Origin of the sequence: Pseudorhodobacter aquimaris, from assembly GCF_001202025.1 — a bacterium.
GTDB lineage: Bacteria > Pseudomonadota > Alphaproteobacteria > Rhodobacterales > Rhodobacteraceae > Pseudorhodobacter > Pseudorhodobacter aquimaris.
The window spans coordinates 1-46,097 of record NZ_LGHS01000048.1 but is presented as its reverse complement, the minus strand read 5'-3'; the positions used below and the strand labels follow the sequence as shown (position 1 = coordinate 46,097).

The 46,097-nt window shown below is 60.2% G+C and carries 42 protein-coding genes and 5 pseudogenes; 29 read left to right on the top strand and 18 right to left on the bottom strand.

The features are described 5' to 3' along the window. The 6 genes and pseudogenes from AKU94_RS20365 to AKU94_RS08195 all read right to left on the bottom strand — a co-directional run. Positions 1 to 316: pseudogene (locus AKU94_RS20365) on the bottom strand (IS110 family transposase); the annotation flags it as partial. 151 nt (positions 317 to 467) lie between these two features. Beyond that, a pseudogene (locus AKU94_RS19145) lies at positions 468 to 720 on the bottom strand (hypothetical protein); the annotation flags it as partial. A 67-nt stretch (positions 721 to 787) separates the two neighbouring features. Continuing rightward, positions 788 to 1,777, bottom strand: coding sequence for a tyrosine-type recombinase/integrase (locus AKU94_RS08205; protein ID WP_050526812.1), 990 nt, complete (start codon positions 1,775 to 1,777; stop codon positions 788 to 790). Next, a complete protein-coding gene (locus AKU94_RS08200; RefSeq protein ID WP_198144872.1) occupies positions 1,774 to 2,436 on the bottom strand; it encodes a tyrosine-type recombinase/integrase in 663 nt (220 codons plus the stop codon). Before AKU94_RS08200 ends, AKU94_RS08205 begins: the two co-directional genes overlap by 4 nt. 5 nt (positions 2,437 to 2,441) lie before the next feature. Continuing rightward, a complete protein-coding gene (locus AKU94_RS20000) occupies positions 2,442 to 2,627 on the bottom strand; it encodes a hypothetical protein (RefSeq protein WP_198144871.1) in 186 nt (61 codons plus the stop codon). Further along, positions 2,624 to 3,016, bottom strand: coding sequence for a tyrosine-type recombinase/integrase (locus AKU94_RS08195; protein WP_408633685.1), 393 nt, complete (start codon positions 3,014 to 3,016; stop codon positions 2,624 to 2,626). Before AKU94_RS08195 ends, AKU94_RS20000 begins: the two co-directional genes overlap by 4 nt. A 96-nt stretch (positions 3,017 to 3,112) precedes the next feature. On the opposite strand from AKU94_RS08195, the pseudogene AKU94_RS20360 reads away from it, so the two are divergent. From AKU94_RS20360 to msrB, 3 genes and pseudogenes are all read left to right on the top strand, one after another. Next, positions 3,113 to 3,607 (top strand): annotated as a pseudogene (locus tag AKU94_RS20360) (IS3 family transposase); the annotation flags it as partial. Positions 3,608 to 3,659: 52 nt separating this feature from the next. Further along, positions 3,660 to 4,064 carry a hypothetical protein gene (locus AKU94_RS08185; protein ID WP_050526811.1) on the top strand — a complete coding sequence of 135 codons (405 nt, stop codon included), beginning with the start codon at positions 3,660 to 3,662 and terminating at the stop codon, positions 4,062 to 4,064. Between the two features lie 167 nt (positions 4,065 to 4,231). Next, positions 4,232 to 4,717 carry a peptide-methionine (R)-S-oxide reductase MsrB gene (gene msrB, locus AKU94_RS08180; protein WP_050526810.1) on the top strand — a complete coding sequence of 162 codons (486 nt, stop codon included), beginning with the start codon at positions 4,232 to 4,234 and terminating at the stop codon, positions 4,715 to 4,717. A gap of 29 nt (positions 4,718 to 4,746) precedes the next feature. Here msrB and AKU94_RS08175 read toward each other — a convergent pair whose 3' ends face one another. Continuing rightward, the gene (locus tag AKU94_RS08175) at positions 4,747 to 6,177 is read right to left on the bottom strand and encodes a Glu/Leu/Phe/Val family dehydrogenase (RefSeq protein WP_050526809.1); all 1,431 of its coding nucleotides are present in this window, start codon (positions 6,175 to 6,177) and stop codon (positions 4,747 to 4,749) included. Positions 6,178 to 6,585: 408 nt separating this feature from the next. On the opposite strand from AKU94_RS08175, the gene AKU94_RS08170 reads away from it, so the two are divergent. From AKU94_RS08170 to AKU94_RS08160, 3 genes are read left to right on the top strand one after another with little or no spacing between them, the layout of a single operon-like run. Then, complete coding sequence (locus AKU94_RS08170) at positions 6,586 to 8,160, top strand: VWA domain-containing protein (protein ID WP_050526808.1); 1,575 nt, start codon at positions 6,586 to 6,588, stop codon at positions 8,158 to 8,160. After that, positions 8,157 to 8,723 (top strand): TadE/TadG family type IV pilus assembly protein, encoded by a 567-nt coding sequence (locus tag AKU94_RS08165; protein WP_232295727.1) that lies wholly within the window; start codon positions 8,157 to 8,159, stop codon positions 8,721 to 8,723. Before AKU94_RS08170 ends, AKU94_RS08165 begins: the two co-directional genes overlap by 4 nt. A gap of 11 nt (positions 8,724 to 8,734) precedes the next feature. Then, on the top strand, positions 8,735 to 9,292 hold the full coding sequence (locus AKU94_RS08160; RefSeq protein WP_050526807.1) for a TadE/TadG family type IV pilus assembly protein: 558 nt from the start codon (positions 8,735 to 8,737) through the stop codon (positions 9,290 to 9,292). A 21-nt stretch (positions 9,293 to 9,313) separates the two neighbouring features. Here the strand turns inward: AKU94_RS08160 and AKU94_RS08155 are convergent, their stop codons facing one another. After that, positions 9,314 to 9,793: a hypothetical protein gene (locus AKU94_RS08155; protein WP_157056470.1), complete on the bottom strand. Its 480-nt coding sequence runs from the start codon at positions 9,791 to 9,793 to the stop codon at positions 9,314 to 9,316. 119 nt (positions 9,794 to 9,912) lie between these two features. Here AKU94_RS08155 and AKU94_RS08150 point away from each other — a divergent pair, with 119 nt between their 5' ends. Then, positions 9,913 to 10,605, top strand: coding sequence for a metal-dependent hydrolase (locus AKU94_RS08150; RefSeq protein WP_050526805.1), 693 nt, complete (start codon positions 9,913 to 9,915; stop codon positions 10,603 to 10,605). Between the two features lie 3 nt (positions 10,606 to 10,608). On the opposite strand, the gene AKU94_RS08145 is transcribed toward AKU94_RS08150, so the two are convergent. Continuing rightward, positions 10,609 to 11,064 carry a nucleoside deaminase gene (locus AKU94_RS08145; protein ID WP_050526804.1) on the bottom strand — a complete coding sequence of 152 codons (456 nt, stop codon included), beginning with the start codon at positions 11,062 to 11,064 and terminating at the stop codon, positions 10,609 to 10,611. Between the two features lie 142 nt (positions 11,065 to 11,206). Here AKU94_RS08145 and AKU94_RS08140 point away from each other — a divergent pair. The 10 genes and pseudogenes from AKU94_RS08140 to dtd form a co-directional block, all read left to right on the top strand. Beyond that, positions 11,207 to 11,950 (top strand): annotated as a pseudogene (locus tag AKU94_RS08140) (pseudouridine synthase); the annotation flags it as partial. A gap of 283 nt (positions 11,951 to 12,233) precedes the next feature. Beyond that, a complete protein-coding gene (locus AKU94_RS08135) occupies positions 12,234 to 12,440 on the top strand; it encodes a hypothetical protein (protein WP_050526802.1) in 207 nt (68 codons plus the stop codon). Further along, a complete protein-coding gene (locus AKU94_RS08130) occupies positions 12,440 to 13,315 on the top strand; it encodes a 5-bromo-4-chloroindolyl phosphate hydrolysis family protein (RefSeq protein ID WP_050526801.1) in 876 nt (291 codons plus the stop codon). Before AKU94_RS08135 ends, AKU94_RS08130 begins: the two co-directional genes overlap by 1 nt. A gap of 34 nt (positions 13,316 to 13,349) precedes the next feature. After that, positions 13,350 to 14,546, top strand: coding sequence for a toxic anion resistance protein (locus tag AKU94_RS08125; protein WP_050526800.1), 1,197 nt, complete (start codon positions 13,350 to 13,352; stop codon positions 14,544 to 14,546). Between the two features lie 15 nt (positions 14,547 to 14,561). Beyond that, positions 14,562 to 15,538: pseudogene (locus AKU94_RS19660) on the top strand (DUF2927 domain-containing protein). A 10-nt stretch (positions 15,539 to 15,548) separates the two neighbouring features. Next, entirely contained in the window at positions 15,549 to 16,658 is a 1,110-nt protein-coding gene (locus AKU94_RS08110; RefSeq protein WP_050526797.1) for an SPFH domain-containing protein, read from the top strand. Position 16,659: 1 nt separating this feature from the next. Next, positions 16,660 to 17,760: a primosomal protein N' (replication factor Y) - superfamily II helicase gene (locus AKU94_RS08105; protein WP_050526796.1), complete on the top strand. Its 1,101-nt coding sequence runs from the start codon at positions 16,660 to 16,662 to the stop codon at positions 17,758 to 17,760. Positions 17,761 to 17,912: 152 nt separating this feature from the next. Next, entirely contained in the window at positions 17,913 to 18,869 is a 957-nt protein-coding gene (locus AKU94_RS08100) for a phosphoribosylaminoimidazolesuccinocarboxamide synthase (protein WP_050526795.1), read from the top strand. A 21-nt stretch (positions 18,870 to 18,890) separates the two neighbouring features. Further along, a complete protein-coding gene (locus tag AKU94_RS08095) occupies positions 18,891 to 19,808 on the top strand; it encodes a carbohydrate kinase family protein (protein WP_050526794.1) in 918 nt (305 codons plus the stop codon). After that, entirely contained in the window at positions 19,805 to 20,248 is a 444-nt protein-coding gene (gene dtd, locus AKU94_RS08090; RefSeq protein ID WP_050526793.1) for a D-aminoacyl-tRNA deacylase, read from the top strand. The genes AKU94_RS08095 and dtd overlap by 4 nt, the downstream gene beginning before the upstream one ends. On the opposite strand, the gene AKU94_RS08085 is transcribed toward dtd, so the two are convergent. Together AKU94_RS08085 and AKU94_RS08080 are read right to left on the bottom strand one after the other, a co-directional pair. Continuing rightward, complete coding sequence (locus AKU94_RS08085; protein WP_050526792.1) at positions 20,245 to 22,140, bottom strand: acyl-CoA synthetase; 1,896 nt, start codon at positions 22,138 to 22,140, stop codon at positions 20,245 to 20,247. The two genes, dtd and AKU94_RS08085, sit on opposite strands and share 4 nt — an antisense overlap. A 139-nt stretch (positions 22,141 to 22,279) precedes the next feature. Next, on the bottom strand, positions 22,280 to 24,085 hold the full coding sequence (locus AKU94_RS08080) for an ABC transporter transmembrane domain-containing protein (RefSeq protein WP_456300036.1): 1,806 nt from the start codon (positions 24,083 to 24,085) through the stop codon (positions 22,280 to 22,282). Between the two features lie 119 nt (positions 24,086 to 24,204). On the opposite strand from AKU94_RS08080, the gene AKU94_RS08075 reads away from it, so the two are divergent. Continuing rightward, positions 24,205 to 25,050 (top strand): alpha/beta fold hydrolase, encoded by an 846-nt coding sequence (locus AKU94_RS08075; RefSeq protein WP_050526790.1) that lies wholly within the window; start codon positions 24,205 to 24,207, stop codon positions 25,048 to 25,050. On the opposite strand, the gene AKU94_RS08070 is transcribed toward AKU94_RS08075, so the two are convergent. Continuing rightward, complete coding sequence (locus AKU94_RS08070; RefSeq protein ID WP_050526789.1) at positions 25,022 to 25,693, bottom strand: hypothetical protein; 672 nt, start codon at positions 25,691 to 25,693, stop codon at positions 25,022 to 25,024. The two genes, AKU94_RS08075 and AKU94_RS08070, sit on opposite strands and share 29 nt — an antisense overlap. Positions 25,694 to 25,854: 161 nt before the next feature. On the opposite strand from AKU94_RS08070, the gene AKU94_RS08065 reads away from it, so the two are divergent. The 3 genes from AKU94_RS08065 to AKU94_RS08055 all read left to right on the top strand — a co-directional run bounded on the left by AKU94_RS08065 (position 25,855) and on the right by AKU94_RS08055 (position 28,147). After that, a complete protein-coding gene (locus AKU94_RS08065; RefSeq protein ID WP_050526788.1) occupies positions 25,855 to 26,850 on the top strand; it encodes a threonine ammonia-lyase in 996 nt (331 codons plus the stop codon). Beyond that, the gene (locus AKU94_RS08060; protein WP_232295726.1) at positions 26,840 to 27,643 is read left to right on the top strand and encodes an alpha/beta fold hydrolase; all 804 of its coding nucleotides are present in this window, start codon (positions 26,840 to 26,842) and stop codon (positions 27,641 to 27,643) included. The genes AKU94_RS08065 and AKU94_RS08060 overlap by 11 nt, the downstream gene beginning before the upstream one ends. A 72-nt stretch (positions 27,644 to 27,715) precedes the next feature. Beyond that, positions 27,716 to 28,147, top strand: coding sequence for a DUF1489 family protein (locus tag AKU94_RS08055; RefSeq protein WP_050526787.1), 432 nt, complete (start codon positions 27,716 to 27,718; stop codon positions 28,145 to 28,147). On the opposite strand, the gene hisG is transcribed toward AKU94_RS08055, so the two are convergent. Genes hisG through hisS form a run of 3 tightly spaced genes read right to left on the bottom strand, consistent with a single transcriptional unit; the run spans position 28,144 to position 31,423 of the window. Continuing rightward, positions 28,144 to 28,848, bottom strand: coding sequence for an ATP phosphoribosyltransferase (gene hisG, locus AKU94_RS08050; protein WP_050526786.1), 705 nt, complete (start codon positions 28,846 to 28,848; stop codon positions 28,144 to 28,146). The genes AKU94_RS08055 and hisG overlap by 4 nt on opposite strands. Next, the gene (locus AKU94_RS08045; RefSeq protein WP_050526785.1) at positions 28,845 to 29,939 is read right to left on the bottom strand and encodes an ATP phosphoribosyltransferase regulatory subunit; all 1,095 of its coding nucleotides are present in this window, start codon (positions 29,937 to 29,939) and stop codon (positions 28,845 to 28,847) included. Before AKU94_RS08045 ends, hisG begins: the two co-directional genes overlap by 4 nt. Continuing rightward, on the bottom strand, positions 29,936 to 31,423 hold the full coding sequence (hisS, locus tag AKU94_RS08040; RefSeq protein WP_050526815.1) for a histidine--tRNA ligase: 1,488 nt from the start codon (positions 31,421 to 31,423) through the stop codon (positions 29,936 to 29,938). Before hisS ends, AKU94_RS08045 begins: the two co-directional genes overlap by 4 nt. Positions 31,424 to 31,495: 72 nt before the next feature. Here hisS and AKU94_RS08035 point away from each other — a divergent pair, with 72 nt between their 5' ends. Continuing rightward, on the top strand, positions 31,496 to 31,705 hold the full coding sequence (locus AKU94_RS08035; RefSeq protein WP_083444999.1) for a SlyX family protein: 210 nt from the start codon (positions 31,496 to 31,498) through the stop codon (positions 31,703 to 31,705). A gap of 1 nt (position 31,706) precedes the next feature. Here the strand turns inward: AKU94_RS08035 and AKU94_RS20885 are convergent, their stop codons facing one another. Both AKU94_RS20885 and dnaE read right to left on the bottom strand, forming a co-directional pair. Then, the gene (locus AKU94_RS20885) at positions 31,707 to 31,838 is read right to left on the bottom strand and encodes a hypothetical protein (RefSeq protein ID WP_408633684.1); all 132 of its coding nucleotides are present in this window, start codon (positions 31,836 to 31,838) and stop codon (positions 31,707 to 31,709) included. Continuing rightward, positions 31,835 to 35,158, bottom strand: coding sequence for a DNA polymerase III subunit alpha (dnaE, locus tag AKU94_RS08030; RefSeq protein ID WP_408633683.1), 3,324 nt, complete (start codon positions 35,156 to 35,158; stop codon positions 31,835 to 31,837). The genes AKU94_RS20885 and dnaE overlap by 4 nt, the downstream gene beginning before the upstream one ends. A 219-nt stretch (positions 35,159 to 35,377) precedes the next feature. Between dnaE and xdhA the strand changes: the two genes are divergently transcribed. From xdhA to AKU94_RS07995, 7 genes are read left to right on the top strand one after another with little or no spacing between them, the layout of a single operon-like run. Continuing rightward, entirely contained in the window at positions 35,378 to 36,754 is a 1,377-nt protein-coding gene (gene xdhA, locus AKU94_RS08025) for a xanthine dehydrogenase small subunit (RefSeq protein WP_050526783.1), read from the top strand. Next, the gene (xdhB, locus tag AKU94_RS08020) at positions 36,751 to 39,042 is read left to right on the top strand and encodes a xanthine dehydrogenase molybdopterin binding subunit (protein ID WP_050526782.1); all 2,292 of its coding nucleotides are present in this window, start codon (positions 36,751 to 36,753) and stop codon (positions 39,040 to 39,042) included. Before xdhA ends, xdhB begins: the two co-directional genes overlap by 4 nt. Continuing rightward, the gene (xdhC, locus tag AKU94_RS08015) at positions 39,035 to 39,997 is read left to right on the top strand and encodes a xanthine dehydrogenase accessory protein XdhC (protein ID WP_050526781.1); all 963 of its coding nucleotides are present in this window, start codon (positions 39,035 to 39,037) and stop codon (positions 39,995 to 39,997) included. Before xdhB ends, xdhC begins: the two co-directional genes overlap by 8 nt. Beyond that, complete coding sequence (locus AKU94_RS08010; RefSeq protein ID WP_050526780.1) at positions 39,994 to 41,529, top strand: ABC transporter ATP-binding protein; 1,536 nt, start codon at positions 39,994 to 39,996, stop codon at positions 41,527 to 41,529. The genes xdhC and AKU94_RS08010 overlap by 4 nt, the downstream gene beginning before the upstream one ends. A 44-nt stretch (positions 41,530 to 41,573) precedes the next feature. Beyond that, entirely contained in the window at positions 41,574 to 42,656 is a 1,083-nt protein-coding gene (locus AKU94_RS08005; RefSeq protein WP_050526779.1) for an ABC transporter permease, read from the top strand. After that, positions 42,656 to 43,588: an ABC transporter permease gene (locus AKU94_RS08000; RefSeq protein ID WP_050526778.1), complete on the top strand. Its 933-nt coding sequence runs from the start codon at positions 42,656 to 42,658 to the stop codon at positions 43,586 to 43,588. Before AKU94_RS08005 ends, AKU94_RS08000 begins: the two co-directional genes overlap by 1 nt. Before the next feature lie 58 nt (positions 43,589 to 43,646). Continuing rightward, the gene (locus AKU94_RS07995) at positions 43,647 to 44,738 is read left to right on the top strand and encodes a BMP family ABC transporter substrate-binding protein (RefSeq protein WP_050526777.1); all 1,092 of its coding nucleotides are present in this window, start codon (positions 43,647 to 43,649) and stop codon (positions 44,736 to 44,738) included. 293 nt (positions 44,739 to 45,031) lie between these two features. Here the strand turns inward: AKU94_RS07995 and AKU94_RS07990 are convergent, their stop codons facing one another. Then, positions 45,032 to 46,057 carry an IS110 family RNA-guided transposase gene (locus tag AKU94_RS07990; protein ID WP_050526814.1) on the bottom strand — a complete coding sequence of 342 codons (1,026 nt, stop codon included), beginning with the start codon at positions 46,055 to 46,057 and terminating at the stop codon, positions 45,032 to 45,034. Between the last annotated feature and the right edge of the window lie 40 nt (positions 46,058 to 46,097).

Below are 46,097 nucleotides of genomic sequence, written 5' to 3'. Positions count from 1 at the left end.
AGACCATGCCCTGCGCCTGTTGTTCTGCGCTTTTAACCGAGACGTAGCGCATGGTCGGGCGCGATGCCGCCTCCGCGATCGCTTCTGCGTCATTTGCATCGTTCTTTTGACGCTTCACAAACGGCTTAACGTAAACAGGTGGGATTAGACGCGCCTCGTGACCGAGCTTGCCAATCTCACGCCCCCAATAATGGGACGTAGCGCAAGCCTCCATAGCAACACCGCACCTTGGACGCTTACTCCGGAACGCAATAAGCTGAGGCCGCGACAATTTCTTGCGGAACACAACGGAACCATCGGTGGCAGCCCCGTGCAGTTGGAAGCCCCGTGCAGTTGGAAGCCCCGTTTTGCTAAATCAATTCCTACTATGCTAACATTCTCTATGGATGCTCTTCCTTTGTATGACAGTTTAAACTGCTATCATTCTGGCACATTGCGATGCCGCCGGGTGGGGCATCCACCCCATCATTGATGTAGTGGAAGATCGCCATCTCGGCCTTGCGCCGCGTCTTCCAAGGATGCCGCCAGATCAGTTCGGCTTTGATGGTTTCGAAGAACGTCTCAACCATTGCCTGGCAGGTGATTTGCAACGCAAATCTGCCGGGAGGGGGCTGCATTATCGTAGCAATTGCCCTTGCCTGACATCGATACTTTGAACCTGTGTTGGCGCGGTATCTTCTGGTGGTTGTGTGAACAATATTGTGACCCGCGATCCGTGTGTGACTTATGCCGATGTAGGCCCGTAACCCATTGTTTCCGGGGGGGCGCTGTGAAGGGGTCGGCATAATCAGAGGGCTTCGAGGAAGGCGAGGAGTTTGTCGGTCGGTCGGAATCGGCCGGGTTTTGTCGTGATTGGGGCTGTCCTTTCGAGGGCATGTTCCTTGATCTGCAGGTCCGCGTGCAGGTAAATCTGGGTCGTTTCGATCTGATCGTGGCCGAGCCAGAGCGCGATCACCGAGGTGTCGATGTCGGCGCGCAGAAGGCGCATGGTTGCGGAATGGCGCAAGACATGCATGGTAACGCGCTTTGTTGACATTGTCGGGCACGCGACTTGTGCGTCTGCCACGTATTTGGCCAGCCGACGTTCGAGCGCATCTCGGCTGAGGGCGCGCCCGGTTCTTGTCGAGAACAGCGGATCCGAAGGCGGGCCGGCGCGCTCGGCGAGCCAAGCCCGCAGAAGCGCGACGGTGTTGGATGTGAGTGGCGTAATCCGCTGCTGTCGCCCCTTGCCGTTACAGCTGACATGCGCGCAGGCCCCCAGATGGACGTCGGCGTAGACGAGGCCAGTCAGTTCAGAGGCCCGAAGGCCTGTCTGGACGTCGAGACCGAACAGCGCCGTGTAGCGCCGCCCAGTCCAGATTACCCGGTCTGGCGCGGCCAGCAGGGCGTCAATTTCCGCCTCGGTCAGGAAGGTCACGAGCCGCCGCTCGAAGCGCTTCGGTGGAATGGCGAGGACCCGTTCGATGGTGGCGGCATGGTCGGGGTGGCGCAGGGCCGCATAGCGGAACAGGGACCGGATCGCGGCCAGTCGGGCGTTGCGGGTGCGTACGCTGTTTTTCCTTTCATGCTCCAGATGGTCGAGGAAGGTGCCGATCAGGGGCGCATCGAGATCGTCAATGTCGAGCTTGCCCGGCGGCATGCCGCTCGGCTTCGACGCTAAGACCAGGAGCAGCCGCAGCGTATCGCGATAGGCCCGAACCGTGTTCGGGCTGACCCGACGCTGGCGGATGAGGCGATCGGTGAAGAACGCCTGCAGGGTCGTGGCCAGCGCACTCATGCGTGACCTCCGGGGTGGCGCTCGAGCCTATCGCCGGCCAGTGCCAGCAATTCCGGCGCGGCCGAGAGGTACCAGTAGGTACTGCCGGGATCGGCATGACCAAGGTAGGTGGACAGGATCGCAACGCGGGAATCGGGGTCGCCCGTTCGGTAGTCGTCGACGATGGTGCTGACGGCGAAGCTGTGCCGACGATCATGAATCTTGGGACGGCATGTCGCCGAACGCGGAACTATGCCACAATGATGCAGCAGCTTCTTGAAGATCGGCTGCACGACCGTGTAGCGCAGGCGTTTGCCGGTCGAACTGATCAACAGGGTCGACGTGTTCCGCTCACGGGGACGGTCATCGCGGCGCAGGTAGTCTTCCAGCGCCGCGACGGTACTCGGATGCAGCGGCAAGTCGCGCGCCTCGTCGAACTTGCCGTGCCGGATTGTCACCATGCCGCTGCCCGCGTCGTAGTCGTCTCGGTCGAGGCCAATCGCCTCTCCGATCCGCATGCCGGTCGCCGCCAAGAGGCTGATCAAGGTCCGGTAGGTCGTCTGCACATGCGATCCGCGCAGGATCACCGTGGCCCGCATCAGGTCCGATGTCTCCTGCGGCGTGTAGAGATACGGCGTTGCGCGGCGCCCTCGCGCCGGCAGAAGATCGTCGTGCGGCACCTCGCTCACCCCGTCAGTGCGCGCAGGTGCCGAGCGAAGAGGCGGACCTCGGCCAGACGTCTGGAGGTCCAGATCGCGGCAGCACCTGCGGCTGTAAACTGGCCGAGAAGCCGCTCGGTCTTGTCCAGCTTGTAGCCGAGAGCGCGCCGCATGGTCAGATAATCGGCAACGGATTGACGTAGATTGCTCATAGGTCGCCCTCCGGCCAGGGGCGCGCGATCAGGCGCAGGCTGTCCCGGTCGACCTTGGCGTAGATCGCCGTCGTCTCGGCGCGGCTATGACGCAATAGCTGGCCAATCTCGGGCAAGGAAGCGCCTGCGCGCAAAAGCTTCGTTGCTGCGGTATGGCGCAGCCGATGTGCATGGACGCGCCCGAGGCCAGCGCGTCGGGCAGCGTCCGCCACGATGCCGCTCACGCGGCTTGCGTCGAGCGCGTGATGGGGCGCGAAGTGTCGGACGAATACGGTCCTGCCTCGAGCGCCCGTCGGCCGGGCGTGGCGCAGGTATTCGGCCAATCGGCGACCGACATCAGGCGGAAGGGGTAGCCGTTCGTGACAGTTGCCCTTGCCGCGCACGCTGATTGTTCCCGCGCGTCAGTCGATATCGTCCAACCCGAGCCCGGCGACCTCGCCGGGCCGCAGGCCGAGCCGAACCAGCAAGGTCAAGATGGCCAGATCTCGGATATTACCTATCTGCCCATGCGCCGAGGGTTCCTCGTATCTGGCCGCCATTATGGATTGGCACACCCGTAAGGTGCTGGCTTGGCGCATCTCGAATACGCTGGAGGCGGACTTCTGTGTTGCGGCACTGAACGAGGCCATCCACAAGTTCGGCCCGCCCGAGATCATGAATACCGATCAAGGATCTCAGTTCACGTCCTTTGCCTGGACTGACCGGCTACGCCGATCCGGCGTGCGCATCTCAATGGATGGGAAGGGCCGCTACCTAGACAACATCTTCATTGAGAGGCTCTGGCGAACCCTGAAATACGAGTGCGTCTACTGCATGCCTGGGAGACCGGATCAGAAGCGAAGGCAGGCATCCGGAAATGGATGACCTTTTACAACAACCAACGCCCACACTCAGCCCTTGGCGGCAGGCCACCAGCCGTGGTCTATTGGCTGAGAAATGACAGAACACAACACGATCAGCAGGAGCAGAGAGTAGCTTAATTTACGCCATATCCTGTCCAGCCGATGGGGAGTAGCTCAGATCTTTGCCCGGATGGGCCAGAACACGCTTGCCCGCGAGGCGCTCATGTTGCTGCCTTTTCTGGCAGGTTTTGCGCTGCTTATAATCTTTGGACTACCCCTTTTGCCCAAGGTTTCAATCCTGCGCGCGCCGTTCGATCCGCCCGAGTTCATGTTCGCATCCGCATGGTATTATCTGCCGAAATCCGCCGATATCCTGTTTCAGCAAACTTTGGCGGCGCGGCTGATTCTCACCGCGGCGAATGCGGGGTACCGGTTGCGTCAGATTATGATCGGGATGGCACTGGCTTTTGACGGATTTACGCCGACCTATGTTATCCGCTTTACCTGTGCCGCGACCCTTTTCGGGGCTCTGCTGCCCTATCTCTATCTGCAAGCGCATCACGGGTTTCGATGGGCCTATGCGCTGCATTCGTGATTCCACGTCCTTGATGCAGCCCTGACCCATGTCATTCTGGCATCGGCGCCTTGGGCGTGACACCGGACACGGCATGCTCATAGAACGGTCACAGGCTTGTGCCTTGATGTGATGCACCCTTTGCACCAGATCTGCTCTATGATCGGTAAAAGTATAAGGAGACAAGCATGCTTTCACGCCGCAGCCTATTGACCACCTCGCTTGCCGCCGCAGGGTTTGGTGCCTTGCCTGCCCGGGCCGAGGATTTTGAGATCACACTGACATCTGCCGAGTGGAAAGCCAAATTGACACCCGCCCAATATGCGGTACTGCGCGAGGAAGCGACAGAACGCGCATTCTCCAACAGCTTGAAAGGTGAAACCTCACCGCTTTTGAAAGAGGCGCGTGAGGGCACCTACCTGTGTGCGGGTTGTGATCTGCCCGTCTATGCCTCCGCCACCAAATATGACAGCGGCACCGGCTGGCCCAGCTTTTACGCCGCTATCGACGGGGCTGTTGGGACCAAAGACGACTTCAGCCTCTTTGGTCGCCGAACCGAGGTACATTGCCGCCGCTGTGGCGGGCATCTGGGTCATATCTTTGACGACGGGCCAGAGCCCACGGGGAAACGCCACTGTATCAACGGCCTGGCGATGACTTTCGCCCCGACCTGAACCTTTCATCGAGAAAGGGGCTTTGACTCTCAAAGCCCCTTGGACTGATAAGTCGCGGCGACCCGGCTGATGGAAACGATATAGGCCGCAACCCGCAGATCCTCGACATCCGCGCGCCCGTGCCAGACCTCTCGCATCGCCTGATAGGCCGTGCGCATCGTATCATCGAGGCCGGAACGCACCAATTCCAGCTCTCCCGCGCCTTTCAGGTATTTGCTCTTGAACCCCGGCGACATGGTCCAGCCAAGGCCCTTGTCGCTCGACAATCTTTCCAGCTCGTTCACCAGCAGGATATGGCGCGCCTCTTCGGCACGGCGTTGCATGCGGCCGAAACGGATATGGCTCAGGTTCTTGACCCATTCGAAATAAGAGACCGTCACGCCGCCCGCATTGGCATACATATCGGGGATGATCACCACGCCCTTCTTGCGCAGAACCTCATCGGCGCCGAAGGTAACAGGGCCATTCGCGGCCTCGATGATCAGCTTGGCCTTGATCCGGTCGGCATTACTTAGGTTGATAACCCCTTCCAGCGCTGCCGGGATCAGCACGTCACAGTCTTTTTCCAGAACCACAGCCCCTTCCGCCACAAAAGTCCCATGCGGATACCCTTTGACAGAGCCGTGTTTGACGATCCACTGGTGCAGATCCTCAATATCGACACCGTCATCATCGACAATGGCCCCGTCCCATTCGATCACAGCGACAATCTTGGCGCCGTCTTCCTCGGACAGGAATTTCGCGGCGTGATAGCCGACGTTGCCCAGCCCCTGCACAATGATCCTTTTGCCGTCCAGATTACCCGAAAGTCCCGCCAGCGCCTTATCCTCATCGTACCGGAAAAACTCTTGTAGCGCGTATTGCACGCCGCGGCCCGTTGCCTCAACCCGGCCCTGAATACCGCCCGCATGTGGCGGCTTGCCGGTAACGCAGGCCTTGGCGTTGATGTCGGCAGTGTGCATCCGCGCGTATTGATCGGCAATCCATGCCATCTCACGCTCTCCAGTGCCCATATCGGGGGCGGGAACGTTTTGCGCCGGATTGATCAGATCACGCTTGATCAGCTCATAGGCGAACCGGCGGGTGATGGATTCCAGCTCATGCGGTTCCCACGCGCGGGGGTCGATACAAAGCCCGCCCTTTGAGCCGCCAAAAGGCGTCTCCACCAGCGCACATTTATAGGTCATCAGGGCGGCAAGCGCCTCAACCTCGTTCTGGTTCACCGCAAGCGCATAGCGGATGCCGCCCTTGACCGGCTCCATATGTTCGGAATGGACAGAGCGGTAGCCGGTAAAGGTCTCTATCTTGCCGCGCAACCGCACACCAAAGCGCACGGTATAGGTGGAATTGCAAACCTTGATCTTTTGTTCCAGACCGGGGCTCAGATCCATCAGGGCAGTCGCGCGGTTGAACATCAAATCAACTGAGTCGCGAAAGCTCGGCTCACCAAAATTCTGCATAGCGTCCTCCTTTGACCGCCCGATGTGCAAAAAACGGGCGCACTTCAAACGAAGCCTAGCGCAGACCGCCTAAAATTCCAGCAAAATTTTGGCGGACGGCGCGCCACCGGCTGCTACACGCCCCCCTTATCTGGGATGATTCGACCGCCGCGTATTTTGCCGAATACGTTAACCACGCGGCAAAGCCCAAGACCATTTTGACCGCGCCCGAAACATGCCTTTGTCGCCCCCCCTGCGGACAATAGCACGCCATTCCCCTAAGCGTTTCCAACCATATCGATTTGTCCATATTTTCGACCGAAAACGCCACATTTTTGCCCCATGTCACGCGCCATTTAGAGGTGGGAAAAGCTGTATCTGTGCCCGAAATTAACATCTTTCGGGCATTGGCATATCAAGGAAACTATAATGAAAAGCGTATTTGAGCTCAGGCTGCCGATTACCAAACCCAAAGGGTGGACTTGCAACCGCCTGCGCGGCTTTATGCGACAAGAGGACGGCGCTTTGCTTATCTTCGGCATTGTGTTGTTTGTCCTGATGGCGATGCTGGGCGGCCTTTCCGTCGATCTGATGCGCTACGAACAACGCCGGACAGAGTTGCAGCACACGCTGGACCGGTCGGTTCTGGCGGCTGCCGCGATCAGCCAGCGGCTTGAACCAAATGCCGTCGTGACGGATTATTTCGACAAAGCAGGCCTGTCCGAATATTTGGAGAATGTCTCATCAGATACCGGGTTGAACTACCGGAGTGTGACGGCCTCGGCCAAGTCCACGCTCAAGCCGTTTTTCATGCATTTGATCGGCGTCGACAGTTTGACACCAGCCGCCGCCTCGGGGGCCGAACAGCGTATCTCCAACATCGAGGTGTCACTGGTTCTGGATATCTCCGGCTCCATGCGCGGATCGCGGATCGATAACCTGCGGCCAGCGGCGCGTGAATTTGTGACCGCAGTTCTTGCCAGTTCCAGTCCGGGCCGGGTGTCCATCTCTGTCGTCCCCTATAACGCGCAGGTCAATATTGGCCGTCCGATGATGAATTCCTTCAACGTCGATGCACAACATAATCATTCCTCCTGTATCGAGTTGCCCGATTCCGTCTTTGGCTCCATTGATCTGTCAACCACGACCAAGTTTCAGCACAACGCCCATTTCGACCCTTATTATACAAGGTCGGGGGCCTCTAGTCTGCTGTACAACTGCCCTCCGCAAAGCGGGAATGAAGTTGTCACCCTCAGCCAAAGCACCACCGATTTGCACAATTCCATCAACAGCCTCTACGCCGATGGCAACACCTCGATTGATGTCGGTGTCAAATGGGGTGCGCTTTTGCTGAACCAGAATGCGAATTCCGTCATTTCGGACATGGTAACCGCCGGTGAGGTCGCCGCAACGTTCAGCAACCGTCCACTGGACGCAGATGCCACCCAGACCCTGAAGGTTCTGGTCGTTATGACGGACGGCGAAAATACCACCGAGTACAAGATAAACGACCCCTATAACTCGGGCTTGTCGAACATCTGGCGCAATGATGACACTGGCAGGGTATCGGTCTATTTCAATCGTTACGGCGACAACGACTGGTGGTGGCCGCGCACTAAAAAATGGAACAGCTACCGCGATGGCGGCAACGATGATGCCCGCCAATTGGAGTGGCCAGAGGTGTGGGAAGAGTATTCGGTTCGCTATGTCGCCCAGTATTTCTATGCGACCCCGCTGGATCAAAACGCCACTTCCTGGCGCAACACATTTATGAATTGGGTAAGCTCCAGCAAGAACAACCGATTGCAACAGATATGCAGCGCCGCCAAGACAGCCGGTATTGTGGTTTATGGGATCGGTTTTGAGGCACCGACAAATGGTCGCAACCAACTGCGCGCCTGCGCCAGCACCGAAAGCCATTATTTCGACGCCAGCGGCCTGGAAATCTCCAGCGCCTTCCGGGCGATTGCCAATAACATCAGCCAGCTGAGGTTGACCCAATGATACATCAACACGAACACGCCAAACCATCCGCCCTGCAACGGTTTCGCGCCCGCATTCTGCGGACCATACGGGCCGAGGATGGCGTAGCCTCTTTGGAATTCGTTTTGGCCATTCCCGTCATCCTCGCGGTGTTCATGGCCTCAATGGAATCGGGCGTCCTGATGACCCGTTTTATCATGCTGGAACAATCGGTGGATGTTGTCATGCGCAAGCTGCGTCTGGGGCAATATCCAAACCCCGATTCGGATCTGCTGAAGGAAGAGATTTGCAAACACACCGTCATCATGAACAGCTGCAGAGAGGCCATCTCAATCGAGATGATGCCGATCAGCACCACATCATGGGCTATGCCCACCAACAGCATGGGCTGTGTCGACCGCGAAAACAACGTCCAGCCCGCGCTGACCTTTGACCCCGGGGCGGCACATGAGGTCATGCTGGTGCGTGTTTGTGTGGCTCAGGATGCGCTCTTTCCGACCACAGGCATCGGGCTCAAGCTGCCCAAGGACAGTCAGGGCGGATACGGGCTTGTGGCCGTGTCCGCCTTTGTGAACGAACCCTAAGGAATACCGGAATGTCATTTATATCCAACGCAGTTCGTCGCTTTAAACAAGATGAAAAAGGTTCTGTCATTGTCGAGGCCGTGATGGTCGTGCCAATGCTGGCGTGGGCCTATGCCGGGCTTTTCAGCTATTGGGATGCTTACCGCAGTATCAATACGGTGCAAAAGGCGGCCTATACGATCTCTGACCTGATCTCTCGCAGCCAAGGGTCGGTGGACGACGCCTATATCGCGGGTATACGCGACACCATGAACTATATGCTCGGGTCCGAAGAGGCAGGGCAAATTCGCGTCACATCCTATCGCTGGAGCGATGTCGACGGCGCCTATTCGGTGATTTTTTCACGCTCTCCCAATGAGGCGATGCCGCAGTTGACAGATGCGGATCTGGCCGCCCTGACCGCACGACTGCCGGTTCTGGCGGATGGGGATGCTGCCGTCCTCGTAGAGGCACATGTCCCCTATACCGCGCCGATTGCCTTTGGTGTGGCCCCCGAGGTGATTGACCAGTTTATCGTCACCCGCCCCCGCTTTTTGCCCAAGCTGTGCCATGAAGCCGAGGATTGCTGAGAGGCTACGGGCCAAAGCGCATCACACTTCCCGTCTGGCAATCAGATCGGTTATGGCCTCGGCCATATAACGCGCGGGTTGCGCAGGGGTAACCCCGCCAACCCCCAGCCGCGTACCCAGACGCCACCAAAGACCCGGTGCCCAGGCGCCCCCGCGGCCCTTGACCAGGATCAGCGAAAACCCATGCGTCGGCTTGAACGCAAAAGCCCCACGGGAAACCTCGCGGATATTCGCCACCTCGGCCAGCAAGCGCCCGTCACTGTCGCGCAACGCCGTTTGCGTCAGGACAAGCCCGATCCGCGTGGCAACCCACATCCGGTACCCCCCGTAAAACAGCAGCACCCCCGCCCCCAGCACTGCGATCCGCAAGACCATCTGGTCACGCGAAATATCCATGGCAACGCCTATCAATAACGCCCCGAATGCGACTTGAGTCACAACTCCGGCCACCCGACGCGGCAGTGAGGGGGTCAACCGCGCCAATATATTGTCGTCATCCATCGCCATATCCATTTTATCTGTTTAACTGGCTATAACAGGTTGCGCCCCAAGCACCAGCACGCCATTGACCACGCCCCCGCTCCCCGCCAAACTGGCGCAAAACAATACAGGAGCGTCTCATGCAACTCACTTGGCTTGGCCATTCCGGCTTTCGTCTGGAAATCGAAAACGCGGTTATACTGATCGATCCGTTCCTAACCGGCAATCCCGTCTTTCCGGCCGATCAGCGTGCCAAGGCCATCGCGGGTACAACCCATATCGTGCTGACCCATGGCCACGGCGATCATGCTGGCGATGCCGCAGCAATCGCCAAGGAAACCGGCGCCACGGTTGCCTGCATCCATGAGCTGTCCCAGATCCTCGCCGAGGACGGTGCAACGACGCTTGGCTTTGGCAAGGGTGGTACTGTTGATCTGAACGGTGCCAAGGTGACGATGGTCAACGCCTGCCATTCCTCCTCAATCGACTACAAAGGGGGCCTGCCCACCCCCGCCGGATCAGAGGCCGGCTTTATGATCGCGGGCGAAGGACACACGATCTATGTCTCCGGCGACACCGACATCATGGCCGATATGGAATGGATGGGCGACCTTCACGCCCCCGATATCGGCATCCTCTGTGCGGGGGGGCATTACACGATGGATATGGCCCGCGCAGCCTATGCGGCCAAACGCTATTTCAACTTCAAAACCGTGATCCCCTGTCACTACCGCACCTTCCCGCTGTTGGCCCAATCCGCGCAGGTCATGGCCAACGCCCTGCCCGATGTTAAAGTAATCGAACCCGAAGTGATGCAGACCATCACACTCTAGGGCTTATCCGTCACGCCGTTTGGCAAAGAAATCCCTCAGCATCGCGGTGGAATCCTCGGCCGCGATGCCGTCATAGACCTCGGGCGCATGGTGGCATTGGGCGTGCGAGAACACCCGCGCGCCCACCTCGACCCCGCCTGATTTCGGATCCGAGGCCCCATAGTAAAGCCGCGCCACCCGTGCGCTCGCAATCGCGGCCGCGCACATCGCGCAAGGCTCCAGCGTCACGTAAAGATCATAGCCGCCCAACCGCTCGTTTTGCAGCAGGTTGCAGGCCTCGCGGATCACCAGCATCTCGGCATGGGCGGTCGGGTCGTGAAGTTCCCGTACACGGTTGCCGGCACGCGCCACCACACCTTGCGGGCCGACCAGAACGGCGCCCACAGGCACCTCCCCGCGCAGGCCCGCCGCGCGCGCCTCTTCCAGCGCGATATCCATATATGAGGTGAATCCCGTCATGCCACAGCCTTGCCCCTGCCGGCAGAAAAACGCAATCCCCCCTTGCCGTGAACGGCCAGACGAAATACTTTGACGGCTCGGGGGTATATAGACCTCCGGCGCTTTGCCACGTCGCGATGACGTCGCCAGAAAAGGCCAGCCCATGACCACAGCCCCCAAAACCACAGCCGCAAAACCCACCCCCGCAGGTGACCGTATCGCCAAGGTCCTGTCGCGCGCAGGCATAGCCTCGCGCCGCGAGGCCGAGCGTATGATCGCCATCGGGCAGGTTGCGGTAAACGGCAAGGTCATCGACAGCCCCGCGCTGAATGTTACCGACCGCGACCGTATCACCGTAGACGGCCAACCCGTGGGCCAACCCGAACCCGCGCGGCTCTGGCTTTACTATAAGCCCGACGGGTTGGTGACCTCGAACAATGATGAAAAGGGCCGTGATACGATCTTTGACCACCTCCCCGAGGATCTGCCCCGCGTGATGTCGGTTGGCAGGCTTGACCTCAACTCTGAAGGGTTGTTGCTGCTGACCAATGACGGCGGCCTCAAGCGCAAGCTGGAGCTGCCCTCAACCGGCTGGCTGCGCAAATACCGTGTCCGCGTAAAAGGCAACCCGACCGAGCCGGATCTGGAGCCGCTGCGCCGGGGGATCACCATCGACGGGGAAAAATTCCAGCCAATGATCGTGATCCTTGACCGTATTCAGGGCGCAAATGCTTGGCTGACGGTGGGCCTGCGTGAGGGCAAGAACCGCGAGATTCGCCGCACCATGGCGGCGATCAACCTGACTGTGAACCGCTTGATCCGCATCAGCTATGGCCCGTTCCGCCTTGGTGAAATGACGCCGGGCATGGTGACAGAGGTCAAGGGCCGCGTTCTGCGCGACCAGCTTGGCCAGCGCGAAACCCCCGAGGATGCCGTGGCCCCGAAACCCCGCCCCAAAGGCCCGCGTATTGCCAAACCGAACGCGGGGGCCAAGCCTTCGACGGGCAAACCCGGCCCAAAGCGTGCGGGAAAACCGGCACAACCCCGCCAGCGGCGCGCCTGACGCACCGGAAATCGGAAATTTCCCCGCTTTGCACACTGGCAAGCGAGGCTTTGCGTGCCTATAGTCAACCATAGCAGAGTTTTCCGACTGTGCCCCTTCAAATTCGTCAAAGCCCGGAGGCTGACAAATGATTGTAATGCTGCTCAGGGTGATCATGGTCCTGATACCATTCGCGCTGATCATATTTGTCATAGCCAAGGTACAGGGGGCGAAACCGGCGCCCCAAACCAGCGTCGCACCAACCCGGTCAAGCCCGTTTTTCGGGTTACAAACCTTGTCATTTTGTCTGCTGGCGGCGCTGACCCTTTATGTCGCAACGATGGAGGTACTTTGATGGGGCAACGTTTTGGTGGAAAATACAGCCCCGGCGGCAACCAGAATGAAAACACCCCCGCGCCAAATTCGTTTCAGGGCAAGCGGCGCAGCAAGGCAGGGTTGAAATCCAACCTGCTGTTTATCTTGCCTCTCCCCTTTGCCTGGAAAGCGTTTCAAGGGGAACCAACCACATTGATCTACGGGCTGATCGCCTTTGCCATGATGATCGGCGGGGCATGGATGACGCGCGAAGGGCTTTTTGCACAAGAAGCCTATGATGCGCGCCGCGTTGCCCGCAGACCTGCGCTGCCACGCAAGGCAATCGGGGCGCTGTTGATTGGCGGCGGGCTTGGCGTTGGCATGCTTATGGCGGGACAGTCCTCGGTTATCGCCACGGTAATTGCCACATTGGGGGCGTTTTTGCACATCGGGTCCTTCGGCTTTGATCCGATGGCTGATAAGGGTATCGAGGGCGTCGACAGTTTCCAGACTGACCGCGTGACAAAGGCGATCGACACCGGCGAGGCCCATCTAACCGCGATGAAGGCCGCCATTGCCCGCGCCCGTGACCATCAGCTTGAACGCCGCGTTGACCGCTTCAACGATATTGCACGACAGCTGTTTCGCACCGTCGAAAACGACCCGCGCGACCTGACGGCGGCTCGGAAATACCTTGGCGTTTATCTGCAGGGTGCCCGTGATGCGACGGTGAAATTTGTCGACCTCTACAGCGGCAATCGCGACCCGAATATCCGCGCGGAATATGAATCCCTGCTAACCGATCTGGAAACTAATTTCGCGAACCGCACCACCGCCCTTTTGTCCGACAATCACAGCGACCTGAATGTTGAAATCGAAGTCCTGCGGGAACGCCTGGCCTTTGAGAACCGTTAATCTGCGTCCGCGCATTGAAGAGTGAGAGTATCTGATGGCCCAATCGACCCAGCAAAAAGCCGCCGCTGCCCTGGCAGAAGTTGAACAAGTCACCGCCGTGATCCTGCCCGAACCGGGGCGCGATCTGGTCACGCTGGAGGCCGCAACCCCCGCCCATGCCGCCGAGATCCAAAAGCGGATGGCCGAGATCAATATCGACAACACCCAATCCATTATCTCTTTCGGCTCCTCTGCACAGGCCGAATTGCAGGTGATTTCCCAGGAAATGCTGGCCGATGTCAAAAACAAGGACGTGGGGCCTGCGGGCGACAGCCTGCGCAAGATGGTCGGCACCATCCGCGGGTTCTCGGTCTCGGAGCTTGACGTGCGCCGTGACCGGACGTGGTGGGAAAAACTTCTGGGCCGCGCCGCGCCCTTTGCCAATTTCGTCGCGAAATTCGAAAACGTTCAGGGCCAGATCGACGACATCACAGAAACCCTGCTGGGCCATGAGCATACGCTGCTCAAGGATATCAAATCGCTGGACCTTCTTTATGACAAGACGCTGAGCTTCTATGACGAGCTGGCGCTTTATATTGCCGCCGGTGAGGCCAAGATCCAAGAGCTTGACGCCAAGGACATTCCGGCCAAAGAGGCCGAGGTCAAAGCCGCGCCCGAGGAAAAACAGGTGATGAAGGCGCAAGAGCTGCGTGACCTGCGTTCGGCCCGCGATGATCTGGAACGCCGTGTGCATGACCTCAAGCTGACGCGGCAGGTCACGATGCAGTCGCTGCCCTCGATCCGTCTGGTTCAGGAAAACGACAAGAGCCTGGTCACCAAGATCAACTCCACCCTCGTCAACACCGTGCCGCTGTGGGAAACCCAATTGGCACAAGCGGTCACCATCCAGCGGTCGCGCGAAGCCGCGCAAAGCATCCGCGCCGCAAATGACCTGACAAATGAGCTGCTGACCTCCAACGCCGAAAATCTGCAACAAACCAACCGTATAGTGCGCACCGAAATGGAACGCGGCGTGTTTGATATCGAAGCGGTGAAAAAGGCCAATGCCACATTGATCGCCACGATCAATGAAAGCCTCGCCATCGCGGATGAGGGCAAGGCCAAACGTGCCGCCGCAGAGGAGGAACTGGTGAAGATGGAGCATGAACTACGCGACACGCTTGCCGCCGCCAGCGGGCGCAAGGACGGCTTGGGCGATACGGTCGGCACCAGTGCGCCAGACCGGAAATAGAGGATACCACACAGGATGGCCCGCGTGCCTTTGCCGCTGAAACTGGCCCCGAACACCTTGAAAGGCGCGATCGTGATGGTCGCTTCTGCCGGGGTATTGACGGGCTGCATAAGCTCTTCGAGGATTGAGGGGCGCGCCACGCAACCGCCCCCCGCCCGTGTTCTGGCCCCCGAAGTAGCCACCCCCTCAGCCGCGAGCAAGGCCCTGCGCGCCTATTACGCGGGTGTGCAGGCCGAGCTTTTGTCCCAAGGCCTGATGCGCACCGATACCGGCGCCAAGGATGCCCCATTTTCGGCGCGGATGCTGGCAAATAACTTTGCCCGTATCGCATTTTATGACGAATTTGACAGCTCCTCGGGCAGGCTTATCGCGCGCGTCACGGAAAAAAGGCTACGCCGTTGGCAAAAGCCGGTGCGCGTCGGGTTAAATTTTGGCACCTCTGTGCCTCAAAAACAGCGGGCGATTGAAGAGGCGCGGGTGCGCTCTTTCCTTGCGCGCTGGCGCGGCTGACGGGCCATTCCATTCAGCTGGCAAACAGTGGTGTGAACTTTCACCTGCACATCCTGAACACGGATGAAATCAAGGCCATCGGCCCGACCGTCCGACGCACCGATCCCAGCATCGGCGAGGCAGAGCTGGACTCCATCATCAATATGCCGGAGTCGACCTATTGTCAGGTCACCACTTCGATCGATGACAGCACCAGCCTGATCGAGCGCGCCTTTGCCGTCGTACGCGCCGAACATCCCGATCTTTTGCACCTGTCCTGTCTGCATGAGGAAATCACCCAAGGGCTTGGCCTGCCCAATGACAGCCCGCAGGCGCGTCCCTCCATCTTTAACGACGATCAGGAATTTGCCCTGCTGACCCCGATGGATGAGATGATGCTGAAAATGCTCTATGACAAGCGCCTCACGCCCGGCATGACCCTGGCCGAGGCCCGCCCCATTATCGACCAACTCGCCGAATCCCTTGTCGGCGGCGACAGTTAAGGAAGCACAAATGGTATTCGACTTTCTCAAAGGCCAGTTTATTGACGTCATCTCATGGACGGATGACACCCGCGACACAATGGTCTGGCGGTTTGAACGCCACGGGAACGAGATCAAATACGGCGCCAAACTGACCGTCCGAGAAGGTCAGGCCGCCGTATTCATCCATGAGGGCCAGCTGGCCGATGTCTTTGGTCCCGGCCTTTATATGTTGGAAACCAACAACATGCCGGTGATGACCGCGCTTCAGCACTGGGATCACGGGTTTCAATCGCCTTTCAAATCCGAGATCTATTTTATCAACACCACCCGTTTCAACGACCTGAAATGGGGTACTAAAAACCCGATCATGACCCGCGATCCGGAATTCGGCCCCGTGCGCATCCGCGCCTTTGGCACCTATTCGATGCGCGTCACCGATCCGGCCCGCTTCATGAGCGAAATCGTCGGCACCGACGGCGAGTTTACCGCCGATGAGATCAGCTATCAGATCCGCAACGTGATCTTGCAAGAGATGAGCCGCGCACTGGCTGCAAGCCAGATCCCCGTTCTGGATATGGCCGCCAATACCGCCGATCTGGGCAAGCTGGTCGCCACCGCGATCAACCCGCAAATCGCGGAATACGGCCTGTCGCTGCCCGAACTTTACATCGAAAATATCTCTCTGCCCGAAGCGGTAGAGGCCGCGATGGACAAGCGCACCTCGATGGGCGTTGTCGGTGATCTGGACCGCTATATGAAGTTCAACGCGGCCGAGAGCATGGCACAATCAGGATCGGCAGCAGGGGCCGCCATGGGTGCGGGCGTCGGCGCCGGTATCGGCATGGGGATGGCACAGGCCATGGGCCCGTGGGGGGCCAGACCCGTTCAGGCCGGACCCGACCAAATGCCGCCACCACCGCCGCCACCTGCGCCGGAAAAGCTCTGGCATACCGCCAAGGATGGGACCACGTCAGGGCCGTTTTCACGCAGCCACCTTGGCCGCATGATCACCGAAGGCAGCTTTGCCCGCGACACGCTTGTCTGGACGGCGGGTCAGGATGGCTGGATCGCCGCCGGTGAGATAGCAGAACTGGCACAGCTATTCACCGTCGCCCCTCCACCACCCCCCGGAGCGTAACGTGAGCGCAGAGCACGACCGCCGCTGGCCCTGTGACAGCTGCGGGGCAGAGCTGCGCTTTGCCCCCGGCCAGACCCAGATGCGCTGCGATCATTGCGGCAACGTACAAGAGATCCCGGCGGCGGCAGTGCATGACCGGCGCACGGCCTTGGTGGAACACCCCCTTGCCCAAGGGCTGCGCAACGACCTTCCGCAGACCGCGATGGAAGAGCCGCAAACCACCCGATGTACGAATTGCGGTGCGTTGGTGGAATTCGAGGGCGCGAAACATGCCACTGCATGTCCGTTTTGTGCAACTCCGCTGGTCATCGGCACCGGCACCAACCGCCAGATCAAGCCCCAAGCGCTGATCCCGTTTCAACTGGATGAGCGCACAGCGCGTGATGCGATGGGCAAATGGCTTGGCAGCCTTTGGTTCGCGCCGGGCGGGCTGGTGGAATATGCGCGCAAAGGGCGTACGCTCTCGGGGCTTTACATGCCCTATTGGACCTTTGATGCGGCGACGCAGTCACGCTATGCCGGTCAGCGCGGCACCTATTATTACGAGACCCGCAATGTCACCGTCGTGGTGGATGGCAAGCGGCAACAGCGGCGCGAACAGGTCCGCAAAACCCGGTGGCGATCCGTGTCAGGCCGTGTGGCCCGCGCCTTTGACGATGTGCTTGTGATGGCGGCGCAAAGCCTGCCGCGCAGCTATACCAAAGGGCTGGAGCCATGGGATCTGGGCGCGCTGGTGCCCTACCGCGCCGATTATCTGGCGGGTTTCATGGCAGAGGGCTATACCGTCAGCCTGTCAGACGGTAGCGCCCATGCAAAAGAGATCATGGCACAGGTGATCAAGCGGGATGTGGCACGTGATATTGGCGGTGATGAGCAACGCATAAGTGCGGTCGAAACCAACTACGGCGCCGAGACATTCAAGCATATCCTGCTGCCGATCTGGATGGCGGCCTATAAATATAATGGCAAGACCTACCGTTTTGTGGTGAACGGGCAAACCGGGAAAGTGCAGGGAGAGCGGCCCTATTCCATCTGGAAGATTACTTTTGCCGTTCTGATTGCTGCGCTGTTACTGGGCGTCTTTGCCTATCTCGGTCAATAATAGCAAAGACCGCGCTTGCGGGGCATTGAGCCCCCCTGCGCACGGATTGCCATGGAAGGTCACAACCGAAGGCTAAATCAGCCAAATGCCAGTGCAAAGATTGACTTTGACGCGATCCCGCCCGATAGAACGCAGACCAACAGGAGGCCCCGATGCTTGATCTGACCCGCGTCCTTGAAGATGCCAGTATCCCAGAACTCCCGAATCCCTATTTCGGCAAGGTCAGGGATTGTTATGATCTGCCAGATGATCGGCGGATCCTGATTTCATCAGACCGGATTTCAGCCTTTGACCGTATTCTTGCGGCGATCCCGTTCAAGGGGCAGGTTCTGACCCAAACCGCGCGGTACTGGTTCGACCTGACCCGCGATATTTGCCCCAACCATGTGCTTGAATATCCCGACCCCAATGTGGTGATCGGGAAACGCTTGACCATCCTGCCGGTTGAGATTGTTGTGCGCGGCTATCTTGCCGGGACCACAGGGACCTCTATTCTGACGCTGTACAAAAAGGGCGCGCGGCAGATGTACGGGCATAACCTTCCTGATGGCTTGCGCGACAATCAGGCCCTGCCGACACCGATTATCACCCCCACCTCCAAGGCCTTTGACGGTGGCCACGACGAGCCGATGACGGCGGATGAAATCATGTCCCAAGGGCTGTTGTCCGCAAAGCAATGGGACCGGATATCCGCGATCTCGCTGGCCCTGTTTGCGCGGGGGCAGGAAATGTCGGCCAAAAACGGCTTGATCCTTGTCGATACGAAATATGAATTCGGCGTTGATGCCGAGGGCAACATCATGCTGGCCGATGAGATCCACACCCCTGACAGTTCACGCTATTGGTTGGCGGACGGCTATCAGCAGGCGCTGGCGACCGGCAGCAGGCCGCCATCCTTTGACAAGGATGTCATCCGTGCCTGGGTAGCCGAGCGCTGTGACCCCTATCACGATGCGATCCCCGAGATCCCTGCCGATATGATCGCCGCCACCGCGCGAACCTATATCGATGCCTATGAGGCGATCACGGGCCAGATATTTATCCCCGATACATCTGGCGACACGCCACTGGAGCGGGTTCGTACAAACCTTGCACCTTATTTCACCTGAGCGCCAATTAGGAGCCTGACCATGATCTTATGTTGCGGCGAAGCCTTGATCGACATGCTCCACCGGGAAACCAAAGCGGGGGAGGACGGTTTTGCCCCCCATGCAGGCGGGGCGATTTTCAATACGGCCATTGCTTTGGGGCGGTTGGGCGTCAGCACCGGGTATTTCTCGGGCCTGTCCACGGATCTTTTCGGACAGATTTTGACCCGTGCGCTGGCCGCATCGAATGTTGATATCTCGCTCGCGCCGCGCTCGGACAGGCCGACGACTTTGGCCTTTGTCACGCTGACCAACGGACAGGCAACCTACGCCTTTTATGATGAGAATACGGCGGGGCGGATGCTCACCCCCGAGGATTTGCCGGTTCTGCCGGATAATATCGAGGCTTTGTTCTTTGGCGGTATTTCATTGGTAAACGATCCTGCGGCCAGCAGTCTTGCCCTATTTCAACAGCGCGCCGGGGGCCGTGTCACCATGATCGACCCCAATATCCGGCCCAGCTTTATCACCGATCAGGCCACCTACCGTGAGCGTATCAACAAGATGCTGGCCCGCGCCGATATCGTGAAGATCAGCGACGAGGATCTGCATTGGCTTGAAGGGGCGGGCGATCCGCAGGCTCTTGCGCAAAATCTGTTGGCGCGCGGGGCCAAGCTGGTATTTCTGACCGAAGGGGCCGCAGGGGCGCGCGCGATCACCGCCACCCAAAACCGTTTTGTTGCCGCCAATCCGGCCAAGGTCGCCGATACCGTCGGGGCGGGGGATACCTTTAACGCCGGCGCACTGGCCGCCTTGCACGACGCGGGCGCCCTGTCCAAAACGGCCATCGCCGCCCTGCCTGACAGCACGCTGGACGCCGCCCTTTCGCTGGGAAATCGCGCCGCCGCTGTGACCGTATCGCGCCCCGGCGCAAACCCGCCCTGGCGGCATGAGCTATGAGGGCGCTGCTACAACGCGTCCATAATGCCGCCGTCAAGGTTGATGGTGAAACCATCGGCGAGATTGGCCCCGGCTTGCTGATCCTGATCTGTGCAATGCAGGGCGACACAGAGGCGCAGGCCGAGCATCTGGCCACCAAAATCGCCAAGCTGCGGATTTTCAAGGATGATGCGGAGAAGATGAACCTGTCGCTGAAAAACACGGGCGGCAGTGCCTTGATTATCAGCCAGTTCACACTGGCCGCCGATACCTCGCGCGGGAACCGCCCCGGCTTTTCAACCGCAGCCCCGCCCGAAGAGGGTCGCGCGCTTTACCATCATTTCATCGGGGCGGTCGCAGCCCTTGGCATCCCGACCGCCGAAGGCGCCTTTGGCGCGGATATGGATGTCAGCCTGACCAATGCCGGACCGGTCACCATCTGGCTTGATACCGCCAGCTAGGCTTCAACCCAATCCCATGGGCGCACAAACCCGCCCAGCACTGCGGTTACGGCCTCATCCGTGACGCCGTCGACGCGCGCGATCTGGGCGACAAGCCCGCGCTTTTTATCCTCTATCACGGCGACCACTTTGAGGCCCAGCCCCGCCGCTGCCAGCGCCTCATTATAGGTGCGGGTGATTGCAAGACGGCGCAGGTCGGGCTTGAAAACCTTGCCAACGGCGGTTTTGGGCAGCTCATCCAGAATCTCGATGACTTTTGGCACGGCCGCGCGTTCATTAATGTATTTGCGCGCATATTTCATCAATTCCTCGACCGTCACCTCTGCGCCCGCGACCAACTCGACATAGGCGCAAGGCACCTCGCCTGAATGGGCATCCGGCTGGCCAATCGCGCCAACCATCGCCACGGCATCATGGCCTGCAAGCGCCTCTTCGATCTCGGCAGGGTCGATGTTATGGCCGCCACGAATGATCAGATCCTTGGCGCGGCCGGTTATAAACAAATAGCCCTCGGAATCGATCCGCCCCAGATCGCCGGTACGAAGATAGACCTTCTCGGCAAATAGATTTTGGTTCTTGTCCACCTCGGTATAGGTAGAGCCGGGAAAGACACCGGGGTTGGCCACGCAAATCTCTCCCACCTGATCAATACCGCAATCAACAGGGTTATCAGCGTCGTCATGATGCAGGATGCGCACATGCGTATAAGGCAGTGGAATCCCGACCGATCCGATTTTCTTTTTACCCTCGGGTGGGTTGCATGACACCAGACAGGTGCATTCTGTCAGGCCGTACCCCTCGATGATCTCGACGCCAGTGGCCGCCTCGAACCGTTTGAACAATTCCAACGGCAATGGGGCAGAGCCGGAAAACGCGCCCCGCAGGCTGCTGACATCGGCGTCCACCGGGCGCTGCATCAAGGCCGAAAGCGCGGTCGGCACGGTGATCATATAGCTGACCTTCCAGCGTTCGACCAACTTCCAGAAATTATCAAAAACCCCGTCACCACGATAGCCCGCAGGCGTCGGAAACACAGTATGCCCGCCGGAGGCAATCATCGACATCAATATCGGATAGATCGCGAAAACATGGAACATCGGCAGCGGGCAGATCACCACATCCGATGATTTGAAGATCAGATTAGCCCCCAGCCAGCCGTTATAGACCATGCCGGAAACCTTGTGCTGTGCGACCTTGGGCATACCGGTGGTGCCGCCGGTATGGAAAAAGGCGGCGACGCGGTCCTCCAGCACATCCTCAAAGATAAGGCGGTCCGAAGGCTGACGTGCAGATTCCGCATTGAAATCACGCACGCGGGCATGATGTTCCACCGGGTTTTTCGGCCGGATAAGCGGCACGATCCAGCTTTTGGGCGGCGATAGGTATCGGTTAAGGTCGATTTCCAGCACATTCTTTACATCGGGCGCGTGGCGCACGGCCTCTGCCACCTTTTGCGCAACATCGGTTTTCGGAAAGGCCTTGAGCGTGACAACTATCTTGGCGCCGGTCTCGCGCAGGATAGAGCTGATCTGATCAGCATCCATTAAAGGGTTCACCGGATTGACAATCCCCGCCACCGCGCCCGCTAGGACCGTCACCGCCGTCTCAAGACAGTTGGGCAGAACGAAGGCAACCACATCATCGCGTCCGATGCCAAGCGCATGAAACAGGTTGGCCGTTTGGGTCACACGCGCATGATACTGTGCCCATGTCAGCGTCTGGGCACTGTCCTTGGCCCCCGACATCAACTGAAAGCTGATGGCAGGCTGGTCGCCATGCGCATCGCGGGTACGGGTCAGGAACTGATAGATGGATTTGGCGGCATCACGATCTTGCCAAGGCATTTCGTTTTCAATGGCATCACGATCTGCAACCGATGCAAAAGCCTTCATGTGCTGTCCTCCCCCTCAACCTGTGCGCTTGGCGTGTTGCGCACTATTATATCAAAGATGCTGGCTTTTTGGTGACCCTGCAAGCAAAGACAGCCTTAAATACGCAACGTTATGGGAATTTCTGCTGTGGAGTCGGGGATCAGCTTTGTCCATCGGTGAATTGCAACCGAGCCAGACGCGCATAGAGCCCGTCAGCTGCAACCAATTCATCATGCGTGCCTACGGCCGTAATGCGGCCATGGTCGAACACCACAATCCGGTCGGCCTTTTTCACAGTGGCAAGACGGTGCGCCACAACCAGGGTCGTGCGGGTTTTCGCCAGCTCGTCCACTGCGGCCTGCACGGCGCGTTCGCTTTCGGCGTCCAGCGCGCTTGTCGCCTCATCCAGCAACAACACCGGCGCATCGCGCAGGATGGCGCGGGCAATGGCGATCCGCTGCTTTTGCCCACCCGAGAGCATTACGCCACGCTCCCCGACAAAAGTGTCATAACCATCCGGCAAGGCCATCAGGAAATCGTGGGCCGCAGCGGCACGGGCGGCCGCCTCGATCTCGGCGTCGCTTGCCTCGGGGCGGCCAAAGCGGATATTCTCGCGCGCCGAAGCCCCGAAGATCACCGGATCTTGCGGCACAAGGGCAATCGCACGCCGGAAATCATCGCGCCTGAGGTCGGTCAGCGCAACACCATCAATCGTCACGCGCCCGTCCTGCGGGTCATAGAACCGTTGCAACAGCTGCAAAATCGTGGTCTTGCCCGCGCCTGACGGGCCAACAAGTGCCACCGTCTCGCCGGGTTGCACCACCATATCCACACTGTCCAGCGCGCTGGTATCGGGCCGCGCGGGGTAACGGAAGGACACGCCCTCAAAGGCGATCGCGCCTTTGACAGGGCGCGGCAGGGCCACAGGGTTGACCGGATCATTCACGGTATCAACGGCCACAAGCAGTTCAACCAGCCGTTCCGTTGCGCCTGCGGCGCGCTGCAACTCACCCCAAATCTCGGATAGCGCGCCGACAGCACCGGCCACCATCACCGAGTAGATCAGGAATTGTACCAGTTCGCCCGGGGTCATCACGCCTGACTGCACATCGCGCGCACCGATCCAAAGCACACCGACAACACCCGCGAAAATCAGGAAAATCACAATCACGGTCATCAGGGCGCGCGTTCCGATACGGCGCTGCGCCGAGGCATAGGCCGCCTCTGTCACCTTAGCAAAGGCAGCGCGTGTCGGGCGTTCATGCGTAAAGGCCTGTACGGTTTGCACCGACAAAAGCGCCTCGGATGCGTTGCCGGAACTGGAGGCAATCAGATCCTGATTTTCGCGGCTTAGCACGCGCAAACGGCGGCCCAACACGATGATCGGAATTACAACCCCAGGCACGATCAGCAACACCAACCCCGTCAGCTTGGCCGAGGTCAGCAGCAGCGCCACCATCCCGCCCAGAAAGATCAGGAAATTGCGCAGGGCAATGGAAACCGACGACCCGACCACCGAAAGGATCAAGGTGGTGTCCGTGGTCAGACGGCTCAGGACTTCGCCGGTCATGATGCGTTCAAAGAACGCAGGGCTCATCCCCATCACCTTGTCGAACAAAGATTTGCGAATATCGGCAACAACCCGTTCGCCCAACCGTGTCACGAGGTAATAGCGCGCGCCCGTGCCCAAAGCCAACAGGATGGCCACGCCAAGGGCGGCCGCAAAATATTGATCCAAAAGGGCAGAATTATCCGCGGCAAAGCCGTCAACCACCCGCCGCACCGCCAGAGGCAGCGCCAGCGACACACAGGCCGTCACGATCAAGGCGCCGATCGCACCCAGCACCAAACCTCGATATGGGGCCAAAAAGGGCATCAAGCCCCGCAGTGCCCCGACCTTCTTTGATTTTTCCCGCTCTTCCAACAAGGGTGCGCCGCGTGCCATATCTTTGTGCCTTCCCGTCATGCCCATCCCCTTTATGCGCTCCACCGTCCGGTCGCAAGCATTGCGATTGTCGCGCCCCCCTTTCCCTCGGCGCGGGCCTGTGCCAGTTTCAACCATCCGACCCCAAATGCAGGTATGAAATGACCCAGTTTTTCACCACGTCCGACGGCACCCGCATTGCCTATCGTGATGAAGGCACAGGCACGCCATTGCTCTGTCTTTCGGGACTGACACGCACGATGCATGACTTTGATTACATGCTGCCCCATCTGCCACCCTGTCGGCTGATCCGCATGGATTATCGCGGACGCGGGCAAAGCGATTTCACCGGCGCGGACAGCTATACCGTGCCGCAAGAGGGCAAGGATGCGATTGAGCTGCTGGACCATCTGAAGGTGGAAAAGGCCGCGGTGATCGGCACCTCTCGGGGCGGATTGATCGCGATGCTACTCGCCGCGATGGCCAAAGATCGGCTGCTGGGGATTTGCTTTAATGACATCGGGCCGGAAATCAACAAAGCCGGTCTGGCCAAGATCATGGATTATGTCGGCCGCAACCCGCGCGCCAAATCCTATGACGAGCTGGCCGCCACCCTGCCGCAGGCGATGCCCGGTTTTGACAACGTCCCGCCAAGCCGTTGGATGGAGGAAGCCCGCCTGCATTACACCGCCACGGCGCAAGGGCTGCGCATCACCTATGACCCTGCGCTGCGCCCGGCCTTTATCGCGGCATTCGAGGGGCCAGGGGTTGACCTTTGGCCGCTGTTTGACGCCTGTGCGGGCTTGCCACTGGCGCTGATCCGTGGGGCGAATTCCGATCTGCTTACCCAAAGCTGTGCCGATGAGATGCGCAAACGCCGTCCCGACATGGCATTTGCCAATATCCCCGACCGCGGCCATATCCCTTTTCTGGATGAGCCGGAGTCGCTGACCGTACTGCACAGATGGTTGGACCGGGTTAAAAATCCACCCACAGGCCAAGTTTGACAAGCGGGTCCTTATCCCCGATCACACCCACCGACGGGCTTACAACCACCTGTGCAAATCCCATCTTCCACGCAGCCCCTCCCTCAACCCGCAGGCTTTGATCATCGCCGCGTTGCCAAAATTGCGCCTGCGCCATGATCGACAGCCGCTCTATCGGTTTCACCCCAAATCCCGCATCCAGCTTGTAGGTCATGCCATTTTCCAGCCAGTCGGTTGTCACCAGCTTTTCCAGCTGGGCATCCACCGTGGCCCAGCCGCCGCCAATGGGCGTATTGAACCCCTTGCCCCAAAACAGCCCGGCCCGACCCGCAATCTCGGATTCGCCGCGTAGCGCAGGGATGACCGCTGCGGCCGTGGTCTCTCGCATCTCTACCGCAAGGCCCGCCGACAATATCGCGCCGCCCTTGCCGCGCCAGACCGGGTAATGGATGAACTGCGTGTAATCGGGCAGGCGCCGGTCCTTGGGCATCGAGACTTCCATCCCCAGGGTCCAATCCCCACGGATACCGTATTCGGCGTAAAGCTGGCTGCGGTTCGCGTCGAAGGACAGGGCTGCAAAAACCTTACCTTCGCCACGCGGCCAGGCACCCGCCTGCGCGCCAACCGCCCAGCCCCAAAACAAGATCACCAAAACCCAGCGCATAAGCCCCTTTTTTCCCAAAAAGCGAGGGAGAGATCAGCAAGACCGTCAAATCGTTAATCAAAAGTTAAAGAATTGACTAAACATTGACTGTTTCTTGCAAACCCGTCAGCTATGATGCGCGAAAGTCGCCCGCGACGCCCAAAAACATTCCGGAAAGTGTCATGCCCAACACAATTGCACCCGATATCACCGCAATAGAGGCCGCCGCGCGCCGCCTTGAGGGCCACGCCCGTCGCACTCCGCTTCTGACCTCACCCTTTTTGGATGACATTGCCGGCCGTCGGGTGTTCATCAAGGCAGAATGCCTTCAACATACCGGCTCGTTCAAGTTTCGCGGCGCATGGTCGGCTATATCGGGGCTGGACAATAATGTCCGCGCCAAGGGAGTTATCGCCTGCTCCTCAGGCAACCATGCGCAGGGCGTGGCCCTTGCCGCACGCCAGCACGGGATACCTGCCGTTATTGTCATGCCAAGCGATGCGCCCAAAATGAAAGTGGCGAACACCCGCGCTTTGGGGGCCGAGGTCGTGCTCTATGACCGTTTGACCAACGACCGCGACGCGCTGACCGAAACCCTCGCCGCTGAGCGCGGGCTGACCCTGATCAAACCCTTTGACGACCGGCGGGTGATTGCGGGCCAAGGCACAACCGGGCTGGAAATCGCCGAGCAGGCCGCCGAGGACGGGATTACAGACGCCGATGTTCTGGTCTGCTGTGGGGGTGGCGGGCTGACCTCAGGTATCGCATTGGCGCTGGAATCGCGGTCAACCCATCTGCGCGCGCGCCCTGTTGAACCTGTGGGCTTTGACGATGTGACGCGCAGCCTTGCCACGGGCACGCGCCAGCGCAATGCGACCAATGCAGGTTCTGTCTGTGATGCAATTCTGACGCCAACCCCCGGTCTGATGACGTTGCCGGTCATGGCGCGGCTTTGTGGACCCGGTATCATCGTCACGGATGAGGAGGCGATGCGGGCCGTGGCCCTTGCGTGGTCACGGTTAAAGATCGTACTGGAACCGGGCGGCGCCGTGGCACTTGCGGCAGCGCTGTTTCACGCAGAGCAGATAAAGACCCCGGATATAATTTGTGTCGCTTCGGGGGGGAATGTGGATCCGGATGTCTTCACCCGCGCGCTTGCAACCCTGAATGACCTGTAAGACCGCCCCTATGCCCGATCCGATAAAGCTTGCCCCCTGTGGCGACCAGATGATCGCCTATCACGAGGCGGGCAGCGGCCCTGCACTTGTGCTGGCGCACGGGCTGGGGCTGGATCAATCGCTTTGGGATGCGCTGCTGCCCTTGCTACCACAGGGCTTACGGATCATCCGTTTTGATCTGCGCGGGCACGGGGCCTCGGCCACGCCGCAGCCACCTTACGGAATGGGCGCATTGGTGCGCGATGCCGAAAGCTTGCTGGATCATCTTAAGGTGCGCGATTGCGTGTTTCTTGGCACGGGTCTGGGCGGGATGGTTGCGCAGGGTTTGGCGGTAAAGCGGCTGGATCAGATCCGCGCGCTGATCCTGACCAATACCGCCAGCAAGATCGGCACCAAGGAAACATGGGCCCGCCAGATGGAAACCCTACAGGCAGGTGCCAACCCGCTGGACCCCAAAACACATTTCACCGCCGGTTTTCGCAATTCCCCTGCCTTTGCGGCATGGCAGGCGCGGCAAATTGCACCGCGGCTTGAAGGTGTTCTGGGCTGTGCCGCCGCAATCTCCGGCACGGATTTTTACACCCCCACCGCCAGCTTGCGCCTGCCAAGCCTTGTCATCGCCAGCACTCAGGATGCCATAACCCCCGCCGATATGGTGCGGGATCTGGCCGATCTGATCCCCGGTGCGGAATTCGCCATAATCCGGAAATCCGGACATTTGCCGATGCTGGAGCAGCCCCGGACCTTCGCCGCCATCCTCTCTGATTTCCTGCACAACATCGGCCACATCTAGCCACGGCTGCTTGCCCCCCGACTTGCCCCCGCCGCCCAAGGCGCTAAGTTCGCGTTAACCGAAGGGGGATTCGTGGCAGGCACCGTAAATCTGTTAAAGCTCTGCGTTGGTGCCACTGGCATTGACGATCTGGCCGCATGGCAGGACCAGCGCCGCAAAAGCTGGCCTGACGGGCTGCCGCGTCATGTCACGCGGATGTGGCCGAAACGCGGCGACGCGCTTTTGAATGGCGGGTCGCTCTATTGGGTGTTCAAGGGCGTGATTCTTGCGCGGCAAACCCTCACAGCGCTGGAGGAACAGCGCGGCGAAGATGGCATCCTCCGCTGTGCCTTGGTGCTTGATCCGCAGATTATCCCGACCGAACCCGCACCGCGCCGCCCGTTCCAAGGCTGGCGTTATCTCTCGGTCGAGGATGCCCCGCGCGACCTGCCCAAAAGCCGCGAAACCGAAGAGGCCCTGCCCCCCGATCTCGCCCGCGCGCTGGCCGATATCGGGTTGCGCTAAACCGCGGCCTCTACGCCCAGCTGTTTTGCCAATTCGGCCAATGTGGCCCGTGTTCCCGCATCCCATTCGGCCCCGCGCGCCGCAAAAAGCGTGGCTTGTGAGGCATGGATCGGCCCGTCCGACAGGATCTTCAGATGGTTCGCGCGCAAAGTTTCCCCCGAAGAGGTGATATCGGCAATCGCCTCGGCGGTCAGGTTTTTCACCGTGCCCTCGGTCGCACCCTGACTGTCAACCAGCTGATAATCGGCAACCCCCTGCGCGGTCAGATAGTCGCGCACAAGCCGGTGATATTTCGTCGCAATCCGCAGCCGGAACCCGTGTTCGGCCCGAAAAGCCGCCGCCGCCGCATCCAGATCATCGACGGTATCGACATCGATCCATGCGGTCGGCACCGCGATAATCAGATCGGCATGGCCAAAGCCCAGAGGTGCGACCTCAACCACCTGCGCCGACCAATCGGCCAGCTTGTCACGCACCAGATCCGATCCGGTCACACCCAGATGGATACGCCCCGCCGACAGCTCTCGGGGGATCTCGCCGGCCGAGAGCAACACCAGCTCGACCCCGTCCACACCCTCAACGGCCCCCGCATATTCACGGTCAGAGCCAGAGCGCCCCATGATCACACCACGCGCGCCGAACCAGTCAAAGGTCTTTTCCATCAGCCGCCCCTTGGACGGCACCCCGATCTTCAAGCTCATGCCAATGCCTCCCGCAGGGTTGCCAACATCGCAGGGCGGATCATGCCCCCCACCGCCGGAATAGAGCGCCCCTGCCCGAGCACCGCCGTCAGCGCATCATAGCGCCCGCCCGAGGCAACCGGCAGGCCATTGCCCTCAAAGCTGAACACAAAGCCGTCGTAATATTCCATCGACGAGCGCCCGTGGCTTGCCTCGAACGGCAGGTCCGAAGGGTTGATGCCGTGGCGTTCCAGCGCATCGAGCCGTGTGGCGAAACGGTCCACCGCCGGTTCGATCGCGGGCAGCATCGAGGTTATACCCCGCATATGCGACAGGGCCGCACGGGCCGGTGCCTGCAAGGTCAAAAGGTCATAAAGCAGGGCCGCCTCAGGCGCGGCAAGCGGCGGGGTCTGGTCATCCTCGATCAGCGCATTTGCCCGCGCTGTAATCTCGGCCTCGGAGCGCAGGCCGATCATCGGACCTGCATCCGCGATCAGCGCGGCCAGATCCCCGCTGCGCAGACGGGTCAGCATATCGTGGCGCGCTTGGGGCGCGGCCGCGCGGCCCGAAAAGCGGTCCAGCAATTTGCGAAACCGTGCGGGCCGCCAGATGTGGCGCAACAACGCGGCCTTGCGGCGCGGGCTGGTCGAAAGCCCTTTGACCGCCGCCATCAAGATCCCGATATCACCCGTTGCGGGCCGCAGGCCCAAGGGCGCAAGCAACCCGTGAAACAGCGTGAACAGCTCTGCATCCGCGGCCTCGGGGGCAGAACGGTCAAACAACTCAAACCCGACTTGCAGATACTCATTGGCACGGGTGCCCGGACGGTCCTGTTTGCGGAAAACCTCGCCCATATAGCAATAGCGCGCAGGCTCTGCCCCGTTTTGCATATGGGCCTGAACCACCGGCACCGTGAAATCGGGCCGCAGCATCATTTCACCACGCAACGGATCAGAGGTGACATAGGCGCGGGCGCGGATATCCTCGCCGTAAAGGTCCAGCAGGGTTTCGGCGGGCAGAAGCGTATCGGCCTCAACAGCGACGGCACCAGCAGATTTGAAGGAGGCAAAGAGGGTTTCGGCCTCGGCCCTTATGGCGGCGCGATCTGTCATTGGGCAAGCATCTTTTGAACTTCGGAAACCAGATCGGCCAACGGAATTTCGACCTGCGCAGGGCGGTCTTTCCATTCCTCCAGCGTGGCGTTTTCGGCGATCTTTGCGCCAAGGATCAGGTCCTTGAGGACAACAACACCCTTGGCCGCCTCATCCCCGCCTTGGATCACGGCAATGGGGGAGCCGCGTTTATCGGCATATTTCAACTGGTTGCCAAAGTTCTTCGGATTGCCCAGATACATTTCCGCGCGGATACCGGCGCGGCGCAAATCGCCCACCATCGCCATGTAATCGGCCAACCGGTCGCGGTCCATCACGGTCACGACCACCGGCCCCGCGGATGCATCCTCCAGCCGTCCCTTGGCGCGCAGGGCGGCCAAAAGCCGGTCCACCCCAATGGAAACACCCGTGGCAGGCACCGCTTGGCCGGTAAAGCGCTTGACCAGATCATCATAGCGTCCGCCCCCCGCGACCGAGCCGAACTGCCGCTTGCGGCCTTTCTCGTCATGGATTTCAAAGGTCAGCTCTGCCTCGAACACAGGGCCGGTGTAATAGCCAAGGCCGCGCACGATGGATGGGTCAATCTCGATCCGGTCAGGGCCATAACCTTGGGCCGACAAAAGATCCGCAATGGTTTCCAGCTCTGCCACGCCTTCCAGCCCAAGCGCGGATGCCCCGACCAATTCGCGCAAACGTGCAACGGTGGCCGCACCCGTATCGCCCTTGGCCTCCATAAAGCCCATGACCGCATCGGCCTGATCAGAGGCCAGCCCCGCGCCCTTGGTGAAATCGCCGCTCTCGTCTTTGCGGCCCTCACCCAACAGCGCGCGCACGCCGTCCGGGCCAAGGCGGTCCAGCTTGTCGATGGCGCGCAAAACGATGCCGCGTTCCTCTTCGAACTTGGAGGGGTCGGCAGGGTCCAGAACACCCGCAACCTCCATCACGCCGTTCAGCACTTTGCGGTTGTTGACGCGCACGATGTAGTCGCCACGCTCAATCCCCACGGCCTCCAGCGCGTCCGAGAGCATGGCGCAAATCTCGGCATCGGCGGCGACAGAGGGCGCGCCCACAGTATCGGCATCGCATTGATAGAACTGACGGAACCGACCGGGGCCGGGCTTTTCGTTGCGCCAAACCGGGCCAAAGGCATAGCGGCGGTAAGGGGTAGGCAGGTCGTTGCGAAACTGCGCGGCAACGCGGGCCAAAGGCGCGGTCAGGTCATAACGCAGCGCCAGCCAGTCGCCCTCTTCCTCTTGCCAGCCGAAAACACCTGCGTTGGGGCGGTCGACATCGGGCAGGAACTTGCCCAAAGCCTCTACCGTTTCCACCGCGCTGGTTTCCAGCGGGTCAAAGCCGTAACGCTCATAGACCTCGGAGATTTTCGCCAGCATATCGCGGCGTTCGATCACATCCGCGCCGAAATAATCGCGAAAGCCTTTTGGCGTTTCGGCGCGTGGTTTGCGGGGTTGTTTAACTTTGGCCATCGGGAAACCCTTTGCAGCTTGTCGTCGGGCGGTGTAGCGGATGGGGACAGGCGCGGCAAGCAAGGGATGCATATGCCAGAACAGAATGACGATAGAATAAACGCTATGGAAGAGCGGATGGCCCATCTGATCCGTACCGTGGATGAGCTTTCCGACATCGTGGCCAAACAGGCCAATGAGATCGACCGGCTGACCCGCCGCATGGCGATGATGGCCGAACGGATGGAGGCCCCCGATGAGGGCGGCGCCGTCTTTACCGACCAGCGCCCGCCGCATTGGTAGGCTAGATCTCCTCGACCATCACCACGCCGCCAACCGCCTTGAGCGCGCCTTTGATCTGGGGCGAGATCGGGTATTCGGCGGGGAGCTCTAGGTCGATCTCTTGCCCCGTGGCGGTATCGGGAACGCAGATCATGACCGGACTTTGGTTGCGCCCGCCATCCTTGCCACACGGGCCAGCAGGGCGGCGACGGCGCTTGCGGCCTCGGCCTTGTCGATATGGATGCGGATCGCGCTGCCGCTTGCCTCGGCGGCGACCTGATCGATTGGTTGCGCGCCTCGGGCCAGCAGTTTCAGGGTCTCGCCCTCCAGCGTCACCTCTACCGTCAGCACCACATTCATCCCCGGTTCCAGCACATCGCGCGCGGCCTCTAGCGTGTCGGAGAACACCGTCACCTCATAAAGGCCGGTCGGATCGGACAGTTGCACAAAGGCAAAGCGGTTGCCCCGCGCGGATTTGCGTTCCTGCTTGGCACTGACAGAGCCTGCAATCTTGGCCACCATCGCACCATCTGCCGCCTTGGCGGTGATCTCGGTCAGGGTGGATACCCCTTTGCGTTTCAGCGGCGCCATATAGTCATCCAGCGGGTGGCCCGAAAGATAGAAACCGATCGCCTTATGTTCCTCGGTCAACCGTTCCACCGGCAGCCAGTCATCGCGCGAGCCTAAACGCGGTTCGGGCACATCCTCACCCGCGTCCCCAAAAAGGCTGACCTGATTAGAGGTTTTCGCCTCATGGATCGCGGCGGAATAGGCGGCCAGACTGTCCAGCGCCTCAAACACGCGGGCACGGTTCGGGTCGAGATTGTCAAAGGCACCGGCGCGCGCCAGCATTTCGAGGGGCCGCTTGCCGATCCGTTTCAGATCGACACGTCGCGCCAGATCGAACAAAGAGGCATAGGGCTTTTCGCCCTCATCGGTCTGACGGCCCGCGACAATCATCTTCATCGCCTCGACGCCCACGTTTTTCAACGCGCCCAAGGCATAGATCAAGGCCCCGTCGCGCACGGTAAAGGTGGCAAGCGAGGCGTTGACACAAGGGGCCACGGTCTTGATCCCCAGCCGGTCCACCTCACGCTTATAAACCGCAAGCTTGTCGGTCAGATGCATATCGCAGTTCATCACACCGGCCATGAATTCAACCGGGTAATTCGCCTTCAGATAGCCGGTTTGATAGCTGACCACCGCATAGGCCGCCGCGTGGGATTTATTGAACCCGTAGTTGGCGAATTTCTCCAGCAGGTCGAAAACCTCACCGGCCTTTTTCGCGTCGATATTATGCGTGGCCTTGGCGCCCTCGATAAACTTGGGGCGTTCCTTGGCCATCTCTTCGGCGATCTTTTTCCCCATCGCCCGACGCAACAAGTCCGCACCGCCCAGCGAATAGCCCGCCATGACCTGTGCGATCTGCATAACCTGTTCCTGGTAAACGATAATCCCTTGGGTCTCGGCCAAAAGATGGTCAATGGTGGGATGCACGGATTCGATTTCCCGCAGCCCGTTCTTGACCTCACAATAGACCGGAATATTTTCCATCGGGCCGGGACGGTAGAGCGCCACCAGCGCCACGATATCCTCGATACAGGTGGGCTTCATACGCCGCAGCGCATCCATCATCCCGCTACTTTCCACCTGAAACACCGCGACCGTCTTGGCGGCGGCGTAAAGCTGATAGGTTTTTTCGTCGTCCAAAGGGATCAACGAGATATCAATATCAATCCCGCGCAGCCGCAGCAAATCCAGCGCCGACTGGATCACCGTCAGTGTTTTAAGGCCCAAGAAGTCGAATTTGACCAGCCCCGCCGCCTCAACCCATTTCATGTTGAACTGGGTCGCGGGCATATCGGATTTCGGATCCTGATAGAGCGGTACCAATTCGTCCAAGGGCCGGTCACCGATCACCACCCCCGCCGCGTGGGTCGAGGCGTTGCGCAACAGCCCTTCAAGCTGTTGACCGTAGTTGAGCAACCTCTCGACCACCTCTTCCTTGGCGGCCTCACGCAGGCGCGGCTCATCCGCCAACGCCTTGGTGATCGACACGGGTTTCACCCCCTCGACGGGGATCATCTTGGACAGGCGGTCCACCTGCATATAGGACATTTGCAAAACACGGCCGACATCGCGCACCGCCGCCTTGGACAAAAGCGCACCGAATGTGATGATCTGCCCGACCTTGTCGCGGCCGTATTTCTCTTGCACGTAGTGGATCACCTCCTCACGGCGATCCATGCAAAAGTCGATGTCGAAGTCGGGCATGGAAACCCGTTCGGGGTTCAAAAAACGTTCAAAAAGCAAGGAATAGCGCAGCGGGTCCAGATCGGTGATCGTCAAGGCATAGGCCACCAATGACCCCGCCCCCGACCCACGCCCCGGCCCGACTGGAATGCCCTGATCCTTGGCCCATTTGATAAAATCCGCCACGATCAGGAAGTAACCGGGGAACTGCATCCCGATGATGATATCCAGCTCAAAATCCAGCCGTGCCTGATACTCCTCAACGCTGACCGCATGGGGAATGACCGCCAGCCGCGCCTTGAGGCCCTCATTGGCCTGACGGCGCAGCTCGTTGACCTCATCATCGGCGAACTTGGGCAGGATCGGCGCATGTTTGGCCACTTTGAACGCACAGCGCCGCGCAATTTCAACCGTATTTTCAAGCGCCTCGGGCAGATCGGCAAAAAGCGTCGCCATCTCTGCCTCGGATTTGAGGTAATGCTGCGGGGTCAGGCGGCGGCGCGGTTGTTGCTGGTCGACATAGGCCCCATCCGCGATACACAGCAAGGCGTCATGCGCCTCATACATCGTCGCTTTGGGGAAATAGACATCATTGGTCGCAACCAAAGGCAGGCCCATGGCATAGGCCATTTCGACAAAGCCGCGCTCGCTGCTGCGCTCACCTTCGGTCAACTGGCCGCCCGCGCCGGGGTGGCGTTGCAACTCCACATAAAGCCGGTCCGGATAGGCCGCCGCCAGACGCGTCATCAGGGCTTTGGCCTTGGCATTTTGCGCGGTTTGCAACAGCTTGCCCACCGGCCCCTCGGCACCGCCCGTCAAACAGATCAGCCCCTCGGAATGCGCCTCTAAATCTTCCAGCGTGACCTGCGGCAACTGCCCACCCGTATCGACATAAAGGCAGCTGTTCAGCTTCATCAGGTTGCGATAGCCGACCTCGTTCTGGGCCAGCAAAACCACCGGCGCGGGGTTGCGCGGCTTTTCCCCCGGCTGTGGTGGATCATAGGCCACCGAGACCTGACAGCCGATGATCGGCTGCAAGCCCGCCCCCGCCGCAATCGTCGAAAACTCCAGTGCCGCGAACATATTGTTCGTATCGGTGACGGCCACCGCGGGCATCTGCTGCTCGGCGCAAAGCTTGATAAGCTGTTTAAGCGGCACGGCCCCTTCGAGAAGGGAATATTCCGTATGGGTGCGAAGATGTATGAATCGGGGTGCTGACATAAGACCAAGCCTAGCCCAGCCCGCAGCCCGGCGAAAGCGCAACAAGCGCGGCCAGACTAAAATTCAAATTAGAATTCATGTGCATGGTGCAGAATAAATTTGCTATTTTGTCGCACCGCGGCTTTGATACCTAAATACCCAAGGGCGCGTAATCTGCTTTACCCCGCATCGGGCAGACACGCATTGACCCAAGACGCACAGACCGCGGCGGATAATAACATGACGGAAATCGCGTTTCATCTGAACGGAGCGCCGGTTCGCATTTCGGCAAGCTCTCCGACGCTGACCCTGTTGGAATGGCTGCGAGAGACCCGCGGATTGACAGGCACCAAAGAGGGCTGCAACGAGGGCGATTGCGGTGCCTGTACGGTCATGGTCAGCGATGCCGATGGCCCCAAGGCGCTGAACGCCTGCATTTTGTTCCTGCCGCAACTGCACGGCAAATCGGTCCGCACGGTTGAGGGGCTTACCGCCCCCGATGGCACCCCCCACCCCGCCCAAGAGGCGATGGTCGCCCATCACGGATCACAATGCGGCTTTTGCACCCCCGGTTTTGTCGTCGCCATGGCCACGGCCCATGCGCAAGGGCGCAGCGATCACGATACTGCACTGGCGGGCAATCTTTGCCGTTGTACCGGATACGCCCCGATCATCCGCGCCGCCCAAGCGGTTGAGGATGCGCCCGTTCCCGAATGGCTTCGCGCCGAGATGGGCGTGGCGTCCCGTGCCACCGCCGAAGGCTCTACCCTGCGGCCCGCAACCAGCAATGATTTGGCCGAATGGTACGTCCAAAACCCCGATGCCACCTTGATCGCAGGGGCCACCGATGTCGGCCTTTGGGTCACCAAACAATTGCGCGATCTGGCCCCTGTGGCCTTTTTGGGTGGCATCAAGGACCTGCAACAGATCACCGCCGAGGGTCACAGTTTACGCGTGGGCGCGGGCGTCACAATCAACGATCTGATGGGGGCCGTCGCCGCCAAGCTGCCCTCTTTTGCCGAACTTCTGCGCCGTTATGCCAGCGATCAGGTGCGCAACGCGGCGACGATCGGCGGCAATATCGCCAATGGCTCCCCCATCGGGGACGGGCCGCCGGCGCTGATCGCGCTCGGGGCCGGTTTGCACCTGCGCAAAGGCGACACGCGCCGCGAGATTCCCTTGGAGGATTTCTTTATCGAATACGGCAAGCAGGATCGCCAAAAGGGGGAATTTGTCGAGGCTGTGACCTTCCCCACCGATGCGCCGAACCTGCGCTGCTACAAGCTGTCGAAACGGTTCGATCAGGATATCTCGGCGGTGTGCGGCTGTTTCAATGTCACCCTTGAAAATGGCAAGGTCAGTGCCGCCCGCATCGCCTTTGGCGGCATGGCAGGCACCCCCAAACGCGCCAAGGGGGCCGAGGCCGCCCTGATCGGTCAACCGTGGAGCATGGAAACCGCACAATCCGCCCGCAAAGCGTTGGCCCATGATTTCGAACCCCTCAGCGATATGCGCGCCTCGGCGGCTTACCGGTCTGCGGCGGCGGGCAATATGATGATCCGTTATTTCCACGACCTTTCGGGCCTGCCCGTGAACCTGCTGGAGGTGGCGCCATGAGCATCGGATCCGCCCTTCCCCATGACGCGGCCCCTTTGCATGTGACGGGCAGCGCGCGCTATGTCGATGATATCCCGCTGCCTGCGGGGGCATTGCATCTGGCCTTTGGCCTGTCCTCCATCGCGCATGGTGACATTACAACGCTCGATCTGTCGGCGGTGCGGACCGCGGATGGGGTCGTGGCGGTCTATAGCGCCTGTGATTTCGACGAGGTGCCGGATTGCTCTCCCTCCGCCCATGATGAGCCGCTTTTGGCCACGGGGTGCGTGCATTACATTGGCCAGCCGGTATTTCTGGTGGTCGCCACCAGCCATCTGGCGGCGCGCAAGGCCGCGCGGCTGGCCGTGGTGGAATACGCCCCCCTGCCCGCCATCCTGACGGTGGATGAGGCCCTCGCCGCCGATGCCTATTTTGAGGACGGGCCGGTGATCTGGTCCAAGGGCGATGCCAATACCGCCATCGCCGCCGCCCCCCGTCAGGTCGAAGGCGAGATGGAGGTCGGCGGGCAAGAGCATTTTTATCTTGAGGGGCAGGTCGCCGCCGCGCTCCCGCAAGAGGGCGGGGATATGTTGATCCACTCCTCTACCCAGCACCCGACCGAGATCCAGCACAAGGTTGCCCACGCCCTGCACCGCCCCATGCATGCCGTGCGTGTGGAAACGCGCCGTATGGGTGGCGGCTTTGGCGGCAAGGAAAGCCAGGGCAACGCGCTGGCCATCGCCTGTGCCGTTGCGGCGGACCGGCTGGGGCGGCCCTGCAAAATGCGTTACGACCGTGATGATGACATGATGATCACCGGCAAGCGTCATGATCTGCGCATCCGTTACCGTGCGGGGTTTGATGCCTCGGGCCGAGTGACGGGGGTGGAATTTACGCATCTGTTCCGGTGCGGGTGGGCGCTTGATCTGTCGATCCCTGTGGCCGATCGCGCGATGCTGCATTCGGACAATTGCTATCACCTGACGGATGTGCGGCTGGAAAGCCACCGCCTGCGCACCAATACCCAAAGCGCCACCGCCTTTCGCGGGTTTGGCGGGCCGCAAGGCATGATCGGGATTGAACGGGTGATGGATCACATCGCCTTTGATCTGGGGCTGGACCCTCTGGCCGTGCGGCGCGCGAATTTTTATGACCCCCAGCCTGCAATCCCGCAAACCACCCCGTATCATATGCCGGTTGAGGATTTCATCGGTGATCAGATTGTGGCCAAGCTGGAGGAAACCTCAGGCTACGCCGCGCGCAAGGTCGCGACTGCCGAATGGAACGCCAACAGCCCGATCCTGAAACGCGGGATTGCCCTGACGCCGGTAAAGTTCGGGATTTCCTTTACGCTGACGCATCTAAATCAGGCCGGCGCTTTGGTGCATGTCTATCAGGACGGCTCTATCCATCTGAACCACGGCGGGACCGAGATGGGCCAAGGCCTGTTCCAAAAGGTAGCACAGGTGGCGGCCGGCGTGTTTGGCGTGGGGATGGATGCGGTCAAGATCACCGCGACCGATACCGCCAAGGTGCCCAATACCAGCGCGACGGCGGCCTCTTCCGGGTCTGACCTGAACGGGATGGCGGCACGGGCGGCCTGTATCACCATCCGCGACCGGATGGCGGCGTTTTTGGCACAACGCCATCAGGCCGCACCCGAAGACGTGCAGTTCACCGATGGCCGCGTGGTCATTGGTGCGGCTGACTACAGCTTTGCCGAGGCGGCGGCACTGGCCTATGGCGGGCGCGTGTCGCTGTCCTCTACCGGGTTTTATGCAACGCCCAAAATCACATGGGATCGCACCAAGGGCAGCGGACGACCCTTCCTTTACTTTGCTTACGGGGCCGCGGTGACCGAGGTGGTCGTGGACACGCTAACAGGTGAGAACCGGATTTTGCGCGCCGATCTACTGCATGATACGGGGGCCAGCCTGAACCCCGCGCTCGATATCGGGCAGGTCGAGGGGGCCTATGTCCAAGGTGCCGGCTGGCTGACGATGGAGGAGCTGGTCTGGGATGCCAAAGGCGCGCTGCGCACCCATGCCCCCAGCACCTATAAAATCCCCGCCTGTTCGGATCGCCCGCCCACGTTCAACGTCGCCCTGTGGAACCGCCCCAACCATGAGGATACCGTTGGCCGCTCCAAGGCCGTGGGGGAACCCCCCTTCATGCTGGGGATTTCGGCGCTGATGGCGCTCTCGGATGCGGTGGCGGCCTGTGGGGATAGCACGCGCTATCCGGCCCTTGATGCGCCTGCCACACCGGAACGGGTGCTGGCCGCCATCGATCGGCAACGCAATGTCTGATGCGGGGTCTGATGCGGGGTTTGATACGGCTGCGCTCCGCTCTGCGGTGATGGCCCATGGCAAGGTGGCGCGGGTGGTGATTGCAAGTGTTGCCGGATCATCACCACGCGAAACCGGGGCGGCGATGCTGGTTTGGGCGGATGGCCAGTCGGGCAGCATCGGGGGCGGCGCGCTGGAATGGCAAGCCATGAAACGTGCCCGTGCCATGCTGGACGGGCAGGAAACCAGACGGCTTGACGTTGAGCCGCTTGGCCCCAAACTGGGCCAATGCTGCGGCGGGATGGTGACCTTGCTGACCGAGGTATTCGACACCACCGCCCTAAATGCCCTGCCCGATGATATCTTTGCCCGCCCCGTTTCGGGCAAGGACATGCCCCTTGCGGTGTCACGCCTGCTGGCGCAATCGCGCAGTCAGGGTCAGCGGCCAAAATCCGGCATGGTGCAAGGCTGGATGGTGGAACCCGTCGCCAAACCCGCACGTCAGATCTGGATCTGGGGGGCGGGGCATGTCGGGCGCGCGATTGTGGCCATACTTGCGCCCCTGTCCGATCTGGCGATCACCTGGGTTGATGTGGATGCCGCGCGCTTTCCCGATGATACCCCCGAGGGTGTTACCACAATCCCCACCCCCCAGCCCGCCGTTCTGGCCGCCCATGCCCCAACAGGGGCCGAGCATCTGATCCTGACCTATTCGCATGCGCTGGACCTCGCGCTTTGCCACGCCACGCTGACACGCGGTTTTGCCCGCTGCGGGGTGATCGGGTCCAAAACCAAATGGGCGCGCTTTCGGGCGCGGCTGGCGGCGCTGGGGCACAGTCCCGCGGCCATCGCCCGTATCGATTGCCCCATCGGCGACCCGAACCTTGGAAAGCACCCGCAGATGATTGCCATCGGGGTCGCCTCTGACATATTACGACCAAAGAAAAACGCGTCACGACAGGAGAACGCGGGATGACGACAGGGACAGAGCTTTTGCGTATCGACGGGGTGACCAAGGCCTATCCAGGCGTGGTGGCCAATGACAATGTGTCTTTTGCCATCCAGACCGGCGAGGTACACGCGCTCTTGGGTGAAAACGGTGCCGGGAAATCAACGCTGGTCAAGATGATCTATGGTCTGGTCAAGCCTGACAGCGGCACCATGCGGCTGCACGGGCAACCCTATGCGCCATCCCAACCCAGTGCGGCCCGAACCGCCGGCGTGGCCATGGTTTTCCAGCATTTCAGCCTGTTTGAGGCCCTAAACGTGGCAGAAAACGTGGCCCTTGGCATGGAAAATCCGCCCCCCATGCGCGAACTCGCCGCCCGCATCAAATCGGTGTCCGAGGAATACGGCCTGCCGCTGGACCCTGCGCGGATGGTCGGTGACCTCTCGGCCGGTGAACGTCAACGGGTTGAGATCGTGCGCTGTCTGCTCCAGGACCCCAAGCTGTTGATCATGGACGAACCCACCTCGGTCCTGACCCCGCAAGAGGTCGACATCCTGTTCAAGACCCTGCGGCAACTGGCGGCTGAGGGCACGGCGATCCTTTATATCAGCCACAAGCTGGAGGAAATCCGCGCGCTTTGCGATGAGGCAACGATTTTGCGACGCGGCAAGGTTGTGGGCACCTGCACTCCGCGCGATGTCTCGGCCAAGGAGATGGCAGAGCTGATGGTGGGTGCAGTTTTGACCCCGCCCGCCCGTGCCGCAAGCCGCGACTGGGGCGATGCCACCCCCGCGCTTGAGGTAACGGGGCTCAGCGCGCCCTCGCCGATTCCCTTTGGGACATCCCTCAAGGATATCAGCTTTTCGGTGGACCGTGGCGAGGTTCTGGGCATCGCCGGGGTTGCGGGCAACGGACAAGATGAGTTGCTCTTGGCGCTCTCGGGTGAGTTGCGCGGTGCGGCGGGCATGGTGAAACATAAGGGCGCGCCAATCGGTGACACGGGCCCCAACGCGCGCCGCGCCATGGGTTTTGTCGCCGCCCCAGAGGACCGGCTTGGCCATGCCGCCGCCCCGGATATGAGCCTTGTGGAAAACGCGCTTTTGTCGGGTACGATACGCAAGGGGCTGACCCGCAAAGGGTTTATCAACTGGGGTGCAACCAAAGCATGGGCCGCCGAGATCGTCGCGCAATATGATGTGCGCACGCCCGGCACCTGGGTCGCGGCCCGCGCGCTTTCGGGCGGCAATTTGCAGAAATTCCTGATGGGCCGCGAGTTGAGCCAAGCCCCCGAGGTGGTCATCATCAACCAGCCCACTTGGGGCGTTGATGCCGCCGCCGCCGCCTTTATCCGCCAAGAGATTTTGAACCGCGCAAGCGATGGCGCCGCCGTGGTTGTCATTTCGCAGGACCTCGATGATTTGCTTGTTGTCTCTGACCGTTTCGCCGCCCTGAACGAGGGTCGGCTGACCCCGCCACGCCCGACCAAAGGGCTGACGGTTGAGGAAATCGGCCTGATGATGGGCGGCGCACATGGGATGGAGGTGGCCCACAATGGCTAAATCAAACCACCTCACCCGATCCGAACCACAAAAAGGGCGCCACCATGTTCACGCTTGAAAAACGCCCCTCGCCGTCGCAATTCTGGATATGGGCCACACCCGTTCTCGCGGTCGCGCTGACCATGCTTGCGGGGGGCGGGCTGTTTGCGCTTTTGGGGAAAAATCCGGTCGATGCGATCCGCACCATCTTTTGGGACCCGCTCTTTGGCGAGTTTGCCTTTTATTTGCGCGGGCAGTTGCTGGTAAAGGCCGGGCCGCTGATCTTGATCGCCGTGGGTCTTAGCCTCGGATTTCGGGCCGGCATCTGGAATATCGGGGCCGAGGGGCAATATATCATGGGCGCGATCTTTGGCGCCGGTGTCGGCCTTGCCATGTTCCCGACCGAGAGCCGCTGGATCTTTCCGGTGATGATCGTGGCGGGCGCTTTCGGCGGCTGGCTTTGGGCGATGATCCCCGCGATTTTGAAGACCCGTTTCAACACCAATGAGATTTTGGTCTCTTTGATGCTGGTCTATGTGGCGCAAACCATTCTGTCCAAGGCCGCGACAGGGTTCTTGCGCAATCCCGAAGGTATGGGCTTTCCCGGCAGCCGCAATTTTTCTAGTTTCCCCGCCGCCCGCAATACCGATCTGATCGCAGGGTCGGGGATGCATTGGGGTGTGGTTGCGGCCTTTATCACCGTGATCGCGGCCTATGTGTTGTTGCAACGTCATATCCTCGGGTTCCAGATCAAGCTGGCGGGGCAAGCGCCCCGTGCGGCGCGTTTTGCCGGTGTCGCCCCGACCCGTCTGGTGGTTATGTGCCTCGGGATTTCGGGCGCTTTGGCAGGGCTTGCCGGTATGTTCGAGGTCACCGGCCCTGCAGGGCAGGTCACCATCGATTTCGCCTCTGGCTACGGGTTCACCGCGATCATCGTAGCCTTTCTGGGCCGGTTGAACCCCTTGGGGATCTTGCTGGCCGGTCTGGTCATGGCGCTGACCTATGTCGGCGGTGAGATGGCATCGACCAACCTTGGTCTGCCATCGGCCGCGATACAGGCGTTTCAGGGGATGCTTTTGTTTTTCCTCTTGGCGGTGGACCTGCTGTCAAATTACCGTATCCGATTTCTCAAGGGGAGGGCCGTCTGATGGACCTGAGCAGTATCAACCCCGCCGTTCTGATCGCATCGCTTATGGTGGCGGCGGTGCCGATCATGCTGGCCGCGATTGGGGAATTGGTCGTGGAAAAATCCGGTGTGTTGAACCTTGGTGTCGAGGGGATGATGATCATCGGCGCGATTTGCGGGTTCATCACCGCCGTTGAAACCGGAAGCCCGTTTTTGGGGTTTATCGGCGGGGCCGTGGGCGCGGCGGTGCTTAGCCTGATATTTGCCCTTTTGACCCAAGTGTTGCAGGCCAATCAGGTGGCAACAGGCCTTGCGTTGACGCTTTTTGGTTTGGGATTGTCCAGCTTGATGGGCCAAGGTTATGTCGGGATCAAGCCACCGGCCACGGGCATGGTGCCCTTCGGGCCGCTGGCCGATATTCCGGTGCTGGGGCGGGTGCTGTTTCGCCATGATCCGATGGTCTATATCTCCATTGGCATCATTGCAGCGGTCTGGGCCACGCTCAAATTCACCCGCATGGGGTTGATCATCCGCGCCGTGGGCGAGAGCCATGACGCCGCCCATGCACTCGGCTATAAGGTCACCCGCATCCGCGTATTGGCGATCCTGTTCGGGGGGGCGATGGCGGGCCTTGGCGGCGCATATCTAAGCCTGATCCGCGTGCCGCAATGGACCGATGGTGTGACCGCGGGGGCGGGCTGGATCGCGCTGGCGATTGTGGTTTTTGCAAGCTGGCGGCCATGGCGCGTGCTGATCGGGGCCTATCTGTTTGGCGGAATCTCGGTGCTACAGCTGAATTTACAGGTTGCCAATGTTCCGATCCCGCCGGAATACTTGTCGATGTCACCCTATGTGATAACGATCATCGTGCTGGTGATCATGTCATCGGGTCGGGGCCGTGCCGCGCTAAATGCACCCGCCGCCCTTGGCCAGAATTTCCACGCTGCACGTTAAGCTGTGCGGCCAATATCTAATCGGGCCGAAAACAAGCCCTTCCAACCAGGAGACGACAATGAATCGTAGAACTTTGATGGCAAGTGCCGCAATTGGCCTGACGCTCGCCTTTGGCGGCACGGCCCACGCTCAGGGGATGGACAAGGTCAAGGCCTGTTTCGTCTATGTCGGCCCTGTGGGCGATGGCGGTTGGACCTATCAGCACGAGCAAGGCCGCCTGGCCCTGCAAGCTGAATTTGGCGATAAGGTGGATGCCAGCACCTACCAGGAAAACGTGCCCGAAGGTGCGGATGCCGCCCGTGTGTTGACACAGATGGCGCTTGGCGGTTGCAACATCATCTTCACCACCTCTTTCGGCTTTATGGACGCCACCAATGAGGTTGCGGGCAAATTCCCGAATGTGAAGTTTGAACATGCCACCGGCTTCAAGCGTGACCATGAAAACGTATCCTCCTACAACGCCCGTTTCTATGAAGGGCGCGCGGTGCAGGGCGTGATCGCCGGCATGATGACCGAATCAAACAAGATCGGTTATATCGGCTCTTTCCCGATTCCCGAGGTTATCATGGGCATCAACGCCTATTACCTCGCCGCCAAAGAGGTGAACCCCGATGTCGAGCTTTCGGTGGTCTGGGCCTATACATGGTTTGATCCCGCCAAAGAGGCCGATGCCGCCAAAGCCATGATCGAGCAAGGCGTGGATGTCGTCGCCGCCCATACCGATTCCACCGCCCCCCTGGCCGAAGCGGCCAAGACCCCCGGTGTGATCGGCTTTGGTCAGGCTTCGGATATGACGGCCTATAAGCCAAGCCCGCGTGTCTCCTCGATCATCGACAACTGGGCGCCCTATTATATAGAGCGGGTCGGCCAATTGCTGGATGGCACCTATGAGCAGGCCGATACTTGGGCCGGCATCAAGGATGGCGAAGTGGAAATCGGTGAAATCACCGAGGCCGTCCCTGCCGAGGTCAAAGCTGCCGCCGAGAAAATGCGCGATGATATCGCCGCCGGCACACATCACCCCTTTACCGGCCCGATCAACAAAAAAGACGGCACCGTCTGGCTGGCCGAGGGTGAAACCGCACCTGACGGGGATCTGCTTGGCATGAGCTTCTTTGTCGAAGGTATCACGGCCGATATTCCGAAATAATAAGCGTCATTTATACCCCTGACTGACAATATCCCGTGTATGGACGCCCCCGGGTTTGCAAGCGGCTTTTTTGACGTTGGCAACAGCACTGCGGTCGAGTTCCTTCGTGTATCCGGCCTCTGGTTGCGACCTTCAACGTCGCGGGCCCTCATGGTGAGTTCGAGGAACAGGTCCAAAACGAGAGGCCGTAGTACAAGCTACTCGGGACATTACTGGTTTTCCTATTCCTGATCTCGTCGACGCTTTGCCATGACCTCCGTTCAGAACCGCCGCACCCCAGCCTGCCTTCGCGCTCAGGCGTTGGCAGGTTTCTTGTAGACGCCGCCATGAGCCATGATCGCCCATGCCATCCGCGCCATCTTGTTCGCCAATGCGACCGCTACCAGCATTTTGGGTTTGCGCATAAGCATGCGAGCCAACCACGACCCCTCCGGCGCGCCGCTGCGCTTTTGCGTTGCTTGAATCGCCGACATGGCACCGATGATCAGCAAGCGTCTCAAATCGCGTTGCCCCATCTTCGATATCTTGCCCAGCCTTGTTTTGCCGCCCGTAGAATGCTGGCGTGGTGCTAGCCCGATCCAAGCCGCAAAGTCGCGTCCCTTGCTGAACACCTCTGGTGGTGCAGCCAGCACGGCAATTGATACAGCCGTCACCGGACCGATCCCCGGCATGGTCATCAACCTGCGCGCCACATCGTTCTGACGTGCGATTTGGCGGAGCCGCCTGGTCAGTTCATCAATGCGTTCGCTCAGCCCATCAATCATATCGAAGAACATTTGGCAGAGGCTCGTCACATCGGCTGGCAAGCGCTCGGCATTCTCAGCCACATCCCTCTCCAACCGAGGAAGATGTTGAGGGCCCTTCGGAGCAACAATCCCATGTTCTGCCAGATGCCCTCGCAGCGCATTGATTGTTTGGGTGCGCTGCCCGGTCAGCAGATCGCGGGTCTTGAGTACCATCGACTGTCCTTGTTGTGCGGTGGTCTTGGTCGCCACAAAACGCATGGTTGGCCGGGACGCTGCTTCAGCGATGGCCGCAGCGTCGTTCGCATCGTTCTTTTGCCGCTTCACGTAGGGTTTGACGTATTGCGGGGCGATCAGCTTGACATCGTGACCAAGTCCGGAAAGCTCCCGGCTCCAGTGATGCGCACCTGCACAGGCCTCCAGGGCGATGATACAGGGCTCAACCCGACCGAAAAACTCCAACACTCGGCCTCGCGGTAAAGCCTTACTAAAAACCTTCGATCCGTCCTCGGCCGCTCCATGTGCGTGAAATGAATTCTTGGCAATATCCAGCCCAACAATGCTAACCTTTTCCATGGGCGCTTCCTCCTCGTAGCAAGTTTCGACACCGCTACCT

Bases quoted from the DNA above. Each gene is read 5' to 3' on its own strand.
- hisS (WP_050526815.1), bottom strand. From the start codon at position 31,423: ATGGCCAAAGTTAAACAACCCCGCAAACCACGCGCCGAAACGCCAAAA.
- AKU94_RS08045 (WP_050526785.1), bottom strand. From the start codon at position 29,939: ATGACAGATCGCGCCGCCATAAGGGCCGAGGCCGAAACCCTCTTTGCC.
- xdhB (WP_050526782.1), top strand. From the start codon at position 36,751: ATGAGCATCGGATCCGCCCTTCCCCATGACGCGGCCCCTTTGCATGTG.
- AKU94_RS08125 (WP_050526800.1), top strand. From the start codon at position 13,350: ATGGCCCAATCGACCCAGCAAAAAGCCGCCGCTGCCCTGGCAGAAGTT.
- msrB (WP_050526810.1), top strand. From the start codon at position 4,232: ATGCTTTCACGCCGCAGCCTATTGACCACCTCGCTTGCCGCCGCAGGG.
- dtd (WP_050526793.1), top strand. From the start codon at position 19,805: ATGAGGGCGCTGCTACAACGCGTCCATAATGCCGCCGTCAAGGTTGAT.
- AKU94_RS08035 (WP_083444999.1), top strand. From the start codon at position 31,496: ATGCCAGAACAGAATGACGATAGAATAAACGCTATGGAAGAGCGGATG.
- AKU94_RS08075 (WP_050526790.1), top strand. From the start codon at position 24,205: ATGACCCAGTTTTTCACCACGTCCGACGGCACCCGCATTGCCTATCGT.
- dnaE (WP_408633683.1), bottom strand. From the start codon at position 35,158: ATGTCAGCACCCCGATTCATACATCTTCGCACCCATACGGAATATTCC.
- AKU94_RS08080 (WP_456300036.1), bottom strand. From the start codon at position 24,085: ATGACGGGAAGGCACAAAGATATGGCACGCGGCGCACCCTTGTTGGAA.
- AKU94_RS08100 (WP_050526795.1), top strand. From the start codon at position 17,913: ATGCTTGATCTGACCCGCGTCCTTGAAGATGCCAGTATCCCAGAACTC.
- AKU94_RS08110 (WP_050526797.1), top strand. From the start codon at position 15,549: ATGGTATTCGACTTTCTCAAAGGCCAGTTTATTGACGTCATCTCATGG.
- AKU94_RS08175 (WP_050526809.1), bottom strand. From the start codon at position 6,177: ATGCAGAATTTTGGTGAGCCGAGCTTTCGCGACTCAGTTGATTTGATG.
- AKU94_RS08095 (WP_050526794.1), top strand. From the start codon at position 18,891: ATGATCTTATGTTGCGGCGAAGCCTTGATCGACATGCTCCACCGGGAA.
- AKU94_RS08065 (WP_050526788.1), top strand. From the start codon at position 25,855: ATGCCCAACACAATTGCACCCGATATCACCGCAATAGAGGCCGCCGCG.
- AKU94_RS08135 (WP_050526802.1), top strand. From the start codon at position 12,234: ATGATTGTAATGCTGCTCAGGGTGATCATGGTCCTGATACCATTCGCG.
- AKU94_RS08130 (WP_050526801.1), top strand. From the start codon at position 12,440: ATGGGGCAACGTTTTGGTGGAAAATACAGCCCCGGCGGCAACCAGAAT.
- AKU94_RS08205 (WP_050526812.1), bottom strand. From the start codon at position 1,777: ATGAGTGCGCTGGCCACGACCCTGCAGGCGTTCTTCACCGATCGCCTC.
- AKU94_RS08060 (WP_232295726.1), top strand. From the start codon at position 26,840: ATGACCTGTAAGACCGCCCCTATGCCCGATCCGATAAAGCTTGCCCCC.
- AKU94_RS07995 (WP_050526777.1), top strand. From the start codon at position 43,647: ATGAATCGTAGAACTTTGATGGCAAGTGCCGCAATTGGCCTGACGCTC.
- AKU94_RS08165 (WP_232295727.1), top strand. From the start codon at position 8,157: ATGATACATCAACACGAACACGCCAAACCATCCGCCCTGCAACGGTTT.
- AKU94_RS08150 (WP_050526805.1), top strand. From the start codon at position 9,913: ATGCAACTCACTTGGCTTGGCCATTCCGGCTTTCGTCTGGAAATCGAA.
- AKU94_RS07990 (WP_050526814.1), bottom strand. From the start codon at position 46,057: ATGGAAAAGGTTAGCATTGTTGGGCTGGATATTGCCAAGAATTCATTT.
- AKU94_RS08155 (WP_157056470.1), bottom strand. From the start codon at position 9,793: ATGGATGACGACAATATATTGGCGCGGTTGACCCCCTCACTGCCGCGT.
- AKU94_RS20885 (WP_408633684.1), bottom strand. From the start codon at position 31,838: ATGATCTGCGTTCCCGATACCGCCACGGGGCAAGAGATCGACCTAGAG.
- AKU94_RS08070 (WP_050526789.1), bottom strand. From the start codon at position 25,693: ATGCGCTGGGTTTTGGTGATCTTGTTTTGGGGCTGGGCGGTTGGCGCG.
- AKU94_RS08000 (WP_050526778.1), top strand. From the start codon at position 42,656: ATGGACCTGAGCAGTATCAACCCCGCCGTTCTGATCGCATCGCTTATG.
- AKU94_RS20000 (WP_198144871.1), bottom strand. From the start codon at position 2,627: ATGAGCAATCTACGTCAATCCGTTGCCGATTATCTGACCATGCGGCGC.
- AKU94_RS08145 (WP_050526804.1), bottom strand. From the start codon at position 11,064: ATGACGGGATTCACCTCATATATGGATATCGCGCTGGAAGAGGCGCGC.
- AKU94_RS08085 (WP_050526792.1), bottom strand. From the start codon at position 22,140: ATGAAGGCTTTTGCATCGGTTGCAGATCGTGATGCCATTGAAAACGAA.
- AKU94_RS08005 (WP_050526779.1), top strand. From the start codon at position 41,574: ATGTTCACGCTTGAAAAACGCCCCTCGCCGTCGCAATTCTGGATATGG.
- AKU94_RS08010 (WP_050526780.1), top strand. From the start codon at position 39,994: ATGACGACAGGGACAGAGCTTTTGCGTATCGACGGGGTGACCAAGGCC.
- AKU94_RS08170 (WP_050526808.1), top strand. From the start codon at position 6,586: ATGAAAAGCGTATTTGAGCTCAGGCTGCCGATTACCAAACCCAAAGGG.
- AKU94_RS08185 (WP_050526811.1), top strand. From the start codon at position 3,660: ATGGGCCAGAACACGCTTGCCCGCGAGGCGCTCATGTTGCTGCCTTTT.
- hisG (WP_050526786.1), bottom strand. From the start codon at position 28,848: ATGAGCTTGAAGATCGGGGTGCCGTCCAAGGGGCGGCTGATGGAAAAG.
- AKU94_RS08160 (WP_050526807.1), top strand. From the start codon at position 8,735: ATGTCATTTATATCCAACGCAGTTCGTCGCTTTAAACAAGATGAAAAA.
- xdhC (WP_050526781.1), top strand. From the start codon at position 39,035: ATGTCTGATGCGGGGTCTGATGCGGGGTTTGATACGGCTGCGCTCCGC.
- xdhA (WP_050526783.1), top strand. From the start codon at position 35,378: ATGACGGAAATCGCGTTTCATCTGAACGGAGCGCCGGTTCGCATTTCG.